This is a genomic window from Microcella sp. (assembly GCF_040286215.1).
In the GTDB taxonomy this organism is placed as follows: Bacteria; Actinomycetota; Actinomycetes; order Actinomycetales; family Microbacteriaceae; genus Microcella.
In genome coordinates, this window is the sequence record NZ_JAVKCK010000004.1 from 114,013 (window position 1) to 171,683 (window position 57,671).

The following is a 57,671-nucleotide window of genomic DNA, read 5'->3' on the forward strand; positions in this document are numbered from 1 at the left end:
ACTCGGGGAATGCGGAGTAAAGGGTCGCAAAGATCCCGACGTTGCCCAGGACATCGCACGTGTTCTCCGTGGCGTTGGTGGCGGCAGAGGAGACCCCGACCGCGCGCGAACCCACCATAGCTGGGCCACCACTGTCTCCCCCGCGGACGCAGACGTCGGCCTCGATGCCCGCTACGCAGTAGTTGTCACCGCTTGCTGCGGGGCACGACGGTGAACCGCCTCCCACATAGACGAGGCTGTCGACGTCAGTGATGGGCCCGCACGTCCAGCCCGTGGTGGCACCGGACTTGCAGATCGTGGTGCCGGTCATCGCAGGGCCGGCGTCGCGAATCACGAGCGGCTCGGAGTCGTATGGAGCACCACTTGTCGAGTTTCCCCACGTGACGACCTCGGGCTTGCCGACCCACCCCGACGCCGTCACGGGCGTCAGCCCAAGGTCGTAGAAGGTGTCTTGGGAGTAGCCGGGGTTCGGGTACTCGTCGGTGACATGCAGACCGCCGTTGCCGAGCGTGACGGGCGAGCTCAGGGTTCCGCCGGAGATCGTCGGGCGGTTGATCGATGTGACTCTGCGCTGGTCACCGGGTACGTCTTCGCAGTGCCCGGCGGAGAGCATCTGGAGCTGATCGGTCGAGGTGTTGATGCCGGCGAAGCCCACCGAGCAACGGGCCGCGTTGTTGAAGATGTAGGGGATCCCTCCGCGCAGGTCGGCGGCGGGCTCGAGACCCTCGATCACGGCGGTTCCGCGCGACTCTGAGGCCGAGCCGAACTCGACTCGGGCACCCACGCTCTGCGCGAGTCGGGCATCCGCCGCATTCTCGACCGTGACGACGAGGTCGTAGCCCTCAAGGCGTGCATCGACCACGTCGATGACCTCGGTGAGCTCGGCCACGACATCGGCCGCCGCGTTGCCGGCCTCGCTCTGCGCGAGCCACTCGGCACCCGTGAGGCCCACGTCGCGCGCGAGCGCCTGCTGCAGGCCCGCCGGCAGGGCGGAACCCTCCTCGGCGAAGTCCTCGGGCGAGACATCGATCATGCGCGACGGCTCATCGCCCAGCGTGGAGACCGGTCGCTCGAACGCCCGTACCGGCGTCGCCGTCGGCTGCGCGGCGGATGCCGCCGTGACGGGGGCCCCGAGCAGAGCGATAAGGGCGACGATCGCGCCAGTCGTGGCGCTGCGGCGGCTACGCATCGGTCTTCTGCCTTCTTCCGCTCAGGAGCACGGCCGGTAGTTGTAGGCGTTCGAGGTGAGCACTGCAGTGCCGCCGACGAACGTGAGGCTCTGCACTCCCGAGAGCGTCAGGTGGCCGACCGCAGCCGCGGGAAGGCAGCTGCCGGGCGAGAGGTGCAGAGGGGCATTCTGCGCACCCGCCACGGCGGCCGCCGCGAGCGCGTCAGGGAAGTTGACACCGCTCGCGAGATAGCCGGCGGTGGCCGTCGGGAAGGCGTAGTCGTTGATGCTCGCCGCCGTCTTGTAGCGATCGGCGCCTCCGCGGCGCACCAGAGAGGTCACGGCGGTTCCCGTCTTCAGCGAGTTCAGGTAATCCGACGAGATGACCGCGGTGCCGCCCGCGGCGACCACGCGCGTTGCACCGAGCTCGGCGACGACACTGCGGGTCGCAGAATCGGCAGAGCGTGACCCTGGCGGCACGAGCAGCACCGGAACGCCCCGGGAGCCCGCCGCAGCGCTCGCTGCGAGAGCGTCAGGAAAGTTGCCGCCGCTCGCCACGAAGACCTCGTCAACTCCGTCAGGGAACGCGAGCAGCGCGAGTGCGCGAGCCGTCGCATAGCGGTCGTCGCCTGCCACGCGCGTGACCGTCGGCGCGAGCGCGGCGAGCGCATCGACCACTGAGCCGTTAATGACGCTGGGCCCGCCCACGACGATGATGCGCTCGGGCGTGAGCCGCTGAATCTCGGCGCGTACCGACTCCGGGAGCGTCGAGCGGTCGGTCAGCAGCAGCGGACCACCGGCCGCCGCCGCCGCGGGTGCGGCGGCGAGTCCATCGGCGAAGCCGGTGCCGACAGCGACGTACACCGTCGTCACCGCGCTCGGGTCGGGGTAGGCCGACGCCGCGAGTGCGACGGAGGTGGAGTAGCGGTCGGGGCCTGCCAGGCGCGACTTGGTGACCGTGTTCGACAGCTGCCCGGTCGGGTTGCCGAACCAGTCGGTGTAGAGCCGCCAGAAGTTGCGGTTGCCGTAGCTCGAGCAGCTGTCGCCCGTGCCGTACAGGTTGCTCATCGCGGCCGCGTTCGGCGTGTAGGGCGTGTAGATGTAGAGGCCCGCGGTCGCCGCGTTGCGAATCGACACTGTCTTGCGACCGCACGACGAGTTGGGGTGGTACAGGATGCTGTTCGACCCGATGCGGTAGTTGTAGTTGCCAGGGTTCAGTCGGTAGCGCTGGAACTGCGCAGACGCGTTGTACACCTGGTTGTAGAAGCCCGCGAAGTCGGGGTGGCACCAGCCTGGGCGCGACGGGTCGTCGGGGCAGTAGTAGCCCATCGCGCGCTCCAGCGTCGAGGTCGACGGCGAGGTGCGGGTGACGAGGCTCTGCTCTTTCTGCAGCGTGACGAGGATCACCTTCGCGCTGATGCCGCACGCCTGCTGCACCTTGTAGATGATGCGGGCGGCCGACTCGTTGCTGCCGCCGCTGTAGGCGCGGCACCGCTCGGTCGCCGCGCGCGACGTCGTGCTCTGCGAGTAGACGTTGAGACAGTTCGAGTTGAGGCAGGTGCCGATCATGCGGTCGAGGAAGGCCTGGATCTGCGACTGGGTCATCGCCTCGCGATCGTAGAACTGTACGTCGCTGATGATGTAGCCGGGGTCGAAGTCTGCGCGGCTCGCGGCCGACGCAAAGTCTCCCGTCGATACCACTGCCCGATCGACCGGTGTCTCGTCGACGACGACCGGTTCCTCCAGCGGTTGGGCGTGCGCGGGCGTCGAGACCACAAGGCTGCCGACCAGCGCAGCGATACCGATCGCGGCGGCCGCGCGCCACGACGGACGACGCGCCTGCAGTATGCGCATCTCGAGAACGGTGGACCGAGACATGATGAAACCCCCCACTCGCAGCCCCCTGCTACGAGTCACAGCAGTCACAACAGTAACGGCAATGCGGCAGAAACGGGAGGCCCTCACTCAGGGGCATTCGCTAGACGAACCCGAGGAACGCGCGCAGGGCATCCGCACTCCGCCTGCCGTCATGGTGAGCGCGCACGAACGCCGGGCCCTCAGCGGCCGAATCGGCCGCGCGCGCCGGGTGGGCCGCGATGTCGCGCACGACGGCCTCAAGGGTGCCCGACGTCGCCTCGACGATCGGCAGAGGCTGGCCGCAGTCGCGCTCGACGACGCCCCGCACCTGCTCGTCGACGTGGCTGACGACCACCCGACCCGCCGCCATCGCCTCGCACGCCGCCACGCCGTAGGTGCCGATGCGCAGCTGGTCGACGACGATGTCGGCGTCGCCGTAGGCGGCGACCATCTCGTCATTGCTGAGGCCCGTGATCGAGCGGTAGTCGATGAGGCCCTCCTGGGCGAGCCCCTGCAGCACAGGGTCGATGAGGTCGGTGCCCTTGACGATTGTGCGGCTCGGAATGTGCACGACGAGTGGGCGCTGCCGGCTGGCGAACGGAGCACGCGGCGTGGCCCACCGCTCGGGGTCGACGACGACGGGCAGCCACCGTGCTTCGGGCAGGTCGACGAGCAGGTCGGGGGTGGAGACGTACACCGGCAGATCGACCTCGGCCACGAGGGCCGCGTTCTCAGCGGTGACCCGCTCGAGCGCTGACGTCTGATCCCATCCGCCGGGGCCGAACGGCGACCACGGGGCGCGTGCCCGGTGGCGCGACGGCGAGCGGATGTCACTGCCGTGGAAGAGCAGCGCCACATCGATGCCAGCGCGTTTCAGCTGGCGCAGCTCGCCGCGCACGTCGCGCCGGTGCGGGTCGCCGAAGAGTGGCGACGCCGACTCGAGCAGCACGTGCGTCGCCCCCTCCAGCACCGCGCGGCGCTGCGCGCGCTGCCAGCGACGAGACCAGCGGTACTCGCCGCGCGAGACGCTCTGATCGGCGGGAAACCTCGCGAAGCGGTTCATGTCGATCTGCATGGTGCGAGCCGCGACGCCGTCGATGCGTTCGGCCGCTCGCGCCCACGCCCACCCTTGCCCCGCGGAGTTGGTGGGTGCGACCAGCAGGCGCACAGGCGAGTCGAGAGGCAGCTCGATCGCCGGAGACGGATGCCCGGGGTCGAAGTGCTGCGTCGGGTCGACCAGGCGGGTCACGAGAGCGCCGGGCGCGACGGCGAGCGACGCGCGCAGCACGCTGCGCAGGGCATCCTTTCCCCGCTCGACCGGGGTTCGAGGGGGGCGCGGCACTCGCTCACGCTACCAGCGGCGCCCACCGCGCCCGCGAGCGACGATGGCGCGAACGGTAGGCTGGCTGACGCCCGCCGTACCGGCCCGGGCGCCCGAGAACCGCAGGAGACCTCCCCGCCCATGCCGACCGAGCGCGTCGCCCTGCTGGCCGTCCCCAGCGAGATTCTCAACGACCCGCGCGTGCGCCGCGAGATTGACTGGCTCACCGATGCCGGCTGGGTCGTCGACACCCTGGGATACGGCCCCCACCCCAGCCCCCAGGTGCGCACCCACTTCGAGCTGCTGCCGCCGACCGTGTGGGAGTCGAGCCCGTGGCGGCAGCTCGTTCTGCACGGTCTCATGACGAACAGCGCCAAGTTTCGCCGCATCATCCAGCGGCGCATTCCGTCCACGGCCGCCGACGCGGTGCGGAGCGGCACCTACGACCTGATCGTGTTCAACGATCGCGAACTGGCACCGTGGAGCCGCGACCGGGAGGTGTTCGGCGCTCTCACGAACACGCACATCCACCTCGACATGCACGAGTACTTCACGCAGCGCATGCGTGAGCGCACGCCTTTCGGGCTGCTCGCATGGAGCTGGCAGCGCTGGCTGACGCGGCGCCTCGGCGACCCGCAGTTCACGACCCGCTCGACCGTGTCGCAGCGCCTCGCCGACTACTACGAGCATGATCGCGGGATGCCCCGGCCTGCGGTCGTGCGCAACATTCCCGAGTTCGTCCAGCAGCAGCCCCAACCCGTCGACCCGCAGCGCATCCGCCTCATCTACCACGGCCTCGCCCACTGGGAGCGGGGGCTGCGCGACCTCATCGACACGATGGGGCTCGTCGACGACCGCTTCGAGCTCACGCTCATGCTCACCGGTGACGACGCGATGATCGACGAGGTGCGCCGCATCGCGGCACCCCACGGCAAGCGCATTCTCATCAGGCCCGGGGTTCCGGTGAAGGAGATCGCGCGCACCATCAACGAGTACGACCTGGCGATGATGGTCTACCGCCCCGTCTCGCCCAACGTGCGCTACATGCTGCCGAACAAGCTCTTCGAAGCGGTGCAAGGTCGCACCGGTGTTGTCACCGGCCGCAACGAGGTCATGATCGCCGAGCACGAACCCTACGGCTTCGGCGTCGTCGTGGAGCCGTGGGGGGCGCAGAAGACGGCGCAGCTGCTGAACTCGCTCACCGCCGAGAGGGTGCAGCAGCTCAAGGATGCCGCGCACGCCGCCGCTCCCGTGCTGCACTCAGAGAATGAGAAGCAGAACCTGCTGCAGACGGTGGGAGCGCTGTGAAGTCGGCGTGGAAGGCCGCGATGGGGGTGCTGCGCATCCTGCCGCCGCAGGCCAAGCCGTTCCTCATCATCTACTCGGTCACTCTCGGCATGCTCGCGATCCTCGACGCCATCGCGGTCGCGCTGCTCGCCGTCGTCATCGGGCCGATCCTCTCCAACAGTCCCGTCGACCTGCCCCTTATCGGCGAGGTCGACGACCAGGGGCTCATCCTGCTGCTGGGGCTCGTGTGCGTGCTCATCATGTCGAAGTCGGTCATCGCCGTCGTGCTGCTGTGGGGAGCCACGCGTCGCTTCGCGCGCTACGAGCTCGACCTCGGCAGCCGCCTGTTCGAGACGTACGTGGCCGCGTCGTGGACGGAGCGCCTCAAGCGCAACTCCGCAGACCTGGTGCGACTCACCGACAACAGCGTGGCGGTCGTCATCGCCGGACTGCTGCTGCCGGGGGCGACGCTGCTCGGCGAGGCGATGAGCTTCGTCGCCGTGCTCGGCGTGCTCGCCATCGCCCAGCCGACCGTGGCGCTCATCTCACTGCTCTACCTGGGCTTCATCGGCGCGATGCTCTACTTCTGGGTCACCCGGCGATCGCGCGAGGCGGGCGCGGTCACCCTGCGCTACTCGCTGCGCACCTCGCGCCTCATCACCGAGATGATCGGTGCCCTCAAGGAGATCACGCTGCGTGATCGACTCGGCGCGATCGGCGACGTCGTGCGGGCGAATCGCTGGCACAGCGCACGGGCCCGCGGCAACGCCGTCTTCCTCAAGGAGGTACCGCGCTACGTGCTCGAGGCGGGCATCATCGGCGGCTTCCTGCTCGTCGGCGTCACGGGCTTCCTCACCGGCGGCACGACCGGGGCCATCACCGCCGTGGCCCTGTTCGGGCTTGCCGGCTTCCGCATCGCACCCTCCATCGTGCGCTTCCAGTCGGTCGTCAACCAGGTGCAGATGGCGGCGCCGCACGCCGAGCGGGTGCTCGACGAGATCGCCCGCAGCGAGCGCACCGCCGGTCGCGGCATCGACGAGCGTGACACCGCGACACCCCCCGACCCGCCCCGCGAGATGGTGTTCGAGCGCGTCTCGTTCCGCTACTCCCCCGACGCCGACGATGCGGTGCGCGAGGTGGGCCTCACCCTGCCGTTCGGGTCGGTCGCCGCCCTCGTAGGCGCCTCCGGCGCCGGAAAGTCGACGATGGTCGACCTCATGCTGGGGCTCCTGTCACCGAGCGAGGGCACCGTCACGGTCGACGGCATCCCCCTCGACCAGGTGACGCGCTGGTGGCGCAGCCGCGTAGCCTACGTTCCCCAGGAGGTGTCGCTCTTCGACTCGACGGTCGCGCAGAACGTCGCCCTCACGTGGAGCGCCGACTTCGATCGTGATCGCGTGCGCGAAGCCCTCGCGATGGCGCAGCTGCTCGACGTCATCGAGGAGCGGGACGGCGGCATCGACGCGCCCATCGGCGAGCGCGGCCTCGCGCTCTCGGGCGGTCAACGTCAGCGGCTCGGCATCGCCCGCGCCCTCTACGCGCAGCCGCTCGTGCTCGTGCTCGACGAGGCGACGAGCGCGCTCGACACCCGCACCGAGGCGGCCGTGGCCGCCGCGATCGCCGAGCTGCGCGGGTCGACGACCGTCGTCTCCGTCGCCCACCGGCTCTCCACCGTCAAGAACGCCGACACCATCTTCTTCATGAGCGGCGGCCGTCTCGTGGGCGCCGGGCCCTTCGACGAGCTCGCCGCGACCGTGCCAGAGTTCGCCCAGCAGGTGAAGCTCGCCGGTCTCGGCGACGGCGAGCTGCGGTAGTCCCCGCGACGCCTCGCGGTGGGGCTCAGCCGAGCAGGAACGGTCGCAGCACGTCGGCCGAGCGACGCCCGTCGTGCACGGCGCGCACAAAGTCGGGGCCGAGAGCCGCCGTCGCCCTCGCCGCCTCACGGTCGTCGAACAGGTCGCGCAGCACCGTCTCGAGCTCGGCGGCGCGGGCCTGCACGATCGGCAGCCGCTGGCTCGTTGCCGCCAGCACTGTCTCGCGCGAGAAGTCGGCGACATGGCTCACGACGACGCGGCCCGCCGCCATCGCCTCGCACGCCGCGACCCCGTAGATGCCCATCGAGAACTGGTCGAGCACGATGTCGGCGTCGCGGTAGGCGGCGACCATGCCCTCGTGGGGCAGCTTCTCCAGCCGGCGGTAGTCGATGAGACCCTGCTCGTGCAGGCGATGCAGGGTGGGCTCGACGAGCTCGGAGCCCTTCATGGCGGCCCGAGAGGGCGCGTGCACGACGCGAGGCACGGCGCGCGACAGGGGCGCAGCATCCGTCGCCCATCGATCGACGTCGACGACGACCGGCAGCCACGTCGCCTGCGAAACGTCGCGCAGCAGGTCGGGCGTCGAGACGAAGACGGGCAGGTCGAGCCGGTCGAGCAACGCGCGGTTGCGCTCGGTCAGCCGTTGATAGTGGGCGATCTGGTCGCCGAGCGCAGTGCGGAACGGCGAGTCGGCCTCGAGCTCGGCGTGCCGGCTCGGCAGGCGGATGTCGCTGCCGTGACACAGCATCGCCACGTGCAGACCGCGATCGAGCGCCCACCGCACCTGCTCGTCGACCGACTCGAGCAGCACGCCGCCGAAGGGCCAGCGCTCCGCCTCGACGATGAGGTGGGTGAAGTCATGCGCGACGACGGCGCGCTCGGCGCGCTGCCATCGGCCGGATGCCGCGTACACTCCGCGCGGCACAGCCGTATCGGCGGGGTGGCGGAACCCGGCACGGAGGACCTCCACCATCGACACCGCGCCGACCCCGGGCAGGTGCCGTTCGGCGGCACGAGCCCACTGCCACGCCTGCCCCGCGAAGTTGGCGGGAGCGATATACAGACGCACGGGGCTGTCGGGGGCACGGCTCGGGGCGGGAACATCCGCAGGGCGGTAACGGTACTCCCCCGGCAGCAGACGACCGACGAGCGCCTCCGGCAACGCGCGGATGACCTTTCCCGCCACGCGCTTGAGGCGGCTCACGGGCGGGCCTCGCGCTCCGGGCGCGCGCTGCGATACGGCGTTGCGGCGGCCAGCTCGATGGCGTCGGCGGCGCGGCTCGCGACAGCGGCGAGCGAGACACGCTCACGCGCCCACGCGGCGAAGGCTGCGCGCTGCTCGTGTGTCGCCGGATGGTCGAGTGCGCGTTGCAGGGCGGCGCCGACCGCGCGCGGGTCGTAGGGCACGGCGGTGCCCAGCGGAGCATCCTCAGCGAAGGTCGCACCCGAACCCTCGCCCGCATAGAGGATCGGCGTGCCGCAGGCCGCGGCGGCGTGCAGCTTGGCGGGGAAGAACCGGTACGCGGCAGCATCACCGGATGCCGGGCGCGCGCTCGCGAGCGCCACCGTCGCCCCGCGCAGCCACCGAGCCGCCTCGGCGGGAGCGACCGTCGGCAGCACATCGACGCGGCCGGGAGCCTGCCGCTCGCCCGCCGCCCGCAACGCCGCGTAGTCGGTGCCCGACCCGAGGTAGACGAGACGCAGCCCGTCGACATGCTCAAGGGCGTCGACGAACACGGCGGCGCCGTGCACCTCGCTGGCCGTGCCCGCATACAGCGCGTACGGTGCGGCGTCGGCGACTGCCGGCTCGACCGTGGGGTCGTCGGCGGTGTACACGCGCGTATCCGCGCCGTTGCCGACGAGCGCAATGCGATCCGTCGGCACCCCGAGAGCCTCGAGCCGCTCCGTGAAGTCGGTCGAGACGGAGAGTACGCGAGCGGCTTTCCTGGCGGCCGCGCGCTCCAGACGCCGCACGACCGCGACCACGGCTCGGTGGGTGCCGGCGTGCTCCGCCGCGTCAGAAAGGATGTCGGCGGCGTAGTAGACGTACGGCACGCGGCCGAGGCGGCAGAGCCAACGCACGACGGTGCCAGTCGTCGGGGGTGGCTCGACGACGACGATGTCGGCGCGCGCTGCGAGCAGGCGGCCCAGGAGGGGAATGTCGAAGCTCAGATACGGCAGGTAGCCGCGCACAGCGCCCTGGCGGTTGCGCAGCACCGGCCAGCGGCGCACGAGCACGCCGGGCTCCTCCTCGACGACGGTGCCGCGCGGCGGGCGGCTCGTGAGCACCTCCACCTGATGACCGCGCGCCGCCAGCTCGCGGGCGAGCGCCCCCAGCCGGGTCGCCGCCACGGCGGGCTCCGGCAAGAACAGGCGTGACGCGATGAGGATGCGCATGGCCCGTTCAGGCTATCGGCCTCTGACACAATGACACTCATGCCCGACGCCGTCGATACGACCTGCTGGGTCGTCATCCCGCTGTACAACGAGGCGACGATGATCGGCGGCGTGGTCGAGGAGCTGCGCACGCGGTTCGCGCACGTCGTGTGCGTCGACGACGGCTCGAGCGACGACTCGATCGCGGCGGCCGAGGCGGCGGGGGCCAGAGTGATCCGGCACCCCCACAACCTCGGCCAGGGCGCGGCCCTGCAGACCGGCATCAGCTACGTGCTCGCCCACCCGAGCGCCGAGTACATCGTGACGTTCGACGCCGACGGCCAGCACCGGCTCGTCGATGCCCTCTCGATGCTGCAGCGCGCCCGCGAGGAGAAGCTCGCGATCGTGTTCGGCTCGCGATTTCTCGACGACCGCACCCGGCCAGGGTTCCTCAAGACGGTCGTGCTCAAGACCGCCGTCGCCGTCACCAACCTCAGCACGGGCCTCACCCTCACCGACGCCCACAACGGCCTGCGTGTGCTGCGCCGCGATGCGGCGGAAGCGATCGAGCTGAACCAGGACCGCATGGCGCACGCCACCGAGATCGTGGTGCAGCTGGGGCGTTCCCGGCTGCCCTGGGCGGAGCATCCCGTGCATGTCGTCTACACCGACTACTCGAAGGCGAAGGGTCAGTCGCTGCTCAACTCGGTCAACATCCTCGTCGACCTCGTCATCAACTGAGAGGGGCCCGCCATCATGTGGTTCCAGATCATCCTCGTCCTCGCCCTCCTCGGCATCGCCGCCTACCTGCTGCGCTCGACGCCCAGCCCCCGCCACCTGGCGATTCGCCGCCTCGTCATGCTCGTCGGCATCCTCGCCGGCATCGTCGTGATCATCTGGCCCGACCTGCTCACGGCGATCGCGCAACTGGTCGGCATCGGCCGCGGCGCCGACCTGCTGTTCTACGTGGCGATCATCATCGGCCTGCTGTACATCGTCAACGAGTACAAGAGGTCGGTGCGGCTCGCCCGGCTCAACACCAGGCTCGCACGCGAGATCACCCTCACCGAGGCGCGGCTGAACGACCGCATCAGCGAGCTCGAAGCGCGCCTCGATGCAGGCGGCTCCGCCGCGACCCGCTCCGACTCGGCACGCACCGACTCCGGCAGCGGCACCGCCGAGTAGGCGCCGCATGAGGATCGCCGTCACGACCGGGCTGCTGCCCGTGCCGCCGACCTACTTCGTCGTGCAGCACGCGCTGCAGTTGGCGGCGGTGCACGAGTTCGCCGTGTTCGCGCGGGCGGCGCGCGTGGGCGACCCCGAGCTGGGGCTGGCGATCGACTCGGTCGTGCCCGAGGGTGCCGGCTCGTGGCCGTGGCGCATGCGGCTCGCGGTGCTCGTGGGGCGGGAGCACGCGAGGCGCATCCGGTCATGGGAGCCCGACCTCGTGCACCAGCATTTCGCGACCTGGTCGCACGGAGCGGTGAGCGCCGGCCGCCCGCTCGTGACGACTCTGCACGGCTACGACGTGGTCGCGGCCGAGAGCCGTGCGGCGTCGCCGCTCGCCGCGTTCCACCGGCGCAGCATCCGTCGCACGATCGAGCACAGCGACCGCGTGCTGGCCGTGAGCCGGTACCTGGCCGACCGGGCGATCGCGGCGGGGTTCCCGCACGAGCGCGTGCAGGTGCACTACCAGGGCATCGACACCGACTGGTTCACGCCCGGTGACGAGAGGGCCGCTGGTCAGGATGCTCCCGCCCTCGTCTTCGTCGGCCGCTGGTCGCGCGCCAAAGGCCTGCACGAGCTGCTCGACGCCTCGATCGCCCTGCAGGAGCGCACCCCGCACCGGCTGCGCGTCGTCGGTGCGGGCCCGCTCGAGGGCGCAGTGCGTGCCGCCGCCGCCGCGCACCCGCACGTCGAGGTGCTCGGGTCGCTGCCGCGTGCCGGGGTGCGCGATGCGCTGCGCGGGGCGCGCGCCCTCGTGCTGCCCACCCAGCTCGACCGCGGCTGGCGGGAGGCCGCCGGACTCGTCTTGCTCGAGGCACAGGCGTGCGGCGTGCCCGCCATCACCTACGCGAGCGGCGGCGCGCCCGAGATGGTCGTCGACGGCGAGACGGGGCTCGTCGTGCCCGAGCACGACACGGCGGCGCTCGGCGACGCCCTGCACTCGCTGCTGACCCTGCCCGCGGGCGAGCACCGCGCGATGGGCGCCCGCGCCCGCGACTGGGTCGTCGCCGAGCGCAGCCTCGCGGCGAGCGCCGCGCAGCTCGACGCCCACTACCGGGAGGTCGAGGGGTGAACGTTCCCACTGACGTGCCCACCGTGGAGGTGATCGTGCCCGTCCACGATCGTGGGCGACCCCTCGCTCGTGCCGTGCAGTCGGTCGCCACGTCAGGGCTGCGATGGGGCGAGCAGGTCGTCGTGACCGTCGTCGCGCACAACCTGCCCCTTGATGCCGTGCACGGCATGCTTGCCGAGCTGCCCGTCGAGGCGGTCGTCGAGGTGCTCGAGTGCGCTGACGGGCTGCCGAGCCCGGCCGGGCCCCGCACGCTCGCGCTGGAGCGTTCGCGCGCGCGCTACGTGTCGTTCCTCGATTCCGACGACTGGTTCGAGCCGGGGGCCCTCGCGCACTGGCTGCGGCTCGCCGAGCGGCACAGCCTTGCCGCGGTCATCGCGCCCGAGCGCCACGCTTCCGGCCGAGCCGTGCTGAACCCGCCCGTGCGCGCCCTGCACGCGGGGGCACTGCACCCCCGTCGCGACCGTCTTCCCTACCGCACGGCCCTGCGCGGTCTGCTGCAGCGCGAGGCGATTCTGGAGGAGGGGCTGCGCTTCAGCGAGGGGGTCACGAACGGCTCGGACCAGCCGGTGAGCCTCGGTCTGTGGTTCTCGGGCCGCCCGGTGCGGTTCGCCAGCCGCGCGCCCGCGTACGTGCTGGGGGATGATGCGCCGAGCCGCGTCACGCGCACCCCGCAGCCTCTCGACGCCGAGGTGGCGGCCTCGGCGCAACTGCTGCGCGGCGGGAGGCTCCGCTCGCTCGCTCTGCGCGATCGGCAACTCGTGGCGACGAAGATGGTGCGCATCCACCTGTTGCCCGGTCTCGCGCTGCGCACGCCCGACGTTGCCGACGACCGTGCCGCGCACGAGTGCGCTCTCGCCGCCGAGTTTCTGCACCTCGCGCGCGACGCGGCGCCTGGTCTCGAGCGCTCTCTATCCCGCACCGACGAGAGCCTGGTCGAGCTGCTGCTCGCCACCGAGCTCGACCTCGAGAGCGTGCGCGGCCTTCTCACGCAGCGCCGCCGCTTCACTCGGCCGTCGACGCTCCTGACGCGCCGGGCGGGCGACGCTCTGCGTCGGGATGCTCCGCTGCGGCTCGCGGCAGCCTCGGCTCTGCTGCCTCTGCGCCTGCGTCGGGCTGCGTCAGCAGCGGCACCGCGAGGCTGACGAGCAGCGCGAACGCGAGCGAGCCGAGCAGCCACACGGCGTTGGGGCCGACCGGCCCAGCCCACCACCATTCGGCGCCCGCACCGAGGTCGAACCCGGCGCCGTCGATGCCGGTGATGTAGCGGCGCATGGTGAGGTGCAGCGCCACGAAGTGCGCGCCGGCGAGCGCCGCGCCGATGAGCCAGCCCTGCAGGCGCGTCACGCGCGCCGGGGCGTCGGTGCGCGAGAGCAGCAGCAGACCCGCGAAGAGCACGATGAGCGGCAGGAGGTACCGCGGCTGCACCTGCTGGCCGACCCGGTCACCGCCGGCCTGCAGCACGTAGAGCGGCAGGGCCACGAGCACAGCGCCGACGAGCAGCAGGGCGATCGCGCGGCGCCGCTCGACGCGCGCGAGACCCACGAAAGCGAGGACGAGGAAGACGCCGACGACGGCGAACGAGACGAGAGAGGGCATCTGCACGTCGAGCCAGCCGAGCCCGCCCTCGGTGAGCAGGCCCGCCCACAGCGATGGCAGGTTGAGCACGTTGTAGGCGAGCAGCGCGGGGCCGGTGATGACGGCCTCGAGCCCGCCGCCCTCACCCGAGCCCGCGCCGGAGCCCGCTCCACCCGAGCCGAAGCCCTGCAGACCGCTGGCGACCTGGCGCGAGGTGAGGAAGAGCACGAGCGCGACGACGGCCATGATGAAGGGCAGCACGGCGAGCTTCGCGTAGCGCCATGTCGGTGTGACGGTGAGTACGAAGACGACCGCGATGGCGAGACCCGCGTAGAGGGCGGCGTCGCCGCGCGACCCGGCGGCGGCGAGAGTCGCAACCACGAAGACCGCGCCGAGGCCGATGCGCCGCCGCCCCGTCGACTCGACGTAGCCGAGCAGTGCGAGCCAGCTGCTGCCCACCCCGATGATCGCCCACGAGCTGGGGTTGTTGGAGGCGAGCAGGAACGCGCCGAGGGGCACCATCGTGGCGAGCCACGCCCACACGAGGGTCGTGCGGCGCTCGGGCAGCAGGCTCCACAGCGCAGCGCTGAGCCCGACGAACAGCCCCACGCTCAGCAGTCGCATGAGCAGCGCCGACACCTGGATGTCGCCGCCGGCGAGCAGCCCCGTGGCGGCGTAATAGACGGGCGGGTACTCGCCGCTGAAGTTGCCGCGCCCGGTCTCGACCGTCTCGCTCGTCGCCCAGTCGAACTCCTGCCCCTGGCAGGCGGCGCTCTTCTGCGGGTCGTACGCGTAGCAGGCGATGTCGTCGAGGGCTTCCGGCACGACGCGTTCGTCGTCGGCCGCGCCCGGCTCGCACAGCTCGCCGGCGGCGAGGCCCGCGCACCACGAACTGGTCAGGTGGTAGTCGTCGTCGGGCGAGGAGCCGATCGGTGAGGCGAACGCCCACGCCACGAGGGTGAGGGCGGCGAGCACGAGCAGCAGCAGCGGCCGACGCCGATCGACGATGCGCGAGGTCGCCCGCACCAGGCGGCGCTCGCTCACGACCGACCGCCCAGCCGAGCGCGCACGCGGGCGGCGAGCCCGCGCACTCCGGAGTGCCGCAGATGGTGCCACGCCATGCGCGCGGTGTGCCCGGCCCCCGCCGTGCGGCGCGCGCGATCGGATCCCGCGCCCATAGGTGCCCGACCCGGCACGTAGTCGGCCGCGTGATGCGGCGCATCGACGTAACGCAGGAGCGGCTCGAGCACCACCGGCCACGTGTACTGCTCGCGCACGCGCGCCACGTTCGCGCGATACTGCCCAGCCGCGACCGTGTCGGTGAGCACGGTCGTGAGGGCGTCGGCGAGGGCATCCTCATCGTTCGCCGGCACCACGATGCCGAGGCCTTCGGCGCGCACGAGGTCGGCGAAGCCGTCACCCTCGGTCACGACCATCGGCAGCCCCGCCCACAGGTAGTCGAGAATGCGGGTGCGAAACGCGAAGGTCGTCTCGACATGCACGTGGTGGGTGCTCACGCCCGCGTCGGCCTCGAGCAGGTAGGCGCCGCGCTCGTCGTAGGGCACCCACGTGTCGTTGAAGATGACCTCGCGGCCCTCCACCCCCAGCTCGGTCGCGAGGTCGACGGCGCGGCGCACGATGCCCATCTCGTCGACCTTCGGGTGGCGGGTGCCCAGAAACACGAGGCGGATGCCCGGCACCGACTCCTTCGCGCGCGCGACCGCGCGGATCAGGGTGAGCGGGTCGAACCAGTCGTACACGCCACCGCCCCACAGCAGCACGCGCGAGTCGGCGTCGATCGCGGGGTGCACGCCGCGCAGGGCGCGACCCGGCACGGGAGGCTCGGTCGGCAGGCCGAACGGCGCGAGCGCCAAGAGTCCGCGCAGCTCGGGGTCACCGGTATACGTCGCAGGGCTCACGCGGCCGATCGCCGCCAGGTGCCCGAGGTAGAGCAGCCGCTGCCGCTCGCTGGCGCACAGCACGAGGTCTGCGCGGCGCAGCTGGTCGACGAGGCTGTCGCGCGCCGTCGCGACGCGCAGACTCCACGTCGCTTCGGGAAGGTCGCGGCCCTGCTCCAGCGCCTCAAGGTGCATGGGCGCGTACACGTCGGCGACGAGGAACCGGTCGGTGCGGCGCAGGCTGGGGAACTGGCCGAGGCCGTAGCCCTGGAACACGATCACCTGTGCCCAGCGCTCGTGCCTGCGGAAGGCGCGGTCGTCTCCCGCGCGCACCTGCTCCACCGCCACGCCGTCGCGCACGGCCGCCTTCGTGGAGTCGCTCGTCGACACGACGCGCACCTCGTTGCCGTGCCGCTGCAGCTCGAGCGCCATGTTCCAGGCTCGGATCGCGGGGCCCGCCATCGCGGCGCCGACCGGGTCGCCGGTGAGGATCACGACGCGCGTCACTCTGGCTCCCTCTGGTCGGTGCTCGGGCGGTGCCAGCCTAGTCGGCGCGGTAGGCGTCTTGTGCGCCCGAGTCGCGGCATACGACGGTAGCGCTGTCAATACTTTCGGTCTATAGTCCTCCTAAACCTAATCTATTGAGGACACTATGGGACGTCGTGCGATCGGTCTGCACCCTGTGGCCCGTGATGCGGTCACCGTGCTCGGGCAGCAGGTGCGACTCGCCCGCGCCCGCAAGGGGTGGACGGCTGCGGAGCTCGCTCGCGCCGCTGGCGTTTCCGACTACGTCGTCTCCTCGGTCGAGAGAGGCTCGCCCTCGGTATCGATCGGCAACGTGCTCAACGTGGCCGCCATCGTGGGCGTGCCGCTCTTCGGAGTCGACGACCCGAGCGAGCTGACGGTCATGCGTCGCCGCGGCGAGGAACGCCTCTCCCTCCTGCCCCAACGCGTGGTCGCCCGCCGCCCGATCGCCGATGATGATGGCCTCGATTTCTAGCGCCTTCGTCTGGGTGTGGCTGAGCGGTGACGCGCAGCCCGTGCCTGCAGGCAGGCTTCAGCGTTCACCGGACGGCCTGGTCTTCGACTACGGCCGCCGATACCTTGAGCGACCCGGCGCTGTGAGCCTCGCCCCCACACTTCCCCTGGGCACCGAGACGTTCGGCCCCACTGCAGACCTCGGCATGCCCGGCGCTCTGCGTGACGGCGCCCCCGACGCCTGGGGGCGCCGGGTGATTTTGCACGCCCTGACCGGCAGACGCGGGCGGGATGCCGATGTCACTGACCTCGACGAACTGACGTATCTGATGGCGTCGGGCTCGAACCGGCTGGGGGCGATCGACTTTCAGGCGTCGAGCAGCGAGTACGTACCGCGAGCTGACACCGCCGCACTCGACGAGCTCAATGCGGCCGCGCAGACCGTCGACGCCGGCGGAATTCTGCCTGAGAACCTCGCGGCCGCCCTCATCGACGGCACGGCCATGGGCGGCGCGAGGCCGAAGGCGCTCATAGTCGACGACGGCGTCGAGTTCATCGCCAAGTTCTCCACCACCGCCGATGTGCTGCCCGTCGTCGGCGCAGAAGCGGCCAGCCTGGCTCTGGCGCGGCGGGTCGGCGTTCGCGTGCCTGCCAGCCGCGTCGAGCGATCGCTCGGCAAAGACGTGCTGCTCGTGGAGCGCTTCGACCGCCCGGGCAACGGCACGAGATCGATGGTGGTCTCGGCCCTGACGCTTTCCGGCCTCGGCGAGATGACAGCGCGCTACGGCAGCTACCTCGACCTCCTCGCCACGCTGCGCGAATGGGGCGACGACGCGGGGGATGAGCTGTACCGGCGCATCGCACTCAACATCGCCATCTCGAACACCGACGACCATCTGCGCAACCACGCGGCGTTCTGGGACGGACGCCGCCTGCGCTTGACCCCCGCATACGACCTGTCGCCTATGAACCGCTCGGGCGAGACCGCGTCGCAGGCTCTGCCGTACGGCCCCGATGGCGAGCGCGCGAGCAACCTGGCCGAACTGGCCCGGCACAGTCCTCAGTTCGGGCTCAGCCGCAAGTCCGGCCTTCAGATCGTGCAGCACATGGTCGACGCGCTGACCGAGGGCTGGCAGGAGGCCGCCGACGAGGCACGCCTCACCACGCAGCAGCGTCGACTGCTCTGGGGTCGCCAGTTTCTGAACCCCGGCGCGCTTCACGGCCTGCCTTAGGTTGGCGCAACGTCACGAGCGCCGGCCGGCGGGCTGAACGAGGTCGCGCAGCACGTCGATAGCGCCCCGGCTGTAGCGGCCATAGCGACCCCGCGCGACGCCTGCGACGATGCCGGGGATGCGCGCCGGCTGCCACCGGGGCAGGTCACGGCGGCGGGCCTCGTGCCCGTGCTTCGCACGCGCCTGCGCGACGCGCTCGGGGGCGACATCGAGGGCGGCGAGCCGCTCGGCGAGCAGGCACGTGCGCTCGGCGAGCAGCGGCGCCCGGTCGTCGCGCGGCTCGCGCAGCTTCGCCCACCGGTCGGCCATGGTGGGCTTGCGCGCGCCGATCTCGTTGGCGCCGTGCGGTCGGTAGTCGATGAGCGGCTCGGGAACGAGGCGCACGGCGTGCGGGTCGTGCGCCGCCGCGACGGCGGCGAGCCACTCGTCGTGCACCCACTCGGCAGGCAGCGGTGCCGCGCGCTCGAGCAAGGTTCGGCGCAGCACGACGGTCGCGCCCGTGACGAGGTTGCGCCGCAGCAGCACCGCGAACGCGTCGCCCGCGATGAGACCCTCGCGCTCGGCGGCGGTGATCTCGAGTGCCTCCAGCAGCGTGAGCCCGAGGGGCTCGCCGGCGGCGTCGACGAGGCGCGCGTCGGAGTGCGCGAGCTGCAGCCGGGCATCCGCGGCGAAGAGCGGCACGAAGCGTGCGAGCTTGTCGTCGCGCCACACGTCGTCCTGATCGCTCAACGCGATGAGGTCGCCGCGGCAGTGCGCCATCGCGTCGGCGAAGTTGCCGACCACGCCCAGCGGCGGGCTGTGCCGCCGCACGATCAGCGCGGTCTGCACGGCGGTGTCGGCGGAGCGCGCCTCGGCTAGCGCGGTCTCGATGATCGCGACGGTGTCGTCGCTCGAATCGTCGTCGCCGACGACCAGCTCGAGCGGCGCGGGGCGCTGCGCGAGGATGCTGCGCACCTGCTCGCGCACGAATCGACTGCCGTTGCGCGTGCACAGGGCGACCGAGACGGTGAGCCGATCGGGCTGCGCGGGCGAAGTCATGCCGTCAGCCTAGGTGAGGGCCGCCGGTAGGATTCGAACCACCATGACCCGCCGCGACGACTCTCAGACCGCCCGGGTGGGCGTCGTCACGGTGGCCTTTCGTTCCAACGCGGTGCTGCCCGATCTGCTCGACTCGCTCGAGCGGGCGAGCGAGCAGCCGCTCGAGCTCGTCGTCGTCGACAACCTGCCCGGCGAGGGATCGCTCGCCGGTGATCTGGCCGCGCAGCACGGCGGCCACTACCTGCCACGGCCCGACAACCCCGGCTACGGCGGGGGCATGAACGCGGGCGTCGCGGCGCTGCCTGCCTCGGTCGAGTGGGTGCTGCTGTGCAACCCCGATGTCGTGCTCATGCCCGGCAGTGTCGACGCGCTCCTGGCCGTCGCGATGTCCGATAAGCGCATCGCGATTGCGGGCCCCGCGATCCGCAACGCTGACGAGACTCTCTACCCCTCAGCTCGGTCGGTGCCGTCGCTGCGCACCGGCATCGGCCACGCCCTTTTCGTCACGGTGTGGCAGTCGAACCCGTGGACGTCGCGGTACCGCGACGAGCGCGCCCCCAGCGGTCAGCAGCGGGATGCCGGCTGGCTATCGGGGGCCTGCATCCTGGTGCGGAGGAGCGTCTTCGAGCAGCTGGGCGGGTTCGACGAGGGCTACTTCATGTACTTCGAAGACGTCGACCTGGGCTACCGCGCGGGTCTCGCCGGGTACCGCAACGTGTTCGCGCCCAGCGCGGCGGTCATCCACACGGGAGCGCACGCCACGACGACAGAGTCGGCGCGCATGGTGCGCGTGCATCACGACAGTGCGCGGAGGTTTCTGCGGGCCAAGTACCGCGGGTGGTGGCTGTGGCCGGTGCGCGTGGGGCTCAGTGCCGCGCTGCGGGTGCGCGCAGCGTGGGTGGTGCGCCGCACCCGATGACGGGCGTCACAGCCTGCGACAACTGCCGCGGCGGCTACTCTTTCTCTTCTTCGAGCGCCTTCTCATAGCGGTCGGTCACCTCGGTCGCGTCGCCGACCTCGCGAAGGCGCCCCTTCTCGAGCCACGCCACCTGGTCGCACATCTCCTTGACCTGGTTGAGGGCGTGAGAAACGAAGATGACGGTGCGGCCCGCGCCGGTGAACTCGAGAAACTTCAGGCGCGACTTCTCGCGGAACGCGCCGTCGCCAACAGCAAGCACCTCATCGACGACGAGAATGTCGGGCTCGGTGTGCACGGCGACAGAGAAGCCGAGGCGCACGTACATGCCCGATGAGTAGTTCTTGACCGGCTGCTCGAGAAACTTCTCGACACCCGAGAACTCGACGATGTCGTCGAACTTGGCCTTCACCTGCTTGCGGCTGAGCCCCAGGATGGAGCCGTTGAGGTAGATGTTCTCGCGCCCGGTCAGCTCGGGGTGGAACCCGCTGCCAACCTCGAGCATCGAGGCGGCGGTGCCATTGAGCGTGATGGTGCCCTGGTCGGGGTGGTAGATGCGCGCGAGCGTCTTGAGCAGCGTGGACTTGCCCGAGCCGTTGCGACCGATGAGGCCGAAGGTGTGACCCTGCGGCACTTCGAACGACACGTCGCGCACCGCCCAGAAGTCTTCGGCGACCGTCTTGCGGCCGCGCATGACGGCCGACTTGAGGGTCTGGTTGCGCTCCTTGTACAGGCGGAACTTTTTCGACACGTTATCGACGATGACGGCGGGCGGGGCGGTGGTCGTGGAGGTCACAGCAGTTCAGCCAATCGCTTCTCGTTGCGGGAGAAGATCAGGAATCCCAGGGCGAAGACGATCCCGGCGGCGCCGAAGACCCACAGCGTGTCGTCGAGCGAGGGCAGCCGGTTGTCGTACAGGAGGTTGCGGAAGACGCCGACGAAGTGCTCCATGGGGTTGAGTCGATAGACGAACAGCACCCAGTCGCCTATTCCTCGGGAGGCCTCCTCGACGAGGCTCACCGGGTAGATGATCGGCGTCAGGTACATCCACATCTGCAGCACGATCGTCGTGAAGTGCTGGGTGTCGCGGAAGTGCACGTTGAGGATGGCGAGCATCATCGCGACGCCGACGGCGAAGAGGGCGAGCAGCCCCATCGTGAAGACGACAAGCGGCAGCCACGGGATCGGGAAACCGCCGAAGATCCACAGGGCGAGGGTGAGCACGCCCATCTCGATGCCCCACGTGATGCCGACCGACGACATGACGGAGAGCGGCAGGTGCATGCGCGGGAAGTACACCTTCTTGATGAGGTTGGCGTTCGACACCATCGAGTTGAGGCCGCCGTTGACGACGCGCGAGAAGTACAGCCACGGCAGAAGGCCGCACATGAGCCACAGGGGGTAGATGTTGAGCCCGCTCGGGTCGCCCGGGTCGGGGTTGGCACGGAAGATGAACGAGAACACGACCGTGTAGACCAGCATCGTCGCGATCGGGTTGAGCAGCGACCAGAGCTGGCCGAGCACGGTGCGCCGGTACTGGCCCTTGACCTCGCGCATGGTGAGGTTCGCCAGCAGCTCGCGGGTACCGAGCAGCTCCTTCAGATACTTCATCCTGTGCTTTCGACGGGCCTGGGGCGCCTCGCGGGCCTGGACAACCGTCTCAGTGTAGGCGACCTGACGGGGCCCGACGCGGTGCGTGCCCGAAACGCTCGCGGCACAGCTGCTCGGCGTAGTCGGGAACGACGATCGCGCCGTGCTCGGTGGGGTGGGCGACGAGCACGACCTCATCAGCGGTGACGCCGTGACGTTCGGGCACGCCGAGCAGAGCATCCGGCCCCCAGACGGCGACGGTACCCGCGTGCACGGTCTCTCCCAGCGCGAACAACTCCAGGGCGATGCCGTCATCGATCATCGCGTGGTAGGCGTCGCTCCACGGCTTCTCCTGCGTGGAGTGCAGAAACCCGGGGGCGTGCAGGATCGCCGTGGTGCGGCCCGCCGCGTGCTCGGCCTTGATGAGCGTGCGCAGTGTGCCGGCCGCCCGGTCGAAGGGGCCACCTTTGCGCACGTCGGCGACCACGAGGGTGTCGACCCGGCCGCGGTCAGTGCTTACGCCCGTGATGCGCGTGGGCGCTGAGTACGGCCGCTGTTCAAGCGGGAAGGGGAGGTACGGCGCGGAGGCAGCGGCGCTCCAGCGCTTGTAGGCACTGCGGTAGGCGACGCGCGCCGGATGGGTCCACCCGTCGGCCAGGTCACTGCCGCTGAGGGAGGCGGTGTCGAAGCGCATGAGCATGAGCGGGCCTCGCGTGACCAGATGCGGCACCTCGGCGCCGAAGGCCTCCCCGATGCGGATGCGGTACTCAGAGTCGGCCGACTTGCGGGTCGAGTCGAAGTAGCCGATGCGGCCCACGACGAGCTCGCGGCGGAACAGCAGCGAGGGTTCTGCGAGGCGTAGGTAGAGGCCCCGGCCCTGCGTGAACAGCAGGTCGCTCGTGACGCGCAGCGCCGAGCTGAGATTGGCGGGGGCGTCGGGGTGTGCAAGGAGGTGCTGCACCTGCAGCTCGAGGCGGCGCGGGTGGCTCCAGTCGTCGGAGTCTTGCATCGTGACGAACTCACCCGTCGCGCGCTGGATCGCCTCATTGCGGCGTACGTAGGTGCCAGCGTTCTGCGTGCCGCGCACCACGGTGACGCGGTCGTCGAGCGCGTCGATGCGGGTGAAGATGTCGTCGTACTCGGTACCGGAGGCGTCGTCCATGACGAGCAGCTCCCAGTCGCGCCAGGTCTGGTCGATGATCGAGCGCACGGCGTGCAGGGTGTCGTCGTTGGGCCGGTAGGCGCTCATGATGACGGTCACGCGCGGCCCGCTCACGCTTGATGGCGATGCGGCGGGCGCGGCGAGGCGGTCGAACGGCGACCCGTGCTCGCCCACGAGCGTGATCGGCTCGAGACCTGCGGCGCCGAAGGACGCGTTGCACAGCGCGAGCCAGGCCTCCTCGTCGCTCGCGCCGGTCTCGGCGACGTGCGGGTTGACGAGGTCGGCGAGCAGCAGCCGTCGCTGCCACGATTCCGTCTCGACCTGATCGAGCACGACGGCGGCGTCGGCGAAGCGACGGGCGCCGACGCACAGCTCAGCCACACGCACGCGCGAGGCGTCACTCGCGTGCGCGCTGCGGGCGACGGCGAGGTCGAGCAGCGCCTCGGCCGCCCCCTCGCCGAGATCGTGGATGCTCGCCGCACGCGCGAGTCCGACGAGCAGGTCGACGTCGATGGTGCCGAGCGAGCGTGCCGCGGCGGGCGCACCGAGGCGCGAGACGGCCACGAGCGCGTCCACGTCGAGCGCGCCGGCCGTCGCGCGCAGGGCGAGCGCGTCGATGACCGGGCGGGTGCCCGCGTGCAGGGCGTACGCAACGATCTCGGTATCGGCAGCACGCTCAGCGAGCCGGTTGATGCTGCGTCGGCGCGAGAACGGCGCAAGGCTCATCTGCGCGGTGTCGGCGAGATCTTCGAGCAGACCGGGTGAGAGGAATCCCGTGACCTGGGGGTTATGCCGTGCGGGGGCGCGAGAGCGCAGCCGACGCCGCAGCAGCACGAGCGCGTACACGCTCAGCAGGATGAACTGCGCGAACCAGGCCGCAACGAGCCATGGGTACTCGATCGCCGTGATCACGAGGGCGAGCAGCACGAGCACGACCGGCTGGGCGAGCAACGCGAGCCCGACCAGGATCTCAGCGCGGCTGAACCGGAGGATCGGCTCGAGGTAGGGCTTCAGGAGCGCCTTGAACTCAGCCAGCACGGTTCAGCAGCCTCTGCAGGTAGGCGCCATAGCCGCTCTTGACGAGCGGCTCGGCGAGAGCGGCGAGGGTGGCGTCGTCGATCCACCCGGCGCGCCAGGCGAGCTCTTCGATGCACCCGATCTTGTGCCCCTGCCGGTGCTCGATGACGCGCACGTACTCTGCGGCCTCCATCATGGAGGCGACCGTGCCGGTGTCGAGCCACGCGGTGCCGCGCTCGAGGGGCTGCACGGTGAGCCGCCCGGCGTGCAGGTAGTGCTCGTTGATGGACGAGATCTCGAGCTCGCCTCGTTCGCTCGGCACGATGCCCCTGGCCACCTCGACGACCTCGTTGTCGTAGAAGTACAGCCCCGGCACGGCGTAGCTGCTCTTGGGGTGGTCTGGCTTCTCCTCGATGGAGACGGCGGTCATGGTCTCGTCAAATTCGACGACACCGTAGGCGCTCGGGTCGGCGACCTCGTAGGCGAAGATGAGGCCGCCGTCGAGCGAGCCTGCGGCGGCGAGCGCACGGTCGAGGTCGGCGCCGTGGAAGATGTTGTCGCCGAGCACGAGGGCGACGCTGTCGTCACCGATGAAGTCGGCGCCGATGAGGAATGCCTGCGCGAGGCCTTCGGGCTGCGGCTGCACGGCGTACTGGATCGTCATGCCCAGCTGGCTGCCGTCGCCGAGCAGCGTCTCGAACTGGTCGCGGTGCTCGGGGGTCGTGATGACGAGCACTTCGCGAATGCCCGCCGTGATGAGTGTCGACAGCGGGTAGTAGATCATGGGCTTGTCGTAGATCGGCATGAGCTGCTTCGAGATGCCCTTGGTGATGGGCCACAGCCGCGAGCCGGAGCCGCCGGCGAGGATGATGCCGCGCACTACGGCACCGCCGGGGTGGAAGAGTCCATTCGGCCATCGTATCGATGACGGGCGGGTGCGCCCTGCGGCTACCGGCGCGCCAGGAGCGCGCGCAGGCGACGGGATGCTCGCACGGGGTGCCGCGCAGCACGCAGGCCGAGCGTGGTGAGGCGGGTGAGCCGTGCGCGGGCGGCGAGCCCGCGAGTGCTGGCTGCCGCGGTTTCCTCGAGACGGTCGACCCACCTGACCCACCGCTCGGGAAGGGTCGCAGGGTCGGCGCCGACCGCGGCGGTGAGCAGCGAGACGGCGAGGGGCAGGGAGTGCGGCCCGGCGGCGATGTCGTCGGCGCGCCGCTTCGCCGCTTCGCCGTGCCGCGGGACGAGGGCGCGGTCGTCGCGGTAGCGCTCGAGTGCTCGGGCCCAGGCGTCGAAGTCGTCGGCGTCGATGACGGCTCCCGTGCGCCCGTCGTCGACGAGCTCGGCACCTGCACCGCTGCCGGTGGTGAGCACGGGCTTGCCGAGCGCGAGGCACTCGAGCGTGGAGCGGCCGAAGGCCTCCTTCTCGCTCGGGATGATGCACACGTCGGCCTGCGCGACGCTGGGGAACGGGTTGCGCTGCTCGCCGAGGAAGCGCAGGTCGGCCCGCACACCCAGGCGCGCCGCGCGGCGCAGCAGCTGCTCGTCAGCATGGGCGTCGAGCACGCTGCCGATGAAGCGAACCTCGATGGAGCTCGAGTCGAGCCGCGCGAGCGCTTCGACAACGCGCCACTGCCCTTTGCTGCGGGTGACGCGGCCGAGCACGGCGACCCTCAGCTGGGCGGCGTCGCTGAAGTCGCCCTCCCGGGCCTCCGCGGCCCGTTCTCGCACGCGCTTCAGGTCGACGGGCGGGTAGACGACGGCGACCTCTCGGTCGGGCATGTGCGGCTGCAGCTCGGCGGCGACGGAGCGGGAGTTGGCGACGACGGTGTGCGAGAGCGCGCCGATGTCGCCCAGGGCGGCATCGCGACCGTCGGGGAAGAGGAACCCTTGGCTGCGCTCGCCGAATTCGCGCACGAACCAGACGTGGGGCACGCCGACTCGGGCGGCGGCGATGGCGCCCCAGGGCATGACGAGCGTGTTCGTGATGACGAGGTCGATCTGCTCCCGCTCGAGGAGCTCGATGATGCGGCGAGTGGCGGCCGCGTTCGCGATCTCGCGCAGTCGGCACTGCGCCCGCCCGCCATCCGCCTCCCACACGGCCCACCCCGTCATGGCGAGGTCGACCGATCTCCAGCCTCGGGCGAGCACTTCGCGCGTCATGGCGGCGGAGGGCGCGGGGCCGACGACGATGGGCTCGACGGCCGGGTCGAGCGACGTCCAGTGGTCGAGCAGCGCCAGCAGCGACTGCTCGGCTCCTCCCAGGTGGTCGGCGGCGCTGTGGCTGACGACGAGTACGCGCATCAGACCGCCAGGTCGCGGTACCGCTGCTGGCAGTCCTGCCAGGCGGGCAGCAGTCCGTCGCGGTGCGCCTGGTCGAAGCTCGGCGCCGCCTCATCTTTGGCCGAGAGGATGAGCTCGCCCGCCGGCAGGCGGTAGTCGAGCCCCAGGTCGCTGTCGAGAGGCTGCACGGCGTGCTCGCGCTCGGGGCGGAACACGTCGGTGACGAGGTAGCTGACGGAGGTGTCGTCGGCGAGAGAGACGAAGGCGTGGCCGAGGCCTTCGGCGAGGAAGACGGCGTGGCGGTTGTCGGCGCTCAGCTCGACCCCCTGCCAGTGCCCGAAGGTGGGCGAGCCGACGCGCAGGTCGACCACGTAGTCGACGATCGCTCCGCGGGTGACGGTGACGTACTTCGCCTGGCCGAGGGGAACATCCGCGAAATGGATGCCCCGCACGACGCCGCGCGCCGAGACGGAGGTGTTCGCCTGCACGATCGGCACCTGGCGGCCGAGGGCCTCGGCGAGGCGGTCTGCCCGGAACCATTCGAGAAAGGCGCCGCGCTCGTCGCCGAAGACGCGCGGCTCGATGAGGTGGGCGTCGGCGATCTCGAGCGGGGTGATGAGCACGTCAGGAGCCTAACAACCGGGCAGCGCGCGGCCGCCGCAGGCGGTGGCCGGGATGCACGATGCTCGCCAGGGCTGCGCGGCGCACCATGCGCGTCACGGTGGAGCGCGGCAGCAGCCGGGCGGCGCGGTCGGTGCGCACGAGCTCCACGCGTCGAGCGCGCACCGAGGGGTTGCGGGGCGCGGCGCCCAGAAGCGCCTCGGGGTGACGGACGACGAGCAGGTCGACGGTGACCGCTTCATCCAGCACGACCTCGGCGACCCGACCGGTTGTGATGAGAGCCTGCAGCGGTGCGGGGCTCGGCTCGTGGGCGTGCGCGAGGTGGGGCGAGAGCATCGCCAGGAGACCGACTCTCAGACCTCGGTCGGCGAGCGCGGCAAGCTCGAGCACGATGGCGCGGTGCAGTGGCGCCGCGCGGTCGCACGCGCGCGGGTCGAGCACGTAGAGCACGTCGAGCTCGTGCTGCGGTGGAGCTTCTGCCCGCACGATCGCTGGCACGGGAAACCGTGGCGCATCCTGACGCGGGTCGTATCGCAGGGCGCCGTGGTCTCCCCGGCGCTCGCCGTGCCACGCGGTGAAGGCGCTGCGGTAGGCGCGGTAGCCGGGGTGCATGCGCATCATGCTGAAGGCGAGCGCGCTCTCTGACTCGTCGTGCCGGCGAATGTGGGTCAGCGGGGCGCGGGACGGCTCGGCCGGTATCTGCTGCTCGTAGGCGGCCTCGATTCTGCGCCGGTACTCGGCGTCGGCGCTGCGCCGCTCGTCGGCGAGGGTGCCGACGGCTTCCCACACGGAGCGGTGCATGAGCAGGCTGGAGTGCATGGGCTGGCGCCACGCGCCGCCGGGGTGAACCCAGCCACCCTGCTCGGTCATCCGGCTCGTGTGCAGCATCGTGACCGGTATCGGCGATTCTTCGATGAGGTGCTGCAGCTGCCGCTCGAGACGCCGGGGGTGCACCCAGTCGTCGGAATCCTGCGCGGTGAGGTAGTCGCCGCGCGCCTCTCGCCAGCCGTCGGCGCGTCGGCGATGCACTCCGGCGTTGTCGTGGGCGCGAATGAGGCGGATGCGCTCGTCGAGGCCAGCGAGCGCCTGCAGGTGGTCGTGGAACTCGGCTGGCGAGGCGTCGTCGACGATCACCAGCTCCCAGTTCTGCCAGGTCTGCGCGATCATCGACCGCACAGCGGTCTCGGCCATGTGGTCGGGCCGGTAGGTGGTCATGACGACGGAGACGAGCGGGCCGGCGTCGACGCGTGCGCTCGTGGTGGCACCGAGCCGGTCGAAGACGGTGGCGCCGGTCTCGGCGAGGGTGAGCGGTTCGATGCCGTCGGCACGATGGCGCTCGCCCGCGATGTGCAGCCATCGATCCACGGCGCCGTCGGCCCGCGAGGTGCCGCCCTCGAGGAAGGGGTTGGCGATGTCCTGCTGAAAGAGGTGGGCGCGCTCGGTGGTGCCGGGCACACGCTCGTCGAGCTCGCGGGCGAGGGCGATCTGCCGCGTGCTGATGAGGCCCTCGATGACGCGGTCGCGGTGCCGCCGGGAGGCCCGATCGCCGTCCATGCGCTCGGCTGCCTCGCGGAAGAGTCGGCCAGCGTCGCCTTCGGGCGTGAGGCCGAGCCCGAGCACGCGATGCGCGCGGGCGAGCGCGACGATGCTGTCGAGCGCGCGGGTCGGCGGCGCGGTGCGTGCGGCGTGCGCGAGGGCGGCGAGCGTGACGGGTGACGCGGTCGCGGCTGCGTGCCGCGCGAGCAGGTCGGGGGCTTGCTTGGCCAGAGCGCGGGCGGCGCGCGGCGCAGGGAGTGCATGTCGGGTCATGCGGGGCAGTTCTTCTCGGGTGGGGTGGGTGCGGGTGGGGTGGGTGGTTCGGGTCAGGGCATACGCAGGGCGGTGGCGTTCTCGCGCACTTCGATGATCTCGGGGTGCCGCCCGCCGCGGTCGAGTGCGAGCCAGTCGGCGAGCATGGCCTTCTCATCGTCGCGGTCGGCATCGTCGATGACGACGACGGCACCGGGTGCGAGCTGTTCGGCGAGCAGTTCGACTGCGGGGTAGCGGGCGTTCGGGCCGGTGCCGCCGGGCGGGCCGTCGATGAAGAGCAGACCGATAGCCGTGAGGTCGTTCCACGCCGGGGCTTCGTACCACTGCTGCTGGCCGTGCTTCGTGGTGACCGCGTCGAGGGCGGCGACGCGCAGGTCGACGAGGTCGTCGACCGCGTTGCGCCGCACGGCGGTGCGGGTCACCTCGGCGAAGTCGGCGGAGGCTTCGAGGCTGACGATGCGCACGTCTCCCCCGCGTCGGCGGGAGGCGAGGGCCATCCACACGGTGGTGGCCCCGCTGCCCAGCTCGAGCACAGTGCTGCCCGCCGGCAGCTCGCGCACATGCTCAGTGAGCATGAGGGCGGTGGCCGGGTAGGCAGACCAGCTCGTGAGCGGTACGTGCTCGCCAGGCGTCGGGTACAGGTCGTGCAGGGTCAACAGCGCCGACGTATCCCGGATGACGTGGTGCCGCAGGCGCGCCTCGAGGGAGCCAGGGCTCGTGCCCACCCGTCGGGTGATGGCACGAAGCTCGTCACGGATCTGCTTCAGATCTTCACGTCGTGGCGATGCCTCAATCACCCGGGTCTGGCTCTGGATTCGCGCCAAGAGCACTGCGAGCGCACCCAAGATCGTGAACATGCCCAGCACAAGCCCGGCAACGACGACCACCCAGTTCTCCGCCACTGCTCCACCGACAGCAAGGGCGGCACCGATCACGCATCCAGCACCCATCAAGACCAGGAAGGAGCGAGTAAGCCGAGAACGTGACACGCAGGCAGGCTACATGCCCGGAGTTCACCGCGGAGGATTCGGAGAGAACTCCGTCGAATAGGCTCTACTCCGACCACGACTCACAAGCGCGCAGCCCTGCAGAGAGCACTTACGTTCATGACGACATCGTCCACCGACTCTTCGAGCACCTCGAACGCGCCCGCGCGACGCCTGCGCGCCGCGGCGAGGACCACCGCTCAGTGGCTCGCGCATCATCAACTCATCATCGTGTTCCTCGTTGCGGCGTTCCTCATGCGGTTTTTTCTTGCAGACGTGAACTCCTACTGGAACGACGAGATCCTGTCGGTCGTCATCTACGGCGCGGGCAATGAGACGGTCGTCGATGCGATCCGCAAGCTTGCCAACAACTCGATCCATCCCCCTCTGTACCAGTTCCTTCTCTACAACTGGATGCTCGTCTTCGGGGACGTCGAAACCGCAACCCGATCACTGTCCAACCTGTACGTCACCCTCGCCGGACTATTCCTCTACTTGACCGTCAACATTCATTGGAGTCGACGGACTGCCTTCTTCGCGGCTGCGGCGTTCTCGATCACCAACCTCACGATCCAATACGGACTGGAGACTCGGTCTTACGCCCAGACAATCCTCTTGGTGTCGATCTCGTCGTACGTTCTCATCCGCACCCTGTCTGCGATGGCGAAGGATCAAAACTGGTCGCTTCGCAGCCACTGGTTCTCGATACTCGTCTTGATCGGCGCGAATACGGCACTCACGCTCACGCACTACTACAACCTGTTCTGGCTGCTCGCTCAGGCGCTGTTCGCGCTGGTGTTCCTCATCGTCGAGTTGCCCCGCGATCTCTGGATCCGGGGTGCCATCACATTCGTCGCCGTGTTCGCCGCCGCCCCTGTCCTCTTCTCGATCGTCTGGGGTTGGGTGTTCTTTCCGCAGTTTCGGACTCGCGCCGAGGAGTATCAAGTCGACGAGGCGGCTGCGCGCACACCCATTCACTTGCTCTACAACAGCCTCTTTGATCCCAACGTGTCGGGTGGGCTGATTGGGAGCATCATCGTCTCGGTATTGATCTCTGCGTTGACGGTGGCTGTGATCGTGCGGATCGCGCGTTCACGTCGAGGGGCGCGAGATCTGAACGACTGGGGCGTCATCCACCTGACTTGGTGGCTTGTCATGCCTCTTGTGGTCGTGTATCTCGTCTTCACCGTCCTGAGCGTCGAGCGGTACCAAATTCGCTACTTCATCTTCTCCCTCCCTCCTCTGACGGCCCTGGTGGTGATCGCGATCGGAGGCCTCGTCGTCCTCATCGGTCGTCGTGTCCGCGCTCTTGGCACCAACACGGCTACGACGATCGCGATGACACTCGCCGCTATCGTCGCGTTCGTGCCTGGTGGCTACGTCGGTGCGACGGATGGCAAGACTGACTGGCGCGGCAACACGCAGCGCATCTTGAGCATCATGGAGTCAGACCCCGCGAACGACTACTTCCTTATTGAGACGAGCTTCGGCTCATCGCCTCGCTCTGACTACTACTTCGCCCGATTCAGCGATGAGGTGAGGGTGGACGCTGCGTTGCCGACGCGCGCCGAGCGCAATGGCGAGTTCCCCGACCTCGCCGAACAACTCGAGACCGAGAACCCTGACAGGGTGATCGTCATTTTCAATCACTTGACCACGAGTCGGTTCCCGAACCTGCTCGAATACCTCGACGAGAACTACGACAGGGTGACGGCTCAGTTTGATGGCGGCGGCAGAGCCGGGTACGTCATGTTCGAGCGCACCGACTAGTGGGGAGTCTGCCTACTGCTCCGTGAAGGGGGAGTTTTCGCTCACTGAACGTGACCGCGGCCAGTGCCGCGAGCTCGAACAGGGGTTACTCAAACGCCTCGGGAGCCACCTGTTGGATTGTCGGAGCAATGAGTGGTGCCATCGTCACCATGAATGAAGCGGCGATATGCCCTCCGTCCTTGTGGGTAATCAGACCTCCGACGACGGGATGGCACACAGTGTCATCACAGAGAACCTGCATCGTGTCATAAGAACCGAAGCCTGGCTCATCGATGGTTGCTGCGGCGACCAACAGCGGGTCCTCAAAGGCCACAGAACGTCGGGGCGCACTACACGGTGAGACATCTCCCATCGCACTCTCAACGCAACCCGGAACCGACTCGGGATAGCCAGGGCCATCACTCATGACGACGATCTTCTTGCCCGCACGAAGCCAGGGTTGCCACACTCGCAGGAATCCCTGCGCGAATTCGTCAACCGAGGGTGGATCCGTTCGCGAGAGATATACGGAGTTCACCGAAGCCGACACCACGACCAGGTCGACCCAGTCGGCCTCTTCGAGGTACGGAACGATGTCCTCTTTCCAGGCCCTGCAATCCAGGCCGTGGGGCGTAGTGGAGTCGTAAACTTCGAGCGCAAGCCGGCATCCGCTCTCGCGATACCGGATGACATCCCAACCGTTTTCGCGGCCAAGGGTGAGAATGGCGGGAAGCCAGTGCCCCGCATGGGAGTCCCCCGGAATCGCGACGGTAAATGCGTTCTCCTCTCCTGAGCGATACCAGCACTCTCTGATACCGGTTTCCGGAACGGTGGCGCAATCCGGGACGAAATACGGATCATCGCCGCTTAGTTGCTCACTCCAGGTGTCGAAATTGTCGGCTGCGGCGAACTCGGGCCCGTAGCCAGGCAAGGGGACGCGCAGGGAGGGGCAACTCAGCGGATCGACACTTGCCAGCGCTCCGAAGCACTCCGCGTCAGTTCGTTCGGGCGTTGGGCTCCCCTCAAGGGCGCTTCGCGACACTTCCAAAGCCTCTTGCGCACCGTCAGCGTAAGACTTGCCGAGCACCAAAGCCGGAAGCACTGTGGCTATCACCAGCACTGCGGTGGCTCCCGCTGCTGCCAAGAAAGTCACCTTCGGGGCCTGGAGCCGAGGAAGCACTCGCACTGGATCTTCGATGTAGCGCTTGGTCAGCCACGCGAGAACGAAACATGCGAGCAAGATGAGCAACTTCTCGACCGCAACGAGATCGCGGTCAAGCGCCGCGGTGACCAAGATGATCGGCGGAAAGTGCCAGAGGTAGAGCGAGTACGACACGTCTCCCGTGAATTGCACGGGCTTCCAGGATGCAACGGCAGACGGCGACCAGCGTACCTGCGGAGCGCCGGCGACGATCACGGCCAGGGTTCCGACAACCGGAAGCAACGCGATCCATCCGGGAAATGGGCTTGCGGCAGTGAACAGAAAGGCACTCAACACTATTGCCCCCCAGCCTGCCCAGCTCACGAGTGCAGCCCAAGGGCCTCCGAGAGCCGAGCGACCTCGCAGGAGAAGTGCGAGAAGGCCTCCCGCAGCGAACTCCCAACCGTGGGCTGGCGTCGCGAAGTACGCAAATGACTGGAAAGCGATGGAGCCCCAGACTGAGTAGACGAAGCAGGTCATGAAGACGACGATCAATGTTGCGTAGACCACGGAAAGGCGGCGAGGAATCCACGCGAGGAGCAGGATCAAGGGCCACAACAGATAGAACTGCTCCTCGACTGCCAGCGACCAGTAGTGCTGAACGGGGGAGACTGCATCGTCCGCGGCGAAGTAGTCGACGCTGGACGCGGCCAAGACCCAGTTCACGGAATACAGGGCACTGGCCAACACATCTCGCAGAATGATGGACAAGTCTGCCGTGCGCGCGAGAGCGAAGGAGGCGATCAAGGTAACGCCGAGTACGAAGAACGCCGCGGGAAGAAGCCGTCGAATTCGACGTGCGTAGAAGCCCCCAAGCTTGATCCCATTCGTCGCCAAGAGCTCGCGCGCGAGATGCGACGTAATGAGGAATCCGGAGATGACAAAGAAGACGTCGACCCCGATATACCCACCCGGAACGCGATGGGGCCAGAGATGGAAGGTCACGACGAGCATGACGGCCAAGGCCCGCAGAGCCTGGACTTCTGGCCGGAACACGTGTTTCACCCGCCGCGTAATCGGTGTCCCCCAGTTTCTTCGGTATTCGTGGAACCTTGACACAGCGGGATGCTGCGCCGCATTGACGATCGCGTCGTAGCGCGACGGCTTAGCGGCGGTTGTCGCGATTGCGGCCGTAGACGACCAGCTCGGCAAGGAGTCCGAAGACGAGCAACTGGATTCCGACGACGATGAACAGCACGCCGGCGATGAGCAACGGCCGGTCGCCGATGGGCTCCCCCAGGATCCAGAGCACCGTCAGGTAGATCGAGATCGCGACGCCGACGAACGACGACAGAAGGCCGAGGCCACCGAAGAGGTGCGACGGGCGGTGCTCGTAGCTCATGATGAAGCGCACCGTCATGAGATCCATGAAGCCGCGCCAGAAGCGCGCGAGACCGTACTTGCTCGAGCCATGAAGGCGGGGGTGGTGCTGCACGGCGACCTCGGTGACCCGGTGGCCCATCCAGTAGGCGATGACCGTCAGGTAGCGGTGCAGCTCGCCGTACATCATCGGCTGCACGTCGTTCGCAACCTTGCCGCGCATGATCTTGAAGCCCGAATTGAAGTCGCGGCCCGGCACCCCGGCGATGACCGACGTGGTCTTGTTGTACACGCGGGACGTGTACTTCTTGATGAAGCGGTCCTTGCGCAGCAGCCGCGCGCCCGTCACGAGGTCGTAGCCCTCGTCGAGCTTGCCGATCAGGCCGAGCAGTTCAGCGGGGTCGTCCTGGCCGTCGGCATCCATCATGACGATGACCTCGGCGCCCGACTCATACGCGTAGGTGAAGCCGCGCTGCAAGGCTGCCGCTTTGCCCATGTTGCGACCCAACGGCATGTAGTCGATCTCGGGGTGCTCCTCCTGCAACGCATCGACGACCGCGACGGTGTTGTCGGTAGAGCCGTCGTCGACGATGAGCAGCCGGCTGTTCGGGCCGAGCTTGCGCAGCTCTGACACGATGCGCGGCATCACCTCTGGCAGGTTTTCGTCTTCGTTGAACGAGGGCACGATGACCCAGCAGGTCTGCTCGAGTGCGCTGACGCTGGAGACGAGGGCCCCGGCGCGAGTGGTGGTCGTAGTCATAGTGAGGCCTTCCGTGGCGTGCGGAGCAGGTCGAGGATGACGCGCTCTTGATGGCGGGTGTTGTCGATGACAGCGGGCAGGTGAGAGGAGATGGCGGCTGCGACCTCTGGCCCCTGGGCGACGAGCTCGAGGGCGCGCTGACGGAGCAGCTCGGGCGACAGCCGGTCGAAGCCGATCGCCCACTGCTCCAAGTCGAACATCTCGAGAACCTCCTGGTACTTGTGACTCCACCCGATCACGAGGCACGGCACGCCCACTGCGAGCGAAGAAACCATCGCGTGGAAGCGGCTGGTGACGAAGAAGTCGCACATGCCGATGAGGTGGCGGAGGTCTTGCGAGGAGAGTTCATGGGCGGGGAAGAGGACCCGGTCGGTCTGCTCGAGACGCTCATGCAGCGCAGCGCACAGGGGCAGATCATTGTTCTGCGTCTTCTCGGTGCCCGTGCGCACGCTGTGCGGCACGAGCGCCACGCGGTAGCCATCGGCGATCAGCCCGTTCGTGAAGTCAGCCATGAGAGCGAGGTAGTCCCCGCCGGTCTTGGCCTCGTACTTCGCCTGCACGACGACGCTGGGCGAGATGCCGATGACGGTGTCGCCGCCGTCGAAGAACGACAGGTCGAGCGACTGCGAGAGTGACTCGCGCTCGCGGCCACTGAGCTGAAGTGCGAACGCCGAGTCGGAGCCGGCGATCAGGTTCGTAAGGCCCAGCCCCACGGCGAACTCGTGCGTGAGGCGACCACGGGTGACGATCGTGTGCACCTTCGGCAGGAACATGCGCGACACGGCGCGGTTGATCGGGTTCGTGAACGGACCGATCGCCTGAGCGCACTTGACGACCGGGACCTTGAGGAAGAACGCCGGCAGAATGGCCGCCACGTTGTAGAGGAGGAATTTCTCACGGCCGTCGGTGAACGAGATGCCCATCTGGTCGAGGAGCACGTCGCTGCGGCTGAGCGCAGAGATCGCCCGCGAGCGAGAGCGCAGCAGCGGGCGCAGCGGCGGCACGATCTTGTACAGCAGTGCGAGAGTGTTGATCGTCACGCCGAGAGGTCGCGGACGAGCATCCACCAGTTCGACGCCCTCGAAGCGATTCTGCATGCCGTCCTCGCGCGGATACATGCTGAAGAGGGTGAAGGTGGCGTCGGCGTGTACGGCGCGAATCGACTCGATCGCGCTCTCGAGCATCGCCGCGGCGCCCTTGTTTCCAGAGAACGCTGAGCCGATGATGCTCACGTGGGGGTGGGTCACGTGGTCGTGCCTTCCTTTCGCCGCAGATTGACCGTCAAGAGCCCGTACACGCCAGCCACCAGCAAGTCGGCGACTGTCGACACGAAGCGGGCGGCCACGGCCAACACGATGGCGTCGATGATGTTGAAGCCCGCGGCAGTCAGGATACCGACAAACGCGCCCTCGCGAACGCCAAGGCCCCCGGGGACGAACACCGCGAGGATACCGATCGCGCCCGCCACCGCGTAGGCGGCTCCGATCGTGAACCAGTCGCGGGGAGACGAGTCGAAGATCGAGATCGCGATAAGGGCGACACCCACTCCGTTGACGATGCGAGGGGCCAGGAACTCGACCGCGAAGACGAGGCTTCGCGGAGTCGCCAGCAGGGGAAGCGACTCCACACGCTCCTTCAACCGCCTCGCCGTCACGAACTGAAGCACGGGGCGCACGACGGGCCGGGAGACACCGAGAACGAGGACGCCGAGAAGGACGGCGACAGCGACGACCACCACGCCGTTGTCTTCAAAGAGCGCCGGGCCGACCACGATCAGGAGCACGACCGCTCCCCCCATGATCGACGCGATCTGGAGGAAAATGCTCTCGTACGTGAAGCCCACCACGGCAGTGGTGCGGCTCACCCCCCGCTTCTGCGCCCAGGCCACCTTGTAGAGCACCGAGCCGACGCCCGGAATGTACCGCATGACCCATCCCGCAAGGTGCGAGCGCACCGCCTCGGACACCGGCAGCTGCATACCCGGCGAGAGTGCTCGCAGCACCCTTCCCCACAGAACGCCCGAGACAGCCACGGCCCCCGCGAAGAGCACGCACGCCGTCACCCACCAGCCATCGACGACGATGTCGTACTCACTGACGCGGTCCCACCCGTCGATCAGTGCGCGCGCGAAGAGCCACGTGACGAGCGCGATGATGCCCAACGCGAGCACGCGCAGCGCGATCCGGCGCACCAGTCGAGAGTTCACGAGTCAGTCGAACTCGTTGTAGCGGCGAATGGAATCGAGGGCCTTCTTCTGCGAGTACGGCACCAGGGCCGTCGAGTCGGCGTAGCCGACCGCCATGAGCATGACCACCCGGTCGGAGTGCTCGAGGCCGAGCGTCTTCTGCATCGTGCGCTCGAGCGGCTCGAGGTCGGGCCAGTTGATGACCGTGGAACTCAGACCGAGGGTCTCCAGCGCGAAAATGAATGACATCGCCGCGAGAGACGAGTCCACGTAGATCGCGTGGCGATCTCGAGGAGAGAAGTAGCTCGACAGCTTGCCCACCACGACGACCACCGTCTTGACATTCTGACCGAATCCGGCAGCCCCGAACGGCAGCGAGATCACCTTGCTGACCATGTCTGGCTGGTCGAAGATGCGGAACTCGTAGGGCAGACGGTTGCAGGCTGTCGGCGCCTGACGTGCCACCAGCATGGCCTGGTCGAGCAGCTCGTGCGGCACCGGCTTGTCCTCGTACCACCGCACCGAACGGCGCTGCTGCGAGAGGGCGAGCATCTCGTCGTACGTGATCGACGAGAGCTGCTGCTTGGGTCGCGGCACCCGTTCGGGCTCGAGATCACCCGGCACGTCGGTCTCCACCGTGGCGAAGAGGGCACGCGCAGCGTCGATCTTGCTGTTCTCTCCCGTGATCGACGCGAAGTACTCCCGCAGGACGTCGTGCGCCCAGTCAAGCTCGTCGGCATCGTAGGGTTCTGCGACGGTGCGCGCCCGGTTCGCCATCGTCTTGTAGAACTCCACCGTCTCGACGATGTAGTCGGCGGCGAAGACCGGTCGGCGCGGCTGCATGATGAGCGCCTTCTCCAGCCGGTGGACGTTTCGCCGCAACCCCACGTGGCTGACGCGCGGGCGGTTCTTCTGGCGGTAGTAGTCGCGCCGACCCCGCCACACCGCGGTCTGCTCACGATTGAAGGTCAGCGGTGCGAAGAAGTAGTAGAGGTGGATGAGGATGCGGCTGAAGCCCAGCCCCTCCAGCACGACACGGTTGAGGAAGACGTAGAGACGCCGAATCCACGTGATGGCGAGCAGGTCGCGCGCAATGTTCTTGATGAGCTTGAGCAAGCGGACTCCGAAGGGGCTGACTGGGTGGCAAAGTGGCCTCAGGTCAACCTTAGGCGGCGTTGGGCACCCGACCGAGCCGCTCGGTAGGCTCATCAACCGTGAGGCTTCTCGTCACCGGCGGCGCCGGGTTCATCGGCTCCAACTTCGTGCACCACGTGATCGCGCACACTGATCACCACGTGACGGTGCTCGACAAGCTCACCTACGCGGGCAACCGCGCCTCCCTCGTCGGACTGCCCGACGATCGGCTCACCTTCGTGCACGGCGACATCGCGGATGCGCCCCTCGTCGACCGGCTCACCTCCGAGGCGCAGGCGGTCGTGCACTACGCCGCCGAGAGTCACAACGACAACTCGCTCGACGACCCGCGACCGTTCGTGGACACCAACATCATCGGCACCTACACGCTGCTCGAAGCCGCACGGCGTCACGGCACGAGGTTTCACCACATCTCGACCGACGAGGTCTACGGCGATCTCGAGCTCGACGACCCGGCGCGCTTCACCGAGGCGACCCCGTACAACCCGTCGAGCCCCTACTCGTCGACCAAGGCCGGCAGCGATCTGCTCGTGCGCGCGTGGGTACGCTCCTTCGGCGTGCAGGCGACGATCTCCAACTGCTCCAACAACTACGGCCCCTACCAGCACGTCGAGAAGTTCATCCCCCGCCAGATCACCAACGTGCTGCGCGGGCAGCGGCCCAAGCTGTACGGCGCCGGCCTCAACGTGCGCGACTGGATTCACGCCGACGACCACTCCGCCGCCGTGCTGACCATTCTCGAGAAAGGCCGCATCGGCGAGACCTACCTGATCGGCGCCGACGGTGAGAAGAGCAACCGGGAGGTCGTCGAGCTCATCCTCACGACCCTCGGCCAGCCCGCCGATGCCTACGACCACGTGACCGACCGCGCCGGCCACGATCTGCGCTACGCGATCGATTCGAGCAAGCTGCGCGCCGAGCTCGGCTGGCAGCCGCGGTTCGACGACTTCGCGGCGGGGCTCGCCGCGACGATCGAGTGGTACCGCGACAACGAGCCCTGGTGGGCGCCGCAGAAAGACGCGACCGAAGCCCAGTACCGCGCCAAAGGCCAGTAGGGCATGCCCCGCTACCTCATCACCGGCGCGCACGGCAGCCTCGGTCACGACCTGCAGGCCGCCCTCGCCGCCGCACCGGGCACTCGCCACGTCACCGCTCTCGGTCGGGCCGAGCTCGACATCACTGACGCTGACGCCTGCCGAGCGGCAGTCGCCGACCACGATGTCGTGCTCAACGCTGCCGCCTACACCGCCGTCGACGCCGCCGAAGACCACGAGCAGGCCGCCCACCTCGTCAACTCGATCGGTGCCGAGAACCTGGCGGCAGCATCCCGCGCCGCCGGTGCCGTGCTGGTGCAGTACTCCACCGACTACGTCTTCGACGGCACGCACGCCGAACCCTACGCCGAGGATGCACCGCTCAAGCCCGTCAGCGCCTACGGCCGCACCAAGGCCGACGGCGAGCGCCGCGCCCGCGCCGCCCACCCCGACGGCACCATCGTGCTGCGCACCGCGTGGCTCTACGGCGAGCACGGACCCAGCTTCGTGCGCACCATGATGCGCCTCTACCGCGAGCGGGGCACCCTCGCCGTCGTCGACGACCAGCACGGTCAGCCGACGTGGACGCGTGACCTCGCCGAGCAGACCGTCAGGATGCTCGACTCGGGCCTGCGCGGCGCCACACTGCACGGCACCAACGCTGGCAGCACTAGCTGGCACGGCTTCGCGCAGGCTATCGTCGAGAACCTCGGCGGCGACCCCGCCGACGTCACCCCCGTCACGAGCGCCGACTACCCACGGCGGGCACCCCGCCCCGCGAACTCGGTGCTCTCGCACGACGGCTGGCGACAACACGGCTTGACCCCGATGAGAGCCTGGCGCCCGGCGCTCGACAGCGCCATGACGGCAGCAGGATGGACCCCATGAGCACCACCGCACGGCCCGACCCGAAACCGCCGCGCAGCCTCCGCCCCCGACGCACCCTCGCCACCCGTCTCGCGTTGCGCGATGAGCCGTGGTTCGTCACCCCCGGCGCCGCCCGCAATGCGCCGCTCATGCGGCTGCTCGCCGTGGCCCTCCTGCCCGACGAAGAGCGCGCCCTCGCCGGAGTCGAGCGCGCCGAGCGCGCTCTGCAAACCTGGCGCGCCGAGCACGGCGACCGCAGACTCGACGACGCCGAGTTGCGCGAGCTGCTGCGGCAGTGCGTCGCCGACGCTCTCGCCCCCGTCGCCGCAACGCCCCTGACCTCCGGCATCTCCTCCGGCTTCGACTCCCGGCCCCTCATCCAGACCATGTGGGATCTCGGGCACGAGCCCACGCTCTACTGCTGCGGGCAGCCCGGCAATATCGACTAGGACGTCGTGCAGTGGCTGCGCGACCGCATGGCTCTCGACGTGCACATGCTCGACACCACCACCATGCCGTTCAGCCTCGACGTGTACGAGCTCAAGCGCGCCACCTCGCTCGACCTGCCGCTCGGCGCCGTCGGGCTCGCCAACGACCTCGTCGACGAGCTCGTGCCGCGCCGCATCAACGTGCACGGCTTCCTCAACGACACCCTCACCGGCGACAACCGCGAGAAAGCGAAGAGCGCCGTCGGTGACGATCGGGCAGCCTTCATCGGCCGCAACGACCAGTTCCTGCTGCAGCAGCTCATGGAGCCGAGCTTCGTCGAGCGGCTCGCGCCCCGCGCCGCCGTCTCCCCCGACCGAGAGCTCGATGTGTACCGCCAGTACGACATCGCCTACCGGCAGTACTCGCGCATCCGACCCTTCGACAACGAGCACCAGACCCACGTGTTCCCCTTCGAGGACGAGCGGTGGATGGGCTACTGGCTCGGGCGCCCCCTCGAAGAGCGCAGCGCGCAGAAGCGCTGGATGGCGTTCGTGCGCGGCATGGGGTCAGAGCTGCTCGCCGACCTGGACGGTATCGAAGAAGAGGGAAAACGGCTGCGGTGGGCGCGCAAGTGGCGCTTCTACGGCCACAAAGACACCCCCGGCCTGATCGACCTCGATGCACTCGACGTGACCCCGCAGCACGAACCGGCGTTCCCCTTCGACCCCTACGCGTGCGCGCGCAACAACCCGAGCTTCCGCACCGTCATCGAGACGAGCCTCGCCCGCGTGCGCGGCCGCCGTGTGTTTCGGGAGAGCTTCCTCGACACCGTCGAGACCCGCTTCTGGGCGGGCGACGTGACCGCCTCCAAGATGCTCAACGGCGTCGTCACCGCCGACATCGCGCTCGAAAGCGGCAGAATCAACGGGTGACCCCTTCACACCCCGGCTCAGACCCCGACGCGGAGCGTGCCCCCGCGGGCGACCCGTACCCAGCGATCAGCGCGGCAGCGATGGAGGTGCTCGCGGACGAGCGAGCCCGCGCACGCGCCGACCTGCACGAGGTCATCGACCTGCTCGACGCCGAACGCAAGCGGGTGGCAGACCTGAAGCAGAAATGGCAGCTCGCGCAGTCCAGCGCCTGGCAGCTGCGGCAGCTGCGGGGACGCGCACTGCGCCCGCTGCGCCGACTCGCGCGCGGGCGGCCCTCGGAGCCCTCATGAGCATCGGGCTGCGCTACCTGCCCGACTACTCGGCGTCGAACCCGTACCAGTCGATGCTGTACAGCCGGGCATCCGACGTCGATGTCGAGGTCAGCGCCATCGCGGTCGACGACCTCGACGCACTCGACCCGGCCAGCCGCGCCAGCATCGTGCACCTGCACTGGACCAACCCGATCGTGCAGCGGTACACCGACCCATCGCGCGCACGCGACTCGATGCGCGCCACCCTCGCAGCTCTGCGCCGCTACCGCCAGCGCGGCGGGCGGCTCGTCTGGACCATCCACAACGTGCTGCCCCACGACCACCGCCACCACGTGCTCGAACTCGAGCTCTGCCAGCAGCTCGCCCGCGAGGCCGACGTCGTGCACGTGCTCAGCGCCAGCACCCTCCGGGCCGTCGAGCCCTACTACTCCCTGCGCGACGCCACCGTCATCACCCAAGGCCACGCGAGCTTCCTCGGCCGGTACCCCGACACTGTCGCGCCCGCACAGGCGCGCGCGGCACTGGGCCTCGACCCCGACGACGAGGTCATCGTGTCGGTGGGCGGCGTGCGCCCCTACCGCGGGCTCGAGCGGCTCGCCGACGCCGTGGCGCAGCTGCAGCGCACCCGTCCGCGGGCGCGCCTCGCCGTCGCCGGGCGGCCCGGGCGCGGCACCGACGTTGCCGCCCTCGAGCGCGCGCTCGACGCCGTGCCCGGCACCCTGCGCCGCCTCGACTTCGTGCCAGACGACGAACTGCAGAACTGGATGCGCGCCGCCGACGTCGCCGCAATGCCGTACGAGCGCATCCTCAACTCGAGCTCCCTCCCCCTCGCCCAGACCTTCGGCCTGCCCGTCGTCGCCCCCGACCTCGGTGTGTTCCGCGACCACCGCGGCGCCCCCTACCTGCACCTCTACCCGGCCCGTTCGACAGAGGGGCTCGTCGCCGCGCTCGACGAAGCCCTGCGCGTCGACGACCGCGCCGAGCGTGCCTCGGCCGCCCGCCAGGCGGCCGAGGCCTACCCGCCCGAGGCGATGTCGCGCGGGTTCTTCCAGCAGCTGCTGGGTGCGCTCGGGCTCACCCCGGGGCCGAGCGGGCACCAGTAGACTGGGCCGGTTGTCACGCTGGCGCAGGTGCCACCACCGCGCGTGACACCACCGCCGCACGACCACCACGAGAGAGGGCCCCGCCGCATGTCGACGCTCAGGGTCGTGCTCGACCAGGTGGGTGCGAGCAAGCCCACTGGCATCGGCCGCTACGCCCTCGAGCTGACCCGCGCGCTCATCGACAGCGCGCCCCGCGGCATCGACGTGGCCGGCATCGTGCCCTCCTCGCCTCCCGACCACTACGCCCGCATCGAGCAGGCACTGCCCGGCCTCAGCGTGCTCGACAAGAGCGCCCTCGACCGCCGCCAGCTCGCCGCCGCCTGGCAGCACGGCTTCACGCGGCTGCCCGGCAGCAGCATGGTGCACGCCCCCAGCCTGCTCGCTCCCCTCTACCGGCACGACCGGCTCAACAACCCCGGCGAGCAGTTCGTCGTCACCGTGCACGACGCCACGCCGTGGACCCACCCCGAGACCCTCACCCCCCGCGCGGTCGCCTGGCACAAGGCCATGGCCAAGCGCACCGAGCGCTACGCCGACGCCGTCGTCGTGCCCACCCACACCGTGGCCGACGAGCTCGCGGGCGTCATCGACGTGGGCGACCGCATCCGGGTCATCGCCGGCGCCGTCAGCAGCGACCTCACCGTGCCCCGTGATGCGGATGCTCGAGCTCACGCCCTCGGCCTGCCCGAGCGCTACGCCCTCGCCGTCGGGCCGCTCGAGAAGCGCAAAGGCATCCCCGACCTGCTGTGGGCGATCGGCGACGTGCACGCCCCCGACGTGCCGCTCGTGCTCGTCGGCATCGAGCCCGCAGAGATCGCCGAGCTCGAGCACCAGGCCCACCTCGACACCGGGAGCGTCATCGCCCTCGGCTCGCTCGACGACGCCGACCTCGCGCTCGCCTACGCCCGCGCCGCCGTCGTCGTCGTGCCCAGCATCTCTGACGGGTTCGGCCTGCCCGCCCTCGAAGCGATGGGGCTCGGCACGCCCGTCGTGCACTCCGACGCTCCAGCGCTACTCGAAGTGTGCGCCGACGCCGGGCTCGTCGTGCCCCGGCTCGACGCCGCCGGGTACCCGCGTCGGCTCGCCGACGCCATCCAGGGAGTGCTCGACGACGACGCCCTTGCCACCCAGCTCAGCGTGCGCGGGCGCGACCGGGCCGGCGCCTACAGCTGGCGAGACTCAGCCGAGAAGACCTGGCAGCTGCACGCCGACCTGTAGCGCGGCGCTACGGCGTCGGCGTCGGCGTGGGCAGCGGGGCCACCGCCTCCGCCACAAGGATGCGCGCGAGCGCGTAGTCGGGCCGCACGTTGTCGATCGCCGGCGGCACCAGCTCGACCCGCCGCAGCGGAAGCTCCCTGCCCCGCACCGCCAGATCGGTGAAGACGCCGATCATCGACTGAGGAACATCCGTGCGCACCAGGTCGCTGCTCGCCTCCGCGATCGCCTCGAACCGCGTCAGCACCGTCGCCGGATCCAGCTGCCGCAGCATCGCCTCCTGCACGTCGCGCTGATGCTCCATGCGGTCGAAGTCGGTCAGGTTGTAGCGGCTGCGGGCGTACCAGAGCGCCGTCTCGCCGTCCATGCGCTGCTCCCCCGCCGCGATTTCGCCCACCACCGGGCCGCCGTTGATGCCGAGCGTCACCGGCTCCTCCACCTCGACCACCACACCGCCGAGCGCATCGATGAGATCCTCGAAGCCCGCCATGTCGATGAGCACCGTGAACTGCACCGTCAGGCCCGTCACGCCCTCCACCGCGTCGCGCATCGCCTCGATACCCGGAGTCGAGCCTCGGGCCTCCGCCGCCGGGAACACCTCCGGGTGCTCCTCCGCCCACGGGTACAGGTAGCTGATGAGGCAGTCGTCGCCGCAGTCGAAGCCGTTCGGCCACGCCTCCCACAGCGGCGAGCCCTCCGCGAACGGCGCGTCGTACAGGTTGCGCGGAATGCCGATGAGCGTCACCGCCCCGCTCGACGCGTCGATGCTCGCCAGCGTGATGCTGTCGGGCCGCAGACCGATGCGGTCGGGGCCAGCGTCGCCGCCGAGCAGCAGCACCGTGTAGCGCCCGTCGATCGGCTCGACGATGCCGCCGCCTGCGAAGACCGCGCCCAGGGCATCCCGCCCCACCCCCGTCAGATAGGCGGCATAGCCTGCCCCGCCCGACGCGACCACGATCGTCACCGCCGTCAGCGCCGCCAGCCAGCCACGCGCCGACGGAGCAGTGCGCACCAGCCGCAGCAGCGTGAACGCGTTGAGCGTCGTCACCAGCCACAGCACCGCATAGAAGAGGAGGGCCGCCTGCGCCAGCCACAGCACCACCACGTTCGTCGCGACCGTCAACGCGATCGGACGAGCGGCGAAGAAGAGGATGCCTGCCGCCAGGGCGACCGCCCACAGCGTGAACGTCGCCCCCACCGCGAAACGGCCCCACCGACGGCTGCCCGCCAGCACCTGCGCCGTGCCCGGTATGAGCAGGTTCAGCCCGAGCAGCCACCAGGCGCGGCGGGTCATGAGCGCAGCATCCCGCAGATCGGGGTGGCGCAGAGGGGAGGTGAGCGTCACAGGGCGTGCGCGCCTACGGTGCCCGTGTCGCCGGGTTGCTGGTCGCGCGCTCAGCCACCGCGCTCTGCAGCGCCGCGTTCTTCGCCTCCACCGCGCCCTGCAGGTCGCGGGCGAAGTCGGCCAGAGCCTGCGCCACGCGCCCATCAGTGGCGCCGATCATGCGCGCCGCGAGAATGCCCGCATTGCGGCCGCCGCCGATCGACACCGTCGCCACGGGAATGCCCGCCGGCATCTGCACGATGCTCAGCAGGCTGTCGAGACCGTCGAGGGTCTTCAGGGGAACGGGCACGCCGATCACCGGCAAGGTCGTCACGCTCGCGATCATTCCCGGCAGGTGGGCGGCGCCGCCCGCCCCCGCGATGATGACCCGGATGCCCTTGCCGGCGGCCGCACGACCGTACGCGATCATCGCGTCAGGGGTGCGGTGCGCGCTCAGCACGTGCACCTCGCACCCGATGCCAAACTGCTCGAGTGCCTCCACCGCGGGCTCCATGACCGGCCAGTCGGAGTCGGAGCCCATCACCACGGCAACGCGGGGAGTCGGTTCATCGCTCACGTCGGGCGCTGCGGCGGGGTCTGGGGTGGTCACGTCGTCAAACGTAGGCGCGGGTCGGGCTGGCGTCGGCGTGGCGCGCCGCGGCGTGGCGGGCTCGGGGGTCGGGTGCGGGGGTCGGGTGCGGGGCTGTGGTGGGGGTCGGGGGCTGGGCCGGCGGTCTGGCGCCGGGCCGTGGGTCGGGCGCCGGGCCGGACCGGAGGCGGCCGGGCCTTGCTGGGCCGGCGGCACGATCGCACCGCTCCTCCCCAGGCACAGCGCCCGAGAAGTTGTCCCAAGATTGGCGTGACCCCCTGTCGAACATACGTTCGAATGTGGGAGAGTAGCTGCATGACCGCATCCCTCACCGCCGCGTTCGCCGCGGCCCGTGCGTCGCTCGAGGCGACGCCGGACTCGGTCGCGCCCCTCACCGCGCTCTCCGATGAGGAACTCCTTGCGACGCTCTCCGAGGCGTCCGGCGTGCGCCGCCTTCTGGATGCCCGACTCTCCCTCCTCGCCGGCGAGGCCGCGCGGCGCTCAGCGCCGTCGCTGGCGCACTCCGGGCTCGCGCAGCGGCGCGGCCACCGCACCGCCGACGAACTCGTGCGAGTCGCGACGGGCAGCACTCGACGCGAGGCCCACGACGTGGTGCGGGCCGGGGTCATGCTCGTAGTGGCAGAAGCTGGGGCGGAGGGCGCGGCGGCGGGCGCAGGCGGGGAGGCATCGGCGAACGACGCGGGTGCCCTCGAGCTGCCCGCCGGGCTGCCCATCGTGCCCGAGTGGGCGCAGCGACTCGTCGACCCGGTGCGGCGCGGTGAGCTGTCGATCGGCGCGCTGCAGGCGATCAGGTCGGGCCTCGGCGAGCCGACCGCGACCGTCACGACCGAGGTCTTGCGCGGCGCGGTCGAAGCGCTCTTGGCTGAAGCCCCCGAACTCGACACCGATCGCCTCTACCGTCGTGCGCGCGGCGTGCGCGATGAGCTCGACGCCGAGGGCGTCGCCGAGCGCGAGGCCGAACGGCGCTCAGCGCGCTCGCTGCGTCTGCACCGGCTGGCGGATGGCATGAGTCGCGCCACGTGGTTGCTCGACCCGGAGTCGGCGGCCGTCGTCGCCGACCTCTTCGACCGCGCCACATCGCCCCGCCGAGGCGGCCCCACCTTCGTGGGCGAGCGCGACGCCGCCCTCGCCCAACGCATGCTCGACGACGAGCGCACGCCCGAGCAGTACGCCTCCGACGCGTTCCTCGCCCTCCTTGTCGCCGGTGCCGACGCCAACTCCACGCAGCTGCTCGGCTCGGGCGCGCCCTCGGTGCGCGTTCTGGTGACGGCTGACGAGCTGCAACGCGGCTCGGGCATGGCGACTCTCGAGGGGCAGACCGCGCCCGTCTCGCTCGCCACCGTCGAACGGGTGCTGTGCGCGGGAACACACACGCCGATCCTGCTCTCCAGCACAGGTCAGCCGCTCGATGTGGGCCGCACGCAGCGACTCTTCACCCCTCGGCAGCGCGTCGCGCTCGCCGCGCGGGACGGCGGGTGCCGATGGGTGGGCTGCGAACGACCACCGTCGTGGGCGGAAGCGCATCACATCGACCCGTGGGTGACGCACGGCGGTCGCACCGACGTTGCCGACGGAATCCTGCTCTGTCGGCACCATCACTTGCTCGTGCACAACAACGGGTGGCGCATCCGACGTCGAGCCGCCCAGCCCGACGAACCACCGGGCGACCGCTACGAAGCCATACCGCCGCCCTCCCACACTGCTCAGCAGACACCGGTCGACCTGCCCAGCCGCAGCGAGCCGCTGCGCCGAGCGCTCCGCCCGAACCCCGCGCGCGCTGCGTGACGCTAGGACGCTGGACGGCTCGCGGCCACGGCTCGCGGCCAGGGCTACCGGCTGCGGCTCGCGGCCACGGCTCGGGGCTAGGGCTAGGGCTCGCGAAACTCGAAGTGGGCCGCTGCCGCCCTCGCGCGGTACACGGTCTCGTCGAGCTCGTCTCCGATAGCCGTCACGTGACCCGCTTTGCGGCCCGCGCGCGGGCCCTTGCCGTACGCGTGCACCTTCACGCTCGGCTGGTGGGCGAGCGACGCCACGATCTGATCCTCCGGCAGCGCCCCGAACACATTGATCATGACTGTCACCGGCGCCCGAAGCTCCGTCTCGCCGAGCGGCCAGTCGAGCACCGCACGCACGTGCTGCTCGAACTGGCTCGTCACCGAGCCCTCGATCGAGAAGTGCCCGCTGTTGTGCGGGCGCATCGCCAGCTCGTTGACGAGCACGCGGCCGTTCGTCGTCTCGAACAGCTCCACCGCGAGCACCCCCGTGACGTCGAGCCCGCGCGCGACCGTCGTCGCGATCTCCGCCGCCGCACGCTCGACAGCCTCCGTCGTGTGCGGCGCCGGCGCGAAAACCTCCGCGCACACGCCGCCCTGCTGCACCGTCTCCACGACCGGCCACGGGCGCACCTCGCCGCTGGGCCGACGAGCCACGAGCTGGGCAAGCTCCCGCCGGAACGGCACGAGCTCCTCCACCAGCACCGGCCCCGACTCCAGCCAGTCTTCCGCCGCGCTCGCGTCGTCGACCACGCGCACGCCCTTACCGTCGTACCCGCCGCGGGGAGTCTTCACGACCGCGCGACCGCCGTGATCGTCCAGGAACGCCTGCAGCTCCTCCGCCGACACCGCGCGCGCCCAATCGGGCATCGGCACGCCGAGCTCGGCGAGGCGAGCGCGCATGGCGAGCTTGTCCTGCGCGTAGAGCAGAGCATCCGGGCCCGGGCGCACCGCAGCGCCGGCGTCGACGAGAGCACGCAGCACCTCCTGCGGAACATGCTCATGGTCGAACGTGATCGCATCGCAGCCCTCCGCGAAATCCAGGACCGTCTGACGGTCGCGATAGTCGCCCACAACCGTCGCGGCCAGCCGCGCGGACGAGTCAGGCGCCTCGGCCAGCACCCGCACCTCGATGCCGAGGGCGACCGCGGGCGGGATCATCATGCGGGCCAGCTGACCACCACCGATGACGCCGACGACAGGCATGGCACTCCTCTAGACTGCGAATTCGCTCGCCCCCATTCTGTCCGATCGCGAGCGGGCGCAACGACGAAACGAGACCGGATGCCGATACTGGTGGGCCAGCTCGCCCGATTCGGGGCGGTCGGCGTCGTCGGGCTCATCGTCGACATCGCCCTGTTCAACCTGCTGCGCGTGACCGTGCTGAGCCCCGAGCTCATCGCCGAAGGGCCCGTCATCGCCAAGGTCGTCTCTACCTCCGTGGCGATCGCCGTGAACTGGCTCGGCAGCCGCTACTGGAGCTTCCGGCTCGAACGTCGGCGACCCGTGATGCGCGAGAGCGTCGAATTCGCGCTCGTGAGCGTCGGCGGCATGCTCATCGCCGTCGGCTGCCTCGTCGTCTCGCGCTACGTTCTCGGCTTCACGAGCCTGCTCGCCGACAACATCGCATCGAACGTCATCGGGCTCGCGCTCGGCAGCGCCTTCCGGTTCGTGCTGTACCGCACGTGGGTGTTCGACCCGCGGAGGCCGGTGCCGCGCCCCTCTGCTCCCGAGCGGGAAGCGGCCTAGCTAGGGGCGGCCGAGACCGGCGTAGGTCCAGCCCGCCGAGCGCCAATCCGAGGCGTCCAGGCAGTTGCGGCCGTCCACGACGACGCGGCCCCGCGCCCAGCCGGCGACCTCGACCGGGTCGAGCTCGCGGAACTGGTGCCACTCCGTCACGACGACGATCGCGTCCGCACCCGAGACCGCCTCCTGGATGCTCTCCACGTAGTCGAGATGCGGGCGAAGTCGGCGCGCCGTCTCGATCGCCTCCGGGTCGGTGGCGCGCACGACCGCGCCGGCGTCGACCAGCCGCTGCGCGACATCCAGCGCGGGCGAGTCGCGCACGTCGTCAGACTCGGGCTTGAACGCCAAGCCCAGCACGGTGACGGCCTTGCCCGTGAGGTCTCCGCCCAGGTTCTCGGTGACGAGGTCGACGACGCGCTGACGACGGCGCAGGTTCACATCGTCGACGTCGGCGAGGAACGCCAGCGAGTGGCCGACACCGAGCTCCTCAGCGCGAGCCTGGAACGCGCGGATGTCTTTCGGCAGGCACCCGCCGCCGAAACCGACACCGGCGTTGAGGAAGCGGCGACCGATACGGGCGTCGTAGCCGATCGCGTCGGCGAGGGTCGTCACGTCAGCACCCGTAACCTCCGCGATCTCCGCCATCGCGTTGATGAACGAGATCTTCGTGGCGAGGAACGCGTTCGCCGAGACCTTCACGAGCTCGGCGGTCGCGTAGTCGGTGACGATACGCGGCGTGCCCGCCTCGAGGGGGCGCTTGTAGATCTCGTCGAGCACCTCGGCCGCCCGATCATCGCGGTGGTCCACTCCGTACACGAGGCGGTCGGGGGAGAGCGTGTCGGACACCGCGAAGCCCTCCCGCAGGAACTCGGGGTTCCACGCGAGGCTCGCCCCGGTCGGCGCGACCAGCTCCGCGAGCCGTGCAGCGGTGCCGACGGGCACCGTCGACTTGCCGACCACGAGGTGGCCGGGGCCGATGTGCGGCAGGAGGGCCTCCACTGCCGCGTTGACGTAGGTCAGGTCGGCGGCGACGCCGCCCGCCACCTGGGGGGTGCCGACCGCGATGAAGTGCACGCGCGCATGCTCGGCAGCAGCGATGTCGGTCGTGAACCGCAGTCGGGCGTTGTCGGGCGACAGCAGGTCGCCGAGACCCGGCTCGAAGAACGGGGCGCGCCCCGCCGCGAGGTTCTCGATCTTGCTCGCATCGACGTCGATGCCGACGACGTCGTGGCCGAGCTCGGCCATGCAGGCGGCGTGAACCGCGCCCAAGTATCCGCATCCGATGACTGAAATTCGCACCCGTCGACTCTACTGGCGCCGTCGACGCACGGGCGAACAACGAGGACCACGCGGGTGGCGCTGCAGCGGCACACCGTGGCGGCAGTGGAAGTACGCTCAGCGTCCCTCGCGGGGCCGCCGCAGAACCGGTTGCGCCGCCGTGGTGCGCCGCACGGTCGCGATCGAGGAGGTGCTTGCCTCCATGAGCTCGCTCAGAGCATCCTGCACGAGGTCTGCGCGCGGGACGTCCCGCATGATCACCGGTCGGTCCAGCCCCGTGTTGATGAGAACGTCACCCGACCGGAACAGCCGCTGCAGGCCGGACTGCCGCACCGACACGTCATACCCGCGCGAGTGCAGCAGCTCCTGCCGCAAGCGCACCGCGAGGCCACCGCGCAGCGCGATGCGCCGCGTCGTGACGACGTAGTGGGTGCCCAACCAGCGCACGAGGGGCAGCATCCACAGCAGCACGATGACGAGCACGCCCGCCCCGGCGACCGCGAGGCGCTGCCACAGCTCCTCGAGCACGAGAGCACCGTAGGTGGCCGCGCCCACCGCGCCGATGAGCACGAACGAGGGCAGCACGAGCACGCGGGCGTGCGGGCGGAACCGCGCCACGACGCGCTCGGGCTCGCGCCCCTGCTCACGCACTGGCTCGGTCATGCTCTATTCATATCGCAGGTGCGTCACGTCGCCGGCCGCCACGGCGACGACGCCCATGGTCGCGCGCGAGTCGTCGCCCGCGGGGCGCACGAGCAGCCGGCCGTCGTCGTCCAGACCGATGGCCGTGCCGCGCACCGGCGGCTGGCCGGGCAGGTCGACGCGCACGGCGAGGCCGAGAGTCTGCAGGTGCGCCTCGACGACCGGGCGCAGAGCGGCTGGATGCTCCGCCTCGCGCCAGCGCCCCACGAGCGCCGCGAGCTCGCGCAGGTACGCCGCGAGGGCACGGTCGAGCAGGGCACTGTCGAGCGGGGCGCTGTCGGGCACGGCACTGTCGAGCATGGGCGGTGCATCCGCGCCCTCGATCACGAGGGAGGTCGCGGTGGGCACAGGCAGCTGCTCTGCTGACATCGTGACGTTGAGCCCGGCGCCGACGACGACCCCCGTCGGCGTGAGCTCCGTCAGGATGCCGCAGAGCTTGCGACCGTCGACGAGCACGTCGTTCGGCCACTTCACCCCCGCGGCCGCCACGCCGAGCCCGCGCACCGCGCGCACCATGGCGACTCCCGCCAGCAGCGGCACCCAGCCGAGGCGCCGCGGGTCTGCGGCCGCAGTCCCGCCCGAGGCGCTGCCCGTGGCGCCACCCGCTGTGCCACCTGTGGCGCCACCTGCCGGGGCGTGCGCGAGGTAGACGGAGACGGCGAGCGCCGTGCCCGGCGGTGTCGACCATGCTCGACCGAGCCGACCCCGCCCCGCGGTCTGCGTGTCGGTCGCGATCACCGTGAGATCGGCCAGCGGCTCCTCTTCGGACCCCGACGAGGCGCGACTCACCCTCGAGACGAGGTCGAGATTCGTGGAGGCGCTCGCCTCGCGCCACAGCAGGGTCGCCCCGAGCTCGTCGCACGCGGCACGGCTGAGCGACACGTCCATGCATCGAGAGTAGGCGGCGTCGGGATGCCCGGGGCGACGCCGCGCGGACGCGCCGTCGTGCGATCGCTGCCCCCGCCGAGCGCGCACATGCCGGACCCTGAGCGAATGCTGGACACGACCCCGGGGCGGCGCTATGGTTACCGGCACGAGGGCCCGCCGCGTCCACCGCGACAGCGTGACCGACGACGATCGCCCCGGACGTTCATCGACGAACAGGAGCCGCTTCCTTGACTGGATAGGTCGACGCCGCGCGATGCACACCACCGGTTCGCGCCGCCGAGACCCTCCCCTCACCGCCTCAGCGGGCGCATCACCCGAGCCTCACGGCCCCGGCCCGACCCGCTGATCAGCATGGTGAACCGTCAGGTCGCGTCGAGCATCGTCGGCGACCCCACCGGCGGTCGCCGACGATGAAAGGACCGCACACCGTGCCTGCCAGCACCGTGCCGAGCACCAGCCCCGCAACGCCCACCACCCCTGCCGTCGCCCTGCTCGTCGACGTCGACACGGGCATCGACGACTCGCTCGCGCTGCTCTACCTCCTCGCGAGCCCGGAGGCCGAGATTCTCGGCATCACGTGCACCGCCGGCAACGTGCCCGCCCGCCAGGTGGCGATCAACAATCTGGCGTGGCTCGACCTGTGCGGCGCCGACGACATCGAGGTGGCGCTCGGCAGCGAAGTACCCGTGCTGGCCCCGCTCATGACGACGGAGGAGACGCACGGCCCGCAGGGCATCGGCTACGCCGAGCTGCCCGCACCGTCGCGCATGATCAGCGAGCGCCACGCCACCGAGGTGTGGATCGAGACGGCGAGGGCGCATCCCGGTGAGGTGATCGGCCTCGTGACCGGCCCGCTCACGAATCTCGCTCTCGCGCTGCGTCTCGAGCCGCAGCTGCCCCGCCTGCTGAAGCGCCTCGTGATCATGGGCGGCGCCTTCCACCACTCCGGCAACACGACACCGGTGAGCGAGTGGAACATCGCCGTCGACCCGGAGAGCGCCAAGATGGTGTTCGACGCCTTCAGCGGCCTGCCGGCCGACCGTCGCCCCATCGTGTGCGCCCTCGACGTCACCGAGCGCATCGAGATGAAGCCGGAGCATCTGCGCCGCATCGCCGACGCGATCGGTGATGACGATGCTGCGCTCACGCCCGACAGCGACTTCGGTTCGCGATCCAGGGCCCGCAACCCCGTACTGCGACACCTCACCGACGCTGTGCGGTTCTACTTCGAGTTCCACGTGACGCACGACCAGGGCTGGCTCGCGCACATGCACGACCCTTTCGCGGCGGCCGTGGCCCTGCACCCGGAGCTCGCGACCCTGCGCCCCGCGACCGTCGACGTCGAGCTCGGCGGAACGCTCGCGCGGGGCCAGACCATCGCCGACTTCGCGGGCCTCTGGGGCCGCGAGCCCAACGCTGCGATCGTGGTCGACACCGACCCCGCGGCGTTCTTCGACCACCTCATCGACCGCGTCGCCACCCTGGCTGCGCGCGTCGGCGAGGCGGAGGAGGGCGGTGAGCGGCAGCCGTGAGGCTGATGCTCGTCGCCCCGTCCACCCCCGCGGCACCGCGCCGCACGTCATCGAGTGCAAGGAGGCATTCATGAGTAGCACCACCCCTGCTGCGGTTGACCCCAACCGCACGCGCAACCGTATTTTCGTCGCGTTGGGGGCCGCCGTCATCGTGGCGACGTACCTCTACCTGATCCTCGCCCAGCCGACCGAGCTGGCCGAGGGCGGGCTCGGCACCTCGGCGCTCATCGCGCTGGCCGGGTACCTCATCGGAGCCGCTCTCATCGCTGTCGGTGCGATCCACCGACTGCCGACGGCGACCCTGAGCCTCATCCCCATCGCGATCGTCATCAACATCGCGGTCGGGCAGCTCGCGGCGACGCTCGGCCTGCCGGTGTACCTCGACTCGATCGGCACCGTGCTCGTCGGCGTGCTCGCCGGGCCTGCCGCGGGAGCCGTCACCGGTGCCCTGACGAACGTCATCTGGGGGCTGACGATCGGACCGATCGCGCTGCCCTTCGCGGTGACCGCGGTCGTCATCGGTGTGCTCGCGGGCTACGCAGCCCGACTGGGCATGTTCCGTCGCTTCTACCTCGCGCCCGTCGCGGGGTTTGTGACGGGCATCGTGGCGGCGCTCGTCTCGGCCCCCATCGCGGCGTTCATCTTCGGCGGCGCGACGAGCGGCGGCACGGGCGCTCTCGTGGCGGCGTTCCAGGCGTTCGGCAACTCGCTGCTCGCCTCGACGACGCTGCAGGGTCTGCTGAGTGACCCGCTCGACAAGACGATCACGTTCACGGTCGTCGTGCTGATCCTGTTCGCCCTGCCCGGCAGGCTCCGCAGCAGGTTCCCGTTCGTGCGGCAGTACAACGTGTTCGGCAAGGTGACCCCGGTCGCCCCCGCCGAGCCTGCCGCACCGAAGGCCTGAGCCGCCCACCGGCGGTCTCGACCCCTCTCGGGCAACCTAGATAGGAGCAGCACAACGATGACGACGACGACCCTCTACCTGGAGCGCACCTCGGCGCTGCACCGCCTGAACCCCGTGACGAAGCTCGTGGCACTGCTCTCGATCATCCTCGCGGTCTTCGCGGTGCCGCACTGGTGGATTCCGATCGGGATCGTCGTCGTCGTCATCGTGCCTGCCGCCGTGCTCGGTCGAGTCGGCGGCAGGCTGCTGCGCCTGTTCCTCATCCTGCTCCTGCCGCTCCTGGTGGTGCTGTTCATCATCCAAGGCCTGTTCTACCCGGACGGCTCCACGGTTCTGTGGGAGTGGGGCCTGGCCCAGCTCACCACCGAGGGACTGCTGTTCGCGCTCACGATCGGCTCGCGCCTGACGGCCCTCGTGCTCGGCTCGCTCGTGTTCGTGCTCACGACAGATCCGGCGCGCCTCATGAGCGCGCTGACGCAGGTGGGCATGAGCCCCAAGATCGCCTACGTCATCAGCGCGAGCCTGCAGATCATTCCCGCCTTCCAGGCACGCGCGCAGAGCATCCTGCTCGCCCAGCAGGCCAGAGGGCTCGCGATCGTCGGCAGCCCGCTCAAGCGGGCCCGCGCCCTGCTGCCCCTGCTGGGGCCCCTCATTCTCGGCATGATCACCGACGTCGACGAGCGGTCGACGGCGATGGAGGCGCGCGCGTTCGGCGCGACGCCCAAGCCGACGAGCCTCATCGTCGTGCCCGACCCGCTCGGTGAGCGCATCGCCCGCTGGGTGCTGTTCCTCAGCGCGATCGCCGTGGTCGTGCTCGTCGTCGTGGGGGTGATCGCGTGACCGACAGCACTCGAGAGGAAGATGCGGTGATGACCGACCCCAGCGCGCCCATGATCGAGTTGGAGGGGGTCGGCTTCGCCTACGAGGATGCCGAGCGCTTCACGCTCGCGAACCTCGACCTGCGCATCGATGCCGGCACGGTGACGGGCATCGTCGGCGCATCGGGGGCGGGCAAGACGACCCTGGCGAAGACGATCGCGGGGTTCATCCCGCTCAACGAGGGGGGCACCTACCGCGGCACCGCGCGCGTCGCCGGCCGAGTGCTGGCCGAGGGAACGCTCTCGGAGGCGGCCGCGGCCGTCGGCCTCGTCACCCAGAACCCCTTCAACCAGATCTCGGGCGCGCGCTTCACCGTGCGGGAGGAGCTCGCCTTCGGGCTCGAGAACCGTTCGGTGCCCCGAGACGAGATGGAGCGCCGCGTCGCGGAAGTCGCCGCGCGCCTGCGCTTGGAACCGCTGCTTGATCGCTCGCCGTACGCGCTCTCGGGCGGGCAGATGCAGCTCGTCGCGATCGCGTCGATGGTCGTCATGGCGCCGCCGGTGCTCGTGATGGATGAGCCGACCTCGCAGCTCGACCCGGCCGGCACGCGCCTCGTCTACGACGTGCTGAGCACCCTCAGTGACGGCGGCACGACCGTCGTCATCATCGAGCACAAGACCGAGCTGCTGCACGAGCATTGCGACTCGATCGCCGTGCTCGCCGGCGGTCTCATCGTGCAGCACGGCGCGCCCGGCGCGGTGCTCGCCGACGATCGGCTCACGACCTGGGGCGTGGGCGAGACCCGGGTGACGACGGCGGCCCGGCTGGCCCGCGAGCGCGGGCTGCTGCCCGTCGAACGCGCCCTCCCCATCGGGGTCGACGATGCCGTGGACGCATTCTCGGCGCTGAAGGGAGCGGCATCATGAGTGAGCGAGCGGATGCACGGGCCGCCGAGTCCGCCAGTGCGCTGAGCACCGTAGGAGGCGTGGAGATCAGCGTGCGCGGGCTCGTGCACACCTACCCCTCGGGGGTCACAGCCTTGCGCGGAGTGGACCTCGAGGTGGCTCCCGGCGAGCGTCTCGCCATCGTCGGCCAGAACGGCGCAGGCAAGACAACCCTGGTGCGCCACCTCAACGGAATGGTGCGGCCGAGCGAGGGCGAGGTGCGCATCGGGGACTGGTCGACGACGGGGAAATCGATCGCCGAGCTGGCGCACCGCGTCGGCTACGTCTTCCAGAACCCCGACGAGCAGATCTTCGCGCGCACCGTCGCCGCCGATGTCGGATTCGGACCCAAGAACCTCGGGTTCGACGAGGAGCGTGCTCGGCGCGCCGTCGCGGATGCGCTCGAGGCCGTGGGTCTCGCCCACGAGGCTGACGTTCACCCGCACCATCTCTCGCTCAGTGAGCGCAAGCGGGTCGCGATCGCCGCCGTGCTCGCCATGCAGACGCCGATCGTCGTTCTCGACGAGCCGACCACCGGGCAGGATGACGCGGGAGTGCGACTCATCGCCGGCATCGTCGACTCCCTCGTCGAGCAGGGCCGCACCGTCGTCGCCATCACGCACGATATGGATTTCTGCATCGAGAACTTCGACCGCGTCGTCGTCATGGCGCAGGGCGAGGTGCGCGCAGATGGCCCCGCCGAGCAGGTCTTCGCCGATGTCGACGCCCTCGAGGCGGCCGCCGTGGAGCCCCCGCAACTGCTGCGCGTGGCTCGCGCTCTCGGCTGGAGCGGAACACCGCGGGATGCCCGCGCCTTCGTCGACCAGCTGACCGAGCACCGCGGCTCCGGGTCGGGCGCATGAGCGGACTCACCCTGCTCGCTCTGCTCGCGAGCGGCCTCCTCGGGGTGAGCGACTTTCTCGGCGGCGTGCTGTCGCGGCGCATCCCGCTCATGGTCGTTCTGCTCGTCTCGCAGGTCGTTGCCGCGATCGCGCTCAGCACGCGCCTCATCGTCGAGCCCTTCGATCCGACCGCCTCCGACGCGATCCTGTGGGGGTTCATCGGCGGCGCCGCCACCGCTGTGGGCGTCTCGTGCCTGTTCCGCGGTCTGGCGATCGGAACGATGGGCGTCGTCGCACCCATCACGTCTCTGAGCGTCGCCGTGCCGGTCGTCGTGGGTCTCGCCGGTGGCGACCCCGTCTCGTGGCTGCTCGGCATCGGCCTCGCCGTCGCGGTCGTCGGCACCGTGCTCGCCTCGGGGCCAGAAGTGCGGGCCGGGGCCATCGAGGGCCGGCGCAACCGACTGCTCTCGATCGTGTTCGCCGTGCTGTCGGCCTTCGGCTTCGGTCTTGCGAACGTGTCGGTCGCGTACGGCAGCGTGCAGGGCGTGAGCACGACGCTCGTCGTCAACATGCTCGTGGTGCTCGGTCTGTACCTCGTCGGCTTCTCGATCTGGGTGCACATTCGACTGCGCAGCGCGGCTGCACGACTGCACGCCGGCCGCACCGCAAGCCCGGCCCTGCTGCCGGCGCCGATCCGGCCCCGCGACTGGGTCGGCATGGCGGCGATCGGCGTGCTCGGCTATGCAGCGCAGCTCTCCTTCGCGCTCGCAAGCCTCGACGGCGCCCTCAGCGTCGTCGCGGTGCTCGCCTCGCTCTACCCCGTCGTGACGGTGCTGCTCGGCTGGCGGCTGCTCGGGGAGCACCTGC

At 69.9% G+C, this 57,671-nt stretch carries 51 protein-coding genes and 1 pseudogene (2 of these 52 only partly in view); 25 read left to right on the plus strand and 27 right to left on the minus strand.

Going from position 1 to position 57,671, the window contains the following annotated elements:
- The 3 genes from RJQ01_RS01675 to RJQ01_RS01685 all read right to left on the minus strand — a co-directional run.
- Positions 1-1,189, minus strand: partial view of a cell wall-binding repeat-containing protein gene (locus tag RJQ01_RS01675; protein WP_350474961.1) — the 5' portion only. It extends 1,523 nt beyond the left edge of the window; only the first 1,189 of its 2,712 coding nucleotides appear in the window; its start codon is at positions 1,187-1,189; the stop codon falls past the left edge of the window.
- Between the two features lie 21 nt (positions 1,190-1,210).
- Entirely contained in the window at positions 1,211-3,046 is a 1,836-nt protein-coding gene (locus tag RJQ01_RS01680) for a cell wall-binding repeat-containing protein (RefSeq protein WP_350474962.1), read from the minus strand.
- A 100-nt stretch (positions 3,047-3,146) separates the two neighbouring features.
- Positions 3,147-4,367 carry a glycosyltransferase gene (locus RJQ01_RS01685; protein ID WP_350474963.1) on the minus strand — a complete coding sequence of 407 codons (1,221 nt, stop codon included), beginning with the start codon at positions 4,365-4,367 and terminating at the stop codon, positions 3,147-3,149.
- 120 nt (positions 4,368-4,487) lie between these two features.
- On the opposite strand from RJQ01_RS01685, the gene RJQ01_RS01690 reads away from it, so the two are divergent.
- Positions 4,488-5,654 carry a hypothetical protein gene (locus RJQ01_RS01690; protein WP_350474964.1) on the plus strand — a complete coding sequence of 389 codons (1,167 nt, stop codon included), beginning with the start codon at positions 4,488-4,490 and terminating at the stop codon, positions 5,652-5,654.
- On the plus strand, positions 5,651-7,447 hold the full coding sequence (locus tag RJQ01_RS01695; protein WP_350474965.1) for an ABC transporter ATP-binding protein: 1,797 nt from the start codon (positions 5,651-5,653) through the stop codon (positions 7,445-7,447). Before RJQ01_RS01690 ends, RJQ01_RS01695 begins: the two co-directional genes overlap by 4 nt.
- Positions 7,448-7,472: 25 nt before the next feature.
- Here the strand turns inward: RJQ01_RS01695 and RJQ01_RS01700 are convergent, their stop codons facing one another.
- Positions 7,473-8,651: a glycosyltransferase gene (locus RJQ01_RS01700; protein ID WP_350474966.1), complete on the minus strand. Its 1,179-nt coding sequence runs from the start codon at positions 8,649-8,651 to the stop codon at positions 7,473-7,475.
- Positions 8,648-9,844 (minus strand): glycosyltransferase, encoded by a 1,197-nt coding sequence (locus RJQ01_RS01705; RefSeq protein ID WP_350474967.1) that lies wholly within the window; start codon positions 9,842-9,844, stop codon positions 8,648-8,650. The genes RJQ01_RS01700 and RJQ01_RS01705 overlap by 4 nt, the downstream gene beginning before the upstream one ends.
- A 30-nt stretch (positions 9,845-9,874) precedes the next feature.
- Here RJQ01_RS01705 and RJQ01_RS01710 point away from each other — a divergent pair, with 30 nt between their 5' ends.
- Genes RJQ01_RS01710 through RJQ01_RS01725 form a run of 4 tightly spaced genes read left to right on the plus strand, consistent with a single transcriptional unit; the run spans position 9,875 to position 13,264 of the window.
- Positions 9,875-10,564 carry a glycosyltransferase family 2 protein gene (locus RJQ01_RS01710; RefSeq protein ID WP_350474968.1) on the plus strand — a complete coding sequence of 230 codons (690 nt, stop codon included), beginning with the start codon at positions 9,875-9,877 and terminating at the stop codon, positions 10,562-10,564.
- A gap of 15 nt (positions 10,565-10,579) precedes the next feature.
- Entirely contained in the window at positions 10,580-11,008 is a 429-nt protein-coding gene (locus RJQ01_RS01715; protein WP_350474969.1) for a DUF2304 domain-containing protein, read from the plus strand.
- Positions 11,009-11,015: 7 nt separating this feature from the next.
- Positions 11,016-12,122, plus strand: coding sequence for a glycosyltransferase (locus RJQ01_RS01720; protein WP_350474970.1), 1,107 nt, complete (start codon positions 11,016-11,018; stop codon positions 12,120-12,122).
- Positions 12,119-13,264, plus strand: a complete 1,146-nt coding sequence (locus tag RJQ01_RS01725) for a glycosyltransferase family A protein (protein WP_350474971.1) — start codon at positions 12,119-12,121, stop codon at positions 13,262-13,264. The genes RJQ01_RS01720 and RJQ01_RS01725 overlap by 4 nt, the downstream gene beginning before the upstream one ends.
- Before the next feature lie 259 nt (positions 13,265-13,523).
- Here RJQ01_RS01725 and RJQ01_RS01730 read toward each other — a convergent pair.
- Both RJQ01_RS01730 and RJQ01_RS01735 read right to left on the minus strand, forming a co-directional pair.
- Positions 13,524-14,813 (minus strand): annotated as a pseudogene (locus RJQ01_RS01730) (DUF2142 domain-containing protein); the annotation flags it as partial.
- Entirely contained in the window at positions 14,738-16,102 is a 1,365-nt protein-coding gene (locus RJQ01_RS01735) for a glycosyltransferase family 4 protein (protein WP_350474972.1), read from the minus strand. The gene RJQ01_RS01735 and the pseudogene RJQ01_RS01730, both read right to left, overlap by 76 nt.
- A 145-nt stretch (positions 16,103-16,247) precedes the next feature.
- On the opposite strand from RJQ01_RS01735, the gene RJQ01_RS01740 reads away from it, so the two are divergent.
- Entirely contained in the window at positions 16,248-16,595 is a 348-nt protein-coding gene (locus tag RJQ01_RS01740; RefSeq protein WP_350474973.1) for a helix-turn-helix transcriptional regulator, read from the plus strand.
- On the plus strand, positions 16,579-17,805 hold the full coding sequence (locus RJQ01_RS01745) for a type II toxin-antitoxin system HipA family toxin (protein ID WP_350474974.1): 1,227 nt from the start codon (positions 16,579-16,581) through the stop codon (positions 17,803-17,805). The genes RJQ01_RS01740 and RJQ01_RS01745 overlap by 17 nt, the downstream gene beginning before the upstream one ends.
- A gap of 12 nt (positions 17,806-17,817) precedes the next feature.
- Here RJQ01_RS01745 and RJQ01_RS01750 read toward each other — a convergent pair whose 3' ends face one another.
- Positions 17,818-18,843: a glycosyltransferase gene (locus RJQ01_RS01750; RefSeq protein WP_350474975.1), complete on the minus strand. Its 1,026-nt coding sequence runs from the start codon at positions 18,841-18,843 to the stop codon at positions 17,818-17,820.
- A 43-nt stretch (positions 18,844-18,886) separates the two neighbouring features.
- Between RJQ01_RS01750 and RJQ01_RS01755 the strand changes: the two genes are divergently transcribed.
- A complete protein-coding gene (locus RJQ01_RS01755; protein ID WP_350474976.1) occupies positions 18,887-19,762 on the plus strand; it encodes a glycosyltransferase family 2 protein in 876 nt (291 codons plus the stop codon).
- 34 nt (positions 19,763-19,796) lie between these two features.
- Here RJQ01_RS01755 and RJQ01_RS01760 read toward each other — a convergent pair whose 3' ends face one another.
- The 8 genes from RJQ01_RS01760 to RJQ01_RS01795 form a co-directional block, all read right to left on the minus strand.
- Positions 19,797-20,555 carry an ABC transporter ATP-binding protein gene (locus RJQ01_RS01760; RefSeq protein WP_350474977.1) on the minus strand — a complete coding sequence of 253 codons (759 nt, stop codon included), beginning with the start codon at positions 20,553-20,555 and terminating at the stop codon, positions 19,797-19,799.
- Complete coding sequence (locus RJQ01_RS01765) at positions 20,552-21,370, minus strand: ABC transporter permease (RefSeq protein WP_350474978.1); 819 nt, start codon at positions 21,368-21,370, stop codon at positions 20,552-20,554. The genes RJQ01_RS01760 and RJQ01_RS01765 overlap by 4 nt, the downstream gene beginning before the upstream one ends.
- Positions 21,371-21,419: 49 nt before the next feature.
- Positions 21,420-23,549: a glycosyltransferase family 2 protein gene (locus RJQ01_RS01770; protein WP_350474979.1), complete on the minus strand. Its 2,130-nt coding sequence runs from the start codon at positions 23,547-23,549 to the stop codon at positions 21,420-21,422.
- Positions 23,539-24,408 (minus strand): glucose-1-phosphate thymidylyltransferase RfbA, encoded by an 870-nt coding sequence (gene rfbA / locus RJQ01_RS01775; RefSeq protein ID WP_350474980.1) that lies wholly within the window; start codon positions 24,406-24,408, stop codon positions 23,539-23,541. The genes RJQ01_RS01770 and rfbA overlap by 11 nt, the downstream gene beginning before the upstream one ends.
- A gap of 68 nt (positions 24,409-24,476) precedes the next feature.
- Positions 24,477-25,826: a glycosyltransferase gene (locus RJQ01_RS01780; protein WP_350474982.1), complete on the minus strand. Its 1,350-nt coding sequence runs from the start codon at positions 25,824-25,826 to the stop codon at positions 24,477-24,479.
- Entirely contained in the window at positions 25,826-26,428 is a 603-nt protein-coding gene (gene rfbC, locus RJQ01_RS01785) for a dTDP-4-dehydrorhamnose 3,5-epimerase (RefSeq protein WP_350474983.1), read from the minus strand. The genes RJQ01_RS01780 and rfbC overlap by 1 nt, the downstream gene beginning before the upstream one ends.
- 1 nt (position 26,429) lies before the next feature.
- A complete protein-coding gene (locus tag RJQ01_RS01790) occupies positions 26,430-28,235 on the minus strand; it encodes a glycosyltransferase family 2 protein (protein WP_350474984.1) in 1,806 nt (601 codons plus the stop codon).
- Between the two features lie 53 nt (positions 28,236-28,288).
- The gene (locus RJQ01_RS01795) at positions 28,289-29,224 is read right to left on the minus strand and encodes a class I SAM-dependent methyltransferase (RefSeq protein WP_350474985.1); all 936 of its coding nucleotides are present in this window, start codon (positions 29,222-29,224) and stop codon (positions 28,289-28,291) included.
- 117 nt (positions 29,225-29,341) lie between these two features.
- Between RJQ01_RS01795 and RJQ01_RS01800 the strand changes: the two genes are divergently transcribed.
- Positions 29,342-30,991, plus strand: a complete 1,650-nt coding sequence (locus RJQ01_RS01800) for a glycosyltransferase family 39 protein (protein ID WP_350474986.1) — start codon at positions 29,342-29,344, stop codon at positions 30,989-30,991.
- An 85-nt stretch (positions 30,992-31,076) separates the two neighbouring features.
- Here the strand turns inward: RJQ01_RS01800 and RJQ01_RS01805 are convergent, their stop codons facing one another.
- The 5 genes from RJQ01_RS01805 to RJQ01_RS01825 form a co-directional block, all read right to left on the minus strand.
- Positions 31,077-33,125: an acyltransferase family protein gene (locus RJQ01_RS01805; protein ID WP_502885211.1), complete on the minus strand. Its 2,049-nt coding sequence runs from the start codon at positions 33,123-33,125 to the stop codon at positions 31,077-31,079.
- A gap of 151 nt (positions 33,126-33,276) precedes the next feature.
- On the minus strand, positions 33,277-34,251 hold the full coding sequence (locus tag RJQ01_RS01810) for a glycosyltransferase family 2 protein (RefSeq protein ID WP_350474988.1): 975 nt from the start codon (positions 34,249-34,251) through the stop codon (positions 33,277-33,279).
- Positions 34,248-35,498 carry a polysaccharide pyruvyl transferase family protein gene (locus tag RJQ01_RS01815; RefSeq protein ID WP_350474989.1) on the minus strand — a complete coding sequence of 417 codons (1,251 nt, stop codon included), beginning with the start codon at positions 35,496-35,498 and terminating at the stop codon, positions 34,248-34,250. The genes RJQ01_RS01810 and RJQ01_RS01815 overlap by 4 nt, the downstream gene beginning before the upstream one ends.
- Positions 35,495-36,457: a lysylphosphatidylglycerol synthase domain-containing protein gene (locus tag RJQ01_RS01820; RefSeq protein ID WP_350474990.1), complete on the minus strand. Its 963-nt coding sequence runs from the start codon at positions 36,455-36,457 to the stop codon at positions 35,495-35,497. Before RJQ01_RS01820 ends, RJQ01_RS01815 begins: the two co-directional genes overlap by 4 nt.
- 3 nt (positions 36,458-36,460) lie before the next feature.
- Entirely contained in the window at positions 36,461-37,552 is a 1,092-nt protein-coding gene (locus RJQ01_RS01825; protein WP_350474991.1) for a nitroreductase family protein, read from the minus strand.
- A 98-nt stretch (positions 37,553-37,650) separates the two neighbouring features.
- On the opposite strand from RJQ01_RS01825, the gene rfbB reads away from it, so the two are divergent.
- The 7 genes from rfbB to RJQ01_RS01860 all read left to right on the plus strand — a co-directional run bounded on the left by rfbB (position 37,651) and on the right by RJQ01_RS01860 (position 43,446).
- Positions 37,651-38,646, plus strand: coding sequence for a dTDP-glucose 4,6-dehydratase (gene rfbB, locus RJQ01_RS01830; RefSeq protein WP_350474992.1), 996 nt, complete (start codon positions 37,651-37,653; stop codon positions 38,644-38,646).
- 3 nt (positions 38,647-38,649) lie between these two features.
- Positions 38,650-39,513: a dTDP-4-dehydrorhamnose reductase gene (rfbD, locus tag RJQ01_RS01835; protein ID WP_350474993.1), complete on the plus strand. Its 864-nt coding sequence runs from the start codon at positions 38,650-38,652 to the stop codon at positions 39,511-39,513.
- Complete coding sequence (locus RJQ01_RS01840) at positions 39,510-39,941, plus strand: hypothetical protein (protein WP_350474994.1); 432 nt, start codon at positions 39,510-39,512, stop codon at positions 39,939-39,941. The genes rfbD and RJQ01_RS01840 overlap by 4 nt, the downstream gene beginning before the upstream one ends.
- 6 nt (positions 39,942-39,947) lie before the next feature.
- The gene (locus RJQ01_RS01845) at positions 39,948-40,853 is read left to right on the plus strand and encodes a hypothetical protein (RefSeq protein ID WP_350474995.1); all 906 of its coding nucleotides are present in this window, start codon (positions 39,948-39,950) and stop codon (positions 40,851-40,853) included.
- Entirely contained in the window at positions 40,850-41,143 is a 294-nt protein-coding gene (locus tag RJQ01_RS01850; RefSeq protein WP_350474996.1) for a hypothetical protein, read from the plus strand. The genes RJQ01_RS01845 and RJQ01_RS01850 overlap by 4 nt, the downstream gene beginning before the upstream one ends.
- Positions 41,140-42,228, plus strand: a complete 1,089-nt coding sequence (locus RJQ01_RS01855; RefSeq protein ID WP_350474997.1) for a glycosyltransferase family 4 protein — start codon at positions 41,140-41,142, stop codon at positions 42,226-42,228. Before RJQ01_RS01850 ends, RJQ01_RS01855 begins: the two co-directional genes overlap by 4 nt.
- A gap of 87 nt (positions 42,229-42,315) precedes the next feature.
- Positions 42,316-43,446: a glycosyltransferase family 4 protein gene (locus RJQ01_RS01860; RefSeq protein WP_350474998.1), complete on the plus strand. Its 1,131-nt coding sequence runs from the start codon at positions 42,316-42,318 to the stop codon at positions 43,444-43,446.
- A gap of 7 nt (positions 43,447-43,453) precedes the next feature.
- Here the strand turns inward: RJQ01_RS01860 and RJQ01_RS01865 are convergent, their stop codons facing one another.
- Complete coding sequence (locus RJQ01_RS01865) at positions 43,454-44,788, minus strand: LCP family protein (RefSeq protein ID WP_350474999.1); 1,335 nt, start codon at positions 44,786-44,788, stop codon at positions 43,454-43,456.
- Positions 44,789-44,801: 13 nt separating this feature from the next.
- A complete protein-coding gene (purE, locus tag RJQ01_RS01870) occupies positions 44,802-45,344 on the minus strand; it encodes a 5-(carboxyamino)imidazole ribonucleotide mutase (RefSeq protein ID WP_502885212.1) in 543 nt (180 codons plus the stop codon).
- A gap of 327 nt (positions 45,345-45,671) precedes the next feature.
- Between purE and RJQ01_RS01875 the strand changes: the two genes are divergently transcribed.
- Positions 45,672-47,162: an HNH endonuclease signature motif containing protein gene (locus RJQ01_RS01875; RefSeq protein ID WP_350475002.1), complete on the plus strand. Its 1,491-nt coding sequence runs from the start codon at positions 45,672-45,674 to the stop codon at positions 47,160-47,162.
- 83 nt (positions 47,163-47,245) lie between these two features.
- On the opposite strand, the gene RJQ01_RS01880 is transcribed toward RJQ01_RS01875, so the two are convergent.
- Positions 47,246-48,355, minus strand: a complete 1,110-nt coding sequence (locus RJQ01_RS01880; protein WP_350475003.1) for a 5-(carboxyamino)imidazole ribonucleotide synthase — start codon at positions 48,353-48,355, stop codon at positions 47,246-47,248.
- 78 nt (positions 48,356-48,433) lie between these two features.
- On the opposite strand from RJQ01_RS01880, the gene RJQ01_RS01885 reads away from it, so the two are divergent.
- Complete coding sequence (locus tag RJQ01_RS01885) at positions 48,434-48,898, plus strand: GtrA family protein (RefSeq protein WP_350475004.1); 465 nt, start codon at positions 48,434-48,436, stop codon at positions 48,896-48,898.
- Here the strand turns inward: RJQ01_RS01885 and RJQ01_RS01890 are convergent, their stop codons facing one another.
- From RJQ01_RS01890 to RJQ01_RS01900, 3 genes are all read right to left on the minus strand, one after another.
- On the minus strand, positions 48,899-50,194 hold the full coding sequence (locus RJQ01_RS01890) for a UDP-glucose dehydrogenase family protein (protein ID WP_350475005.1): 1,296 nt from the start codon (positions 50,192-50,194) through the stop codon (positions 48,899-48,901).
- A 96-nt stretch (positions 50,195-50,290) separates the two neighbouring features.
- Complete coding sequence (locus RJQ01_RS01895; protein WP_350475006.1) at positions 50,291-50,836, minus strand: PH domain-containing protein; 546 nt, start codon at positions 50,834-50,836, stop codon at positions 50,291-50,293.
- A gap of 3 nt (positions 50,837-50,839) precedes the next feature.
- Entirely contained in the window at positions 50,840-51,763 is a 924-nt protein-coding gene (locus RJQ01_RS01900) for a biotin--[acetyl-CoA-carboxylase] ligase (RefSeq protein ID WP_350475007.1), read from the minus strand.
- A 428-nt stretch (positions 51,764-52,191) separates the two neighbouring features.
- Here RJQ01_RS01900 and RJQ01_RS01905 point away from each other — a divergent pair, with 428 nt between their 5' ends.
- From RJQ01_RS01905 to RJQ01_RS01930, 6 genes are all read left to right on the plus strand, one after another.
- A complete protein-coding gene (locus tag RJQ01_RS01905; protein ID WP_350475008.1) occupies positions 52,192-53,295 on the plus strand; it encodes a nucleoside hydrolase in 1,104 nt (367 codons plus the stop codon).
- A 70-nt stretch (positions 53,296-53,365) separates the two neighbouring features.
- Entirely contained in the window at positions 53,366-54,199 is an 834-nt protein-coding gene (locus RJQ01_RS01910) for an ECF transporter S component (RefSeq protein ID WP_350475009.1), read from the plus strand.
- 57 nt (positions 54,200-54,256) lie between these two features.
- Positions 54,257-55,039 (plus strand): energy-coupling factor transporter transmembrane component T family protein, encoded by a 783-nt coding sequence (locus tag RJQ01_RS01915; protein WP_350475010.1) that lies wholly within the window; start codon positions 54,257-54,259, stop codon positions 55,037-55,039.
- Positions 55,040-55,068: 29 nt separating this feature from the next.
- On the plus strand, positions 55,069-55,944 hold the full coding sequence (locus RJQ01_RS01920; RefSeq protein ID WP_350475011.1) for an energy-coupling factor ABC transporter ATP-binding protein: 876 nt from the start codon (positions 55,069-55,071) through the stop codon (positions 55,942-55,944).
- Entirely contained in the window at positions 55,941-56,825 is an 885-nt protein-coding gene (locus tag RJQ01_RS01925; protein WP_350475012.1) for an energy-coupling factor ABC transporter ATP-binding protein, read from the plus strand. Before RJQ01_RS01920 ends, RJQ01_RS01925 begins: the two co-directional genes overlap by 4 nt.
- Positions 56,822-57,671 carry the 5' portion of an EamA family transporter gene (locus tag RJQ01_RS01930; protein WP_350475013.1) on the plus strand. Its footprint extends 68 nt past the window's final position, so the window shows 850 of its 918 coding nt (coding positions 1-850); the start codon lies at positions 56,822-56,824; its stop codon lies beyond the right edge, outside the window. Before RJQ01_RS01925 ends, RJQ01_RS01930 begins: the two co-directional genes overlap by 4 nt.

Bases quoted from the DNA above. Each gene is read 5' to 3' on its own strand.
- RJQ01_RS01680 (WP_350474962.1), bottom strand. From the start codon at position 3,046: ATGTCTCGGTCCACCGTTCTCGAGATGCGCATACTGCAGGCGCGTCGT.
- RJQ01_RS01690 (WP_350474964.1), top strand. From the start codon at position 4,488: ATGCCGACCGAGCGCGTCGCCCTGCTGGCCGTCCCCAGCGAGATTCTC.
- RJQ01_RS01705 (WP_350474967.1), bottom strand. From the start codon at position 9,844: ATGCGCATCCTCATCGCGTCACGCCTGTTCTTGCCGGAGCCCGCCGTG.
- RJQ01_RS01710 (WP_350474968.1), top strand. From the start codon at position 9,875: ATGACACTCATGCCCGACGCCGTCGATACGACCTGCTGGGTCGTCATC.
- RJQ01_RS01715 (WP_350474969.1), top strand. From the start codon at position 10,580: ATGTGGTTCCAGATCATCCTCGTCCTCGCCCTCCTCGGCATCGCCGCC.
- RJQ01_RS01720 (WP_350474970.1), top strand. From the start codon at position 11,016: ATGAGGATCGCCGTCACGACCGGGCTGCTGCCCGTGCCGCCGACCTAC.
- RJQ01_RS01740 (WP_350474973.1), top strand. From the start codon at position 16,248: ATGGGACGTCGTGCGATCGGTCTGCACCCTGTGGCCCGTGATGCGGTC.
- RJQ01_RS01745 (WP_350474974.1), top strand. From the start codon at position 16,579: ATGGCCTCGATTTCTAGCGCCTTCGTCTGGGTGTGGCTGAGCGGTGAC.
- RJQ01_RS01750 (WP_350474975.1), bottom strand. From the start codon at position 18,843: ATGACTTCGCCCGCGCAGCCCGATCGGCTCACCGTCTCGGTCGCCCTG.
- RJQ01_RS01755 (WP_350474976.1), top strand. From the start codon at position 18,887: ATGACCCGCCGCGACGACTCTCAGACCGCCCGGGTGGGCGTCGTCACG.
- RJQ01_RS01765 (WP_350474978.1), bottom strand. From the start codon at position 21,370: ATGAAGTATCTGAAGGAGCTGCTCGGTACCCGCGAGCTGCTGGCGAAC.
- RJQ01_RS01780 (WP_350474982.1), bottom strand. From the start codon at position 25,826: ATGCGCGTACTCGTCGTCAGCCACAGCGCCGCCGACCACCTGGGAGGA.
- RJQ01_RS01790 (WP_350474984.1), bottom strand. From the start codon at position 28,235: ATGACCCGACATGCACTCCCTGCGCCGCGCGCCGCCCGCGCTCTGGCC.
- RJQ01_RS01800 (WP_350474986.1), top strand. From the start codon at position 29,342: ATGACGACATCGTCCACCGACTCTTCGAGCACCTCGAACGCGCCCGCG.
- RJQ01_RS01805 (WP_502885211.1), bottom strand. From the start codon at position 33,125: ATGCTCGTCGTGACCTTCCATCTCTGGCCCCATCGCGTTCCGGGTGGG.
- RJQ01_RS01810 (WP_350474988.1), bottom strand. From the start codon at position 34,251: ATGACTACGACCACCACTCGCGCCGGGGCCCTCGTCTCCAGCGTCAGC.
- rfbD (WP_350474993.1), top strand. From the start codon at position 38,650: ATGCCCCGCTACCTCATCACCGGCGCGCACGGCAGCCTCGGTCACGAC.
- RJQ01_RS01840 (WP_350474994.1), top strand. From the start codon at position 39,510: ATGAGCACCACCGCACGGCCCGACCCGAAACCGCCGCGCAGCCTCCGC.
- RJQ01_RS01855 (WP_350474997.1), top strand. From the start codon at position 41,140: ATGAGCATCGGGCTGCGCTACCTGCCCGACTACTCGGCGTCGAACCCG.
- RJQ01_RS01860 (WP_350474998.1), top strand. From the start codon at position 42,316: ATGTCGACGCTCAGGGTCGTGCTCGACCAGGTGGGTGCGAGCAAGCCC.
- RJQ01_RS01875 (WP_350475002.1), top strand. From the start codon at position 45,672: ATGACCGCATCCCTCACCGCCGCGTTCGCCGCGGCCCGTGCGTCGCTC.
- RJQ01_RS01880 (WP_350475003.1), bottom strand. From the start codon at position 48,355: ATGCCTGTCGTCGGCGTCATCGGTGGTGGTCAGCTGGCCCGCATGATG.
- RJQ01_RS01885 (WP_350475004.1), top strand. From the start codon at position 48,434: ATGCCGATACTGGTGGGCCAGCTCGCCCGATTCGGGGCGGTCGGCGTC.
- RJQ01_RS01895 (WP_350475006.1), bottom strand. From the start codon at position 50,836: ATGACCGAGCCAGTGCGTGAGCAGGGGCGCGAGCCCGAGCGCGTCGTG.
- RJQ01_RS01900 (WP_350475007.1), bottom strand. From the start codon at position 51,763: ATGGACGTGTCGCTCAGCCGTGCCGCGTGCGACGAGCTCGGGGCGACC.
- RJQ01_RS01910 (WP_350475009.1), top strand. From the start codon at position 53,366: ATGAGTAGCACCACCCCTGCTGCGGTTGACCCCAACCGCACGCGCAAC.
- RJQ01_RS01915 (WP_350475010.1), top strand. From the start codon at position 54,257: ATGACGACGACGACCCTCTACCTGGAGCGCACCTCGGCGCTGCACCGC.
- RJQ01_RS01920 (WP_350475011.1), top strand. From the start codon at position 55,069: ATGACCGACCCCAGCGCGCCCATGATCGAGTTGGAGGGGGTCGGCTTC.
- RJQ01_RS01925 (WP_350475012.1), top strand. From the start codon at position 55,941: ATGAGTGAGCGAGCGGATGCACGGGCCGCCGAGTCCGCCAGTGCGCTG.